Raw genomic sequence first — 57,439 nt, forward strand, 5'->3', positions numbered from 1 at the left:
CTTCGCCACACGCCCCATAGGCTGACGCGCAACAAATTGTGCAAGGGCTTCTTCTCTGCTGCCCAGTTGCTCTCCCAACGCATCTACGCGGTCACGCCAGCTGGGACTGTCGACTGTTCCCGGACAAATGCAATTGCACCGAATTCCTTGTGTTATGAAGTCCACGGCTACTGATTTAGTCAGCCCAACAACAGCAGCCTTTGTCGTTCCATATACACAACGATTTGGCGCACCGATTATGGAACCCAGTGCGGAAGACATATTGATTATCGAGCCTCCTCCGCGCTCTAGCATCCCCGGCAATACAGCCTTTGTCGTGCGCACCATTGAGCGCACATTAAGGTCCATGGCGAAGTCCCATTCTTCATCGGTCGCATCCAGAATCGTTCCGTGATGCACGAACCCGGCGCAGTTGAACAAAACGTCCGGCTTCGCTCGCGCGACCCCATGATGAATACTGTCATTATTCGTCACATCCATCTCGAAAATTTCGAGATTTTCGTGATTCTGATCGCGAATCAAATTTAAATTTCCAGGGTTAATATCCGTCGCATAGACTTTCGCACCCTCTCTTGCCATCGCAATTACGCTTGCAAGTCCGATCCCTTGCGCGGCGGCTGTGACCAGGACGTTTTTTCCCTTAAGTCTCTCTGACATATATATTTTCCGACCCTAAAAGTGGCGACTGGACAAGTGTTACTTCGTCCCACAGATCAAGCGAGAAGCAGAGAAACCTTGGCGGATTTGCAACGACTTCTGGCATGTGGGCCCAGAGCCGTTAGCGTATGACAGAGATTTTGGTTTGGCCATAACCATGCGTGGCGCACCTTCGGAAGGACAGAGGATTATGAGCAAGCAGTTCAAAGTAGCTCTATTGGGAACCGGCCTGATGGGCGCTCCTATGGCGAGGAATATTTTGCGCGCCGAATTTCCGCTAACCGTATGGAACCGCAGCTTGAAAAAGGCAAAACCGTTGACGGCAGAAGGCGCGACATTGGCGGAAACTGCCCCGCTGGCGGTTTCGGGTGCAGACGTAATAGTAACCATGCTGTCGGATGGGTACGCGACCGGCGCGCTACTTTCTGACGAGGCTTTCCGCGAACAACTCAAACCGGGGATGATCTGGATTGATATGTCCAGCGCTAAACCCGAACACGCCAGAGAGCAATCCGCGCAATTATCCTCGATGGGGGTGCAGCATCTGGACGCCCCGGTTTCCGGTGGCACCAAAGGTGCCGAAGCTGGCACCCTTGCGATCATGGTCGGTGGTGATAAGGACGTTATGGAGCGCGTGCGACCGGTTCTGACAGCAATAGGCCGGCCTGTGCATGTTGGCCCAAGTGGTTCCGGTCAATTGTGCAAATTGGCCAATCAAACAATTGTCGCTGTGACAATATCTGCTGTCGCCGAAGCGACACTACTGGCTCAGCAAGGCGGTGCAGACCCAACCGCGTTGAGGGCCGCGCTGAAGGGGGGCTTTGCGGATAGCATTATTTTGCAACAACATGGCGAACGCATGTCTGACGGAAATTTTGTACCCGGAGGTTTGTCTAAGTTTCAAATAAAGGATTTGGACAACACACTAGAGGAAGCGCGCAGCCTTCGCGTTGAGCTACCCAGCACCCAATCTGTGCGCGACCGTTTCGAATATTTGATAAACGAAATGGATGGGGCTGAGCTGGATCATTCGGCCTTGTATTTGGAACTTAAAAAACGGAACGGGATGCTGTGACGAGGATCCTTGTGTTAGGCGGTGGAGGAATGCTGGGCCAGAAACTGGCTCATAGAATTTCGACCCAAGAAACTTTTGGACCAGAAGCCCAAATCTCACTGTTCGATCTCTCGTTCCCGCTCGACAGTGCGCCAGGTAAGCAAATTGTGGGGAACTTGACTGCGCCAGGCATCGCCAAGTCTGTTGCAGCTCAGCGCCCGGTCGTCATATTCCACCTTGCAGCTATCGTTTCAGGCCAAGCTGAGAAAGACTTTGCGTTGGGCTGGGATGTCAACCTTATGGCGACCTGGGCACTGCTGAATGCACTCAGAGATGAACACGCGGCATCAGGAGGCGAGTACACGCCTCGTCTGGTTTTTGCCTCGTCCATAGCAGTTTTCGGAGCACCGTTCCCTGAAAAGATTGGCGATGAGTTCCTCTCGGCACCTTTGACCAGTTACGGAGCGCAGAAAGCAGCGTCTGAGTTGATGATCACGGATTTCAGCAGGAAAGGATACATCGACGGTATTTCCTTGCGCTTGCCCACTTTGTGTGTACGCCCGGGCAAGGCCAACGCTGCCGCTTCTTCCTTCTTTTCAGGTATAATCCGAGAGCCACTGAATGGGGATGAGGCTGTCTTACCAGTTGCCGTAACTGTTCGCCACTGGCACGCCAGCCCCCGCGCCGCTGCGACTTTTTTGACCCAAGCAGCAACACTGGACACGCAGCTTTTGAATGACAGACGCGCATTAAACATGCCGGGCGTAAGTTGCACCGTCGCCGAACAAATCGAAGCGCTGCGCGATGTGGCCGGTCAAGATGCAGTTGGCCTCATCAGGCGAGAACCCGACGAGGCAATCGAACGAATAGTCAAGAATTGGCCGCGCGACTTTCAAACAGATCGCGCTCGGGAGTTGGGGTTCAAGGCGGAATCAAGCTTCGACGAAATCATTCAGGTGTATTTGGAAGACGATTTTCGGCTTTAGTCGCCCATCGTCTTTCCAGTTAGGTGGCGTTTCAGATGATCGTGAATCTTTTCTCGTGTTAACTGCTCATCCCCTGACAATGCTGCTTCAAGTATATCGGCATGGTGTCTTATGTTTTGAGAAATGAACTCAAAGTTCCGATCTGCCACCATCAATTGCTGTCTGAATTGCGCGTAAACTCGGCTATGCATTTGTTTTAAGGTTTCCGAGCCACAGGCAGAAATAAGCGTTTGGTGAAACTCCTTCTCCGAGGCAAACCATATCTCGATAAGGCCGCTCGGGTCGTCTGTGGAGTGTATGCGTTTTTCGATATGGCTAAGTTTGTGATGAGCGGCCGTCAATCTTGCTTCCCAATCCACTCCGCCATTGCGGATCGACATCGCAGTGCCTTCGGCCTCCAACAAAACACGGACGTGTGTCAATTCGATAAGCTTCTGCGGCGAACGCATCGGCACGCGGAAACCTTTTTGTTCCTGAAAGTCCACCAATCCAACAGCGGCCAAACGAAAAAGGACTTCCCGAACCGCACTCGCAGAACAGCCATACTCATTACGAAGTTCTTCGGCTCTCACCTTGGCTCCATGCTCAAATCCATTAGAGATTAGGCGCATTTTAAGGTCTTGATAAATATCGATTTCTTCTTTCATCCAGGTATGCGCCTTCAATTTTTGTCCAAGTAGCGTCGTAAGCAATTTTTCGAATTTATGCAATAATCTCGAAATTTTTAGAAATTTCAAATTTTTCTTGTTGCATTCGATTCGTCGGCTTAACGTCTATCTGCGTGACAGCAGCGGAGGCGACAAGATCTCCCACTAAGCGCAATGCTCAACGTCTGGGAGGACACCATGAAAATAGTCAAGACAGCGGCCGTGGCGGCCGTAGCCACGACAATGGCAGCCGGTTTCGCGATGGCTGAAACAACGAAACTTAGAATTCAAACCCATTTTTCGCCCGAAACTCTTTCTGGTCAGATGGCTGCAAAATTTGTTGAAGACATTCAGGAGATGTCGAACGGCGAAATCGAAGTTGAAATGTTCTATTCCTCTTCGGTGGTCAAATCAGTTGAAACCTTCGATGCCGCTGCTACGGGAATTTTGGACTGCGACATGACGGGCGGCGGCTATCAGACCGGTAAAAATCCGGCCTTCCAGTTTGCGGGCGACCTGCTCGGCGGGTATCAGAACCCATATCAGCAAATGGCTTGGCTTCTTCATGGCGGCGGAAGAGAAGCTGTGAATGATCTATACAACGGCTACGACATGGAGTTCATCGGATGGTGGATTCCCGGGCCGGAGTCGCTTTCTTCGACCAAGCCGATTGCAAAAGTGGACGACTTCAAAGATTGGAAATTCCGCTCCCCTCCAGGCCTTGCGACCAAAGTGTTCGCGGAACTTGGTGCTTCTCCGATCGTTATGGACTTCAACGAAATCTTTACGGCTTTGGAAACCGGTATCATTGATGGCGCGGATGCCGCGAACCTGACTAACAACGTGGGACTGGGTCTGTACGAGATCGCAGGTCACACAAACTATCCCGGTTTTCACTCGATGCCGGCAGATCACCTAGCCTGTCGCAAAGAAGTTTGGGAAGCTATGCCTGCGCACCACAAGAAGATCATGGAAGTCGCAATGGATAGCTTGGCATTGCACAATGCCACAATCAATGAAGTGCAGAACGCTCAGACTGCAAAAGACCTGAAAGCAAAAGGTGTTCAGTTGTACGAATGGTCGCCTGAAGACCTGGCAGCGTATCGCGCGGCCGTTCAGGTCGGTTGGACTGAATTTGCGACGACCCCTGAGGCACAGGCGCTTTTGGAAAGCCACATCAACTTCCTGCGTGACCTGGGAGCAATGCAGTAGTCAGGCTTCGACCGAATTACGACGCACGGAGGGGCCGCACTAGCGGCCCCTCCGGATTGGCGCCGGGATCCAGAACTTCATGAAAATCAACAGAATAATAAGTCACATACTGCAGTACGACATGCCGGAAGTTCTGGGCTACTCGCAACAGTATTATGACAAGCGTACAACCCATCTGGTCGAGATTCAGACAGATGAAGGGGTAACCGGTTGGGGGGAGTGTTTTGGTCCCGGAAACGTAGCCATTGCCAACAAGTCTATCGTAGAAAAGGTAATCCAACCATTGGTCCTTGGCATGGACCCTTTGGACAAAGACGTGATCTGGCACAAGGTGTACAACCTTCTGCGAGACCATGGCCAAAGCGGAATGCCAATACAGGCTTTGTCCGGGGTGGACATCGCACTTTGGGATATCACCGGCAAAATCTCTGGCCTCCCCCTCCATAAGCTTGTCGGCGGCGCGCATCGCACAAGCGTTCCTTGCTACGGCTACGGCATGATGCTTCGGGATGAACCGATTTCTAGTCTGGCCAGCCGTTTTGAGGAGGAAGCCGCAAAGATCAAAGAAATGGGATTTACCGCCACCAAAATGAAAACGGGCTTTGGCCCGAAGCCTGATGTGAAGCTGTGCGAAGCAGTTCGACGCGGAGTTGGTGACGACTTTCCTTATATGGTCGATGCAAACCATGCTTATACGACTTCGGACGCATTTTTTGTCGGTCGGGCGTTGGAAGAACTGGACGTATATTGGTTCGAAGAACCTGTCGCGCCAGAAGACATTGACGGGTACCGCGAATTGCGCACTTCGCTGAAAGTCAACATCTCGGGCGGGGAGGCAGTTTTCAATCGCTGGGCTTGGCGCAATCTTCTTGAAAATCGCGGCATCGATATAGCGCAGCCAGAAGTATGCGCTTTGGGCGGTGTTTCAGAGTATCTCAGGATTCTAGCACTATGCCACGCACATTTCACTCCGGTCGTAAATCACGTCTGGGGTAGCGCCATCGCTGTCGCAACTAATCTGCATTTACTGGCGGCCATGCCCCCAATTCCAGGCGGCTTGCATCCTTGGGAGCCGATGCTGGAGTTCGACACGACGGACAACAAGTTTCGGGACGATCTGCTGACCGTACCGCTGGAAATTCAAAATCAGGTCAAGGCCAACAACGGCCGTGTCATGATCCCGACTGGCCCCGGACTGGGGGTCGAGCCGGATCGAGACTTTATCGATCACTACAGGATCGAAGGATAGGGACGAGGGTTACGCGATGCACAAGAATTCAGGCGGACCAATTGAATGGCTCATACCGTTGGCCTTCGTCGCGACTGCCAGTTGGCTTGTTTGGCATCTCCCGGCATTCCTATTGGATTGGCTGCCTTACACCTCTGAATCCCTCAAAAGCCAGGTAACGGAAATATATCTGCGCAGCGACGTCACGCCCGAATTACCTGGCGTGTTCGGGGGGTATGTCGACATCATCGACGTGGCCGCGCTCGTCCTTCTACCGTTTCTTGCAGTGTTTGGCACCAAGACCGTGCGCCCAGCGACAATGGAGTTCGAAGGCTCGACGGTTATGGATCGTTTCGCCCTGTTCATAGGCCGAGTTACCATGATGATGATCGCAATCATGACTGTCGTCATGCTCTACGAAGTCTTCATGCGTTATATCCTGGAAAAGCCGACCGAGTGGGCCAACGAAATGACACTCTGGTTCGCCAGCTTTGTGTTTTTGATGTCTGGCTACTACGCCATGCAACAACGCAGTCACATTCGAATATTCCTGCTGTACGACGCAGTTCCACGTTGGCTTCAGCGTGTTTTTGATACGGTTTCGACAATCCTGATCGTACTGTTTGCCTTCTTTCTGGTCTACGGCAGCTACAAACAGGTGTTCGTCAACAAGCTCTATAAATGGGAGCTTTATGGCTCCGCCTTCAATCCTCCGATCCCGGCGACGTTGCAGCCGATGGTGCTGATCGTGATTACGCTCGTCGCAATGCAAGCAATTTTGAACTTGATCGCGGATTGGAACAAAGAACCGGAAATCCACACAGATGAACCGGACGAAGACGAAATTGAAATGATCAAACGAGCGGTGGGACAAGACTGATGGATATTGGAACAATCTCACTCATCCTGATGGTCGCCCTGATCGTGCTTCTGGCGATCGGAATGCCCTTGGGTCTGGCCTCGGCTTCTCTTGCTGTTCTGGTTCTGGTCCTGAAGTTTGAACCGACACTGCTTTTGAACCCGTTTTCGTTCGGCGACGGGGTTCTCACCGGTCGGCCAGGCACTGGGCCGCTCTATATTCTGGCGCAGAAGATATACGGGCTCTTAACGGACTACGTGCTCATATCAGTTCCATTGTTTATCTTCATGGCGTCGCTGCTAGAGCGGTCCGGGATCGCGCGGGACATGTATTCGTCGTTGAATGTCTGGCTGTCCAGAACACGCGGCGGCATCGCAATCGTGACCTCGATCATGGCGGTGATCATGGCGGCCATGTCCGGCATCATCGGCGGTGAGGTTGTCCTGCTGGGCCTTATCGCCCTGCCCCAGATGCTGCGCCTCGGCTACGATCAGAATCTCGCGATCGGCGTCATCTGCGCCTCGGGGTCGCTTGGCACTATGATCCCTCCCTCGATCGTTCTGATCATCTATGGGCTGATCACCGAAACCTCGATCAAGTCGCTGTTCACCGCGTCTTTCATTCCCGGCTTCATGTTGGCCTCGATGATCATCCTGTACATCATCATCCGCACGCAGTTGAATCCTCATCACGCTCCGCTGCCGGAGCCGGACCCGAACGACCCCGAACCGGCTGAAAAACGCAAACTGTTTGGGGCTTTCATGAGCATCGTCGTCGCCGGATTTTCCACCGTTCTGTTTATCCGGGCTGCGTTCTTCGAGCTTTCCGGATCAAACGCTGCCAGCCAGGGTGAACCAGCGCGGCTGGGGACAGCTGACTACCTGCCCTGGTTTGCCGGCATCACGATCGTCGCCCTACTGCTGATCTTCTTCGTCTTTGGCAGAGAGCGCGCCAAAATAGGGTGGGAAATGGGCAAAGGCCTCGTTGCACCGCTGGTCGTCATCGGCGTCGTTCTCGGCTCGATCTATGGCGGGATCACAGGCATCACCGAGGCAGCAGGCATGGGCGCCTTCGCCGTCCTGATCATCGCTATCCTGCGGGGCGAGGGATCGTTTGAGCTGGTTTGGGACAGCTTGATGCGGACGTTAAAATCCACAGGTACCATTATCTGGGTTACGATCGGGGCCGCCGCGCTGGCGGGTGCCTACACCATTGCTGGCGGGCCCCAATACGTGGCCGACCTGATCGTCGGCCAGGAGCTGCCGACCATGCTGGTCATTCTGGTGATGATGCTGATCTTGCTGTTCATGGGCGCATTCATGGATTGGGTCGGCATCGTTCTGTTGATCATTCCGGTCTTTTTACCGATCGTCCTGCGCCTTCCCATTGAGGAAATCGGGGTCTTTGGCCAGCTAGAGCCGAGTCATGTCGCCATCTGGTTCGGCGTCGTGTTCTGTATGAACATGCAGGTCAGCTTCCTCTCGCCACCTTTCGGACCGGCCGCGTTCTACCTGAAGTCGGTAGCCCCGCCGCATATCAGCCTGACGGATATCTTCCGCGGCTTCCTGCCATTCATCGGGATCCAGTTGCTGGCGCTTTCCGTTCTTCTGATCTGGCCGGGCATCATCGCGCTGCTGTTGTGAGGTTGCACCCATGCTGACACAAGATCAGATTGGCAAGTTCCGGACGGACGGATACCTCGTGGTCGAGGATGTAATTCCCGGCGATGTCCTGGATCGGGTACAGGCCGAATACTCGGATGTCCTGAACCGGCTCTATGACGGTTGGTACAACAAAGGGCTGGTCAAGAACGAGCCGTCGAGAATGACCTTCTGGGACAAACTTCTGTCCGCCTATCAGGCCGGTTGCGACTATTTCCAGCCGCTGGACATCTCGCTGCCCGGTGATCGGATCATGGCGGACACACCGTTACATATTGGGCCCGCAGTGTTCGACTTGCTGACGGCCCAGCCCATGCTTGACGTTGTCGAGCAGTTGATCGGGCCAGAGTTGGTCAGCAATCCGATCCAGCACGTTCGGCTGAAGCCCCCTGCCCTTAAGCTGTGCAAGGACGAGGTGCGCGCGCATATCACCGCAACGGACTGGCATCAGGACCGGGCGGTTGCGTTGGAGGATGCGGACCAGACCGACATGGTCACGGTTTGGATTGCCGTCAACGATGCAACGGTTGAAAACGGCTGCTTGCAAGTGCTTCCAAAGGCACAAGACCAATCCATCCTGCCGCATTGCGCGCGGACACAGACAGGCATTGCCGACGGGTTCATTGACGAAGACCGAGCCGTGCCCCTTCCTGTCAAGGCAGGCGGGATCATCCTGTTTCACCCTCTGACGCCACATGCTTCGCTGGTCAATGAAACGGACCGGTTCCGCTGGTCGTTCGACATCCGCTTCAGTGCGACAGGCCAACCCACCGGTCGAGATCATTTCCCCAGCTTCATCGCGAGGTCCAGATCGCACCCCGAAACCGAGCTGCGAGATTGGCGCGTCTGTAAGTCCAATTGGGAAGCGGCACGAGCAAGGCTGTCCGGACAGCCGCATATAGATATTCACCGGTGGACATCGGACTCGCCGTTCTGCGCCTAGCTGCTGCCGCCAAGAAAGCTGATTATGACTTTTGTACGTTTAGATCGAACGGATAGCGTGGTGGTTGCAACTCGGCCGCTGGAGGCCGGTAGTATGGTCGAAGATGTCTCGACCAATGCGCGCATCCCTTCGGGACACAAGGTCGCCACGCGTATGCTTGCACCCGGTGATCCGGTCAGAAAATACGCCCAGATTATCGGTTACGCCACCCAACGGATCGAACCTGGCGACCATGTGCACACCCACAATATCGAGTTCCGTAATACCAGCGTGGACTACGAGTTTGCGACGGACCACCGGCCCATGAAACCCGCCACCTCGGTCGATACGTTCATGGGCTACCACCGGGACAACGGTCGGTTCGGTACGCGCAATTACATCGCGGTTCTGACCACCGTGAACTGTTCGGCGACTGCGGCCCGCATGATTGCCAACCACTTCACACCGGACAAGCTGGCAGAGTTTCCGAACGTCGACGGCGTGGTTGCCTTTGTCCACGGAACGGGCTGCGGAATGGCCGACTCTGGCGACGGTTTCGAAGCTCTTCAACGGGTCATGTGGGGGTTTGCGAAACATCCCAACCACGCTGCTGTTCTGATGGTCGGTCTGGGCTGCGAGATGAACCAGATCGACTGGCTGTTGGACGCGTATGGGCTGAAGCAGAGCCCCACCTTCCATACGATGAACATCCAGAACGTCGCCGGATTGCGCCGGACCGTGGAAATGGGCATCAGCAAGATCAACCAGATGCTGCCCCTTGCCAATGAGGCGCGGCGCAGCGAAGCCCCGGCGTCCGAACTGATGGTTGCGCTGCAATGCGGTGGATCGGACGCTTGGTCAGGTGTGACCGCGAACCCTGCGCTCGGACATGCCTGCGACCTGTTGATTGCCCAAGGCGGCACAGGTGTCCTTGCGGAAACGCCCGAAATCTATGGAGCCGAACACCTTTTAACCCGCCGCGCCCTTGGTCGTGCAACTGGGGACAAACTGATCGGACTGATCGATTGGTGGCAGGACTATACCGCTCGCAATCACGGTTCGATGGACAACAACCCAAGCCCCGGCAACAAGCAAGGCGGTCTGACGACCATCCTTGAGAAATCGCTGGGGGCAGCGGCGAAGGGCGGAACCACCCCTTTGACCGGTGTATTCAAATACGCCGAACCCATCACCGCCAAAGGCTTCACCTTCATGGACAGCCCCGGATATGACCCGGCCTCGGTGACCGGGCAGATCGCGGCCGGGTGCAACCTTGTGTGCTTTACCACGGGACGCGGCTCTGCATTTGGGTCCAAACCGGCACCCACGCTGAAAATCGCTACTAACTCTGAGTTGGCAGCGCGCATGCCCGAAGACATGGACGTGGATGCGGGCGACATTCTGACCAAAGGTACCAGCGTCGAAGAAAAAGGACGGGAAATATACCAACGGCTGCTCCAAGTCGCCTCGGGCGCGCGGACCAAGTCCGAGGCGCAGGGCTTGGGTGACTACGAATTCGTTCCCTGGCAAATCGGAGCGGTGATGTGAAAAGGATCCTTGTAGCCGGCGGTGGATTGATCGGTATCCGCCACGTCCGCGCCGTGATTGAGCATCCCGGCTGTATGTTGGTCGGGTTGGCCGATCCAGATGGCTCGATCAAGATAGACGTGCCGCGTTTTGCTAGTGTGGACGAGGTGCAGGACCCGGTGGATGGCGTCATCATTGCGACGCCGACCCGCCTGCATGCAGAACATGGCATTCTGGCCGCATCCCGCGGTTGGCACATGCTAATCGAAAAGCCGGTTGCCGCATCAGTCGATGATGCCCTGCGCCTGAGGACGGCCGTTCGCCAGGCTAATGTCCGCAGCCTTGTAGGCCACCATCGGCGTTATCACACAACCTTGCAGCAACTGAAAGAAGTGATCGCGCAAGGTACGATCGGACAAGTTATCAACGTCTCGTTGCTGTGGGCCATGCGCAAACCCGAGAGTTATTTTGAACAGAACTGGCGGACTTTCGATGGCAGCCCAGTCATGATCAACCTGGTGCATGATATCGATGTCATGCGCTTTGTGATCGGAGAAATCTCAGATGTCGTCGCCCTGCCTGGCGCGTCGATCCGCGGATCAGATCGGATAGAAAGCGGGGCTATCGCGATCGCGTTCGAAAACGGCGCAACGGGCACTATCAGCTTTGCCGACACCGCACCCAGCCCTTGGGGGTTTGAGGCCGGAACCGGCGAAAACCCGAATATCGGCACAACCCGACAGGACATGATGTGGATCACTGGAACCAAGGGCGCTGTAAGTTTTCCTTCCATGACCCTGTGGCGTGGAAAGGATTGGGGCACTGCGGCCCAAAAAGACCAACTTCTACGACCGAAACAGAAACGCGAGCCGCTGGAGGCCCAGTTGGATCACTTCCTTGACGTGATCGACGGCGCCTCACCGTTGATCGACGTCGAGGATGCGGCCCGGACGCTCGAGGTCACATCACGGATAGAACAGGGGCTAAAAGCGCGGTCAGCTCGAGCGCGGGCACCGACCTGAAGGAAATCCGGCCACGGCGAAGAACCGGGCCACCCAAAAACCTATGATTACACGCCGGGCAATATGAGCATCCGAACTTCAAAACCGCCCGCGCCAGACACAAGAATGAAAACCAGAGACATTTACGGAAAGGGAAACCAATGAGCAAACCATCAATCGGGTTTATCGGCTTGGGACTAATGGGCGGAGCCATGGTGAACCGACTGTTGGACCAAGGATACTCGGTCACGGTATTGGGAAACCGCGACCGCACATACCTGGACGCCGCGATTGACCGAGGAGCCCGCGAGATGGAAAACGCCCACGAGCTGGCTCAGGCCAGTGACATCGTGATGCTGTGCATGGGTACCTCCGAACAGGTCGAGGGCCGTATGCGCGGTGCAGATGGAGTGATTTCGGGATTGAAACCCGGGGCGATCGTCATCGACTTTGGCACTTCGCTTCCAGGCAGCACACGCGCCTTGGCCGAGGAGGTTGCCGCAGCCGGCGGAAGCTATCTTGATGCGCCGCTTGGCCGTACGCCTTCGCACGCGCTAGCGGGCAAGCTCAACATTATGACTTCCGGCGACAAGGCTGCCTTTGACAAGGCCGAGCCGACACTGAAAGACTTGGGCGAAAACGTTTTTTACCTTGGCCCCGTTGGGTCCGGACACACGATCAAGCTGATCAACAACTTCTTCGGAATGACCGTCGCGAACGCAATGGCCGAAGCCTTTGCCATGGCAGATATTACCGGTGTTGACCGCAAGCAGGTGTATGACGTTATGGCCGCAGGGCCGCTGCATTCCGGAATGATGGATTTCGTCAAAGCCTACGGCGTCGAGGATGACCCAAATCAGCTGGCCTTTGCCATCAAGAACGCGGCAAAAGACCTTGGGTATTATGACCGCATGGCACACGAGGCAGGCGTTACCAGCGTGATGTCGCAGGGCGCGCTTTCGGCGCTGATTGACGCGCGCGACCACGGTCAGGCGGACGACATGGTCAGCCAGATGGTTGACTACTACGTCAAGCGTTTCAACACCTGATCGATGGCCGTCACCGCCAGCCCCACTGCGGACCTGCCGCGCCTTGGCATCGTGCTGATGTTGACGGCGTGGCTATTCTTTTCGCTGGTGGATCTTGGGGCCAAGTGGTTGGCGTTGGCGGGCGTGCCGGCATTTCAGTTGGCATTCATGCGCTATGCGGGGCACTTTGTGATCTCTGTGGGCGTGATCGCCAAGGGCGGGATTGAGGCCAGCAGGTTCAAGACCGACCATCCATGGCAGGTCATTAGCCGGGCCTTGCTGCTGATCTCGGCGACCGTTTTCAATTTTTATGCCCTGCGGTTTTTGCCTCTGACCGTCGTGTCAGCAATCATGTTCTCAAGCCCGGTCATCGTGTGTTTTCTGTCCGTCTTCGTTTTGAAAGAACGCGTGGGTCCATGGCGTTGGGCGGCTATTACCCTGGGCTTTCTGGGGGTGTTGGTTGTCGTGCGGCCGTTTGGTTCAGCCTTTCATCCGACCATGCTGTTGATCGTCTACAATGCCACCGCTTTGGCCTTGTACTCGATCATGACGCGCAAGCTGTCCGGGGTTGTTGCCGTGGACACCATGCAATTCTACCTTGGGCTTACCGGGACGGTGGTTCTGCTGCCGTTCGCCATATGGTTTTGGGTCCAGCCAGAAAACACGTGGAGCCTGATTGTACTGATCGGCCTTGGCGTCTTTGGCTGGTGCGGGCATCAACTATTGACGAACGCGCATCGGTTCGGAACGGCGAACCAGTTGATGCCATTCACCTATTCGTTCCTGATCTACGTTGCGATTTGGGGCTATTTGTTCTTTGACACGGTACCGGGCGCATTCACTTTGGCAGGGGCTGTTCTAATCATGACTGCCGGTCTCATCATCTGGAAGAGAGAAAAGAAATGACGCGAATTGCCTGCATCGGCGAAGCAATGATCGAATTGTCCATGCTGGAAACCGGTGCAAAGGTGGGCGTCGCGGGGGATACGCTGAACACGGCCATCTACATGCACCGCGCCGCTCCTGATCTGCAGGTGGAGTATATGACATGTCTGGGCGACGACCCGTTCTCAGGGCGCATCGCCGGCTTTATCGCCAGTCATGGAATCGGGACATCCGGCATCCGCATCATTCCCAACGCTTCTCCGGGACTATACGCGATCACGACCTCTGCGGACGGTGAACGCAGCTTTACCTATTGGCGCAGCGAGGCGGCCGCCCGCCAGCTTTTTGCCGATCATGACTTCAGCTCGCTGAAAGGTTACGACGTGCTGTACTTGTCAGGGATTTCCGTGGCCATTCTTCCGCATTCGGTGAGGCTTGCGCTTCTGGACTGGCTAGAAGGCTCTTCAGTTCGGTTGGTCTATGACAGCAATTTTCGTCCGCGTCTCTGGGACAGCGTCGAACACGCCCGGCAGATCAACCAACGGCTTTGGCAGCGTGCAGATATTGCCCTACCATCCATCGACGATGAGATGGCACTGTTCGGGGAAAGCGCGGATCAAGTGGCGGCACGCTTTGCCGATCATCACGGTGTCGGTGCATTGAAACGCGGAGAGGATGGCCCTCTGCCCATTGGTCAGAACATTGACCAAACCTATGAGCCTGCCAAAAACGTGCTGGATACCACAGCGGCGGGCGACAGTTTCAACGGTGGCTACCTCGCTGCCTTGCTGACAGGAAAATCGCAGGCCAAGGCCCTGATGGCCGGACACAATCTGGCGTCCACCGTTGTTCAGTTCCGCGGCGCGATCATTCCCGGATAAGTGACGCGAGATCCTCAGCGCCAACAAGGTCCAAAAGTGGCACTACCGGATCTGGCTGTTTGACAGCCGAGGCGATTTCCAACGCGCAAGGATCGTTCAGCGTCCTGCCCTTGGCGGCCTCGGACATGCAAAAGGAGATCCAGGACCGCATCCCTGCAATCACCGCCTGAGAGCCGGTCTCACGGAGTGTGGGAACAAACCGATACGGCAGCTTTTGGCTGCCATCCATCGCGATTTGGTCCAGACGGTGCGCCAGCTCGAGGTTTTCAAAGCGGCGCAACAAAGCCTCGGCATAGTCCGGAACCTGTACTTGCAGTGCTGCGGGCAGCGTTGCGCCCGCATCCTTCATCAACTCGGAAACCAGCGGGCGCAAAACCGGGTCTCGAACCGCTTCGTGGACGTAGGTCAGGCCTCGCTCCAAGCCGCCATAAGCCAACAGGGAATGGGCACCGTTCAACATGCGCAGCTTTCGCATCTCGTGCGGGGCTACGTCATCGACCAGTTGCACGCCCGGCCAATCCGGGTGCGGACCGGCGAAACTGTCTTCGATAACCCACTCCGAAAACGCCTCGGTCGGAACAGCCATAGGATCGCCGCTGATTGCGCGAACGGCGTCCGTGGTAGCCGGGGTGATCCGGTCGACCATCGCGTTTGGAAAGCGAACGGCATTCCAATTCACGTCCAGGCCGGCTGCATTCGCAAAATCGGCAACTGCCATTTCGAGCGTTTTGCCGTTTTCCATGCGATTGTCACAGCTTAGCACCGTTACTGGCTTGCACCGTTCCGCAAGGCCATAAGCTAAAAAACCGATCAGCGTCACAGGCCATTGCCCTGCCAGATCGGCGGCAATCGCTGGGTCCTGAAGGTTCAGATTGCCCGCGGCGTCCAAATGGTAACCTTTCTCGGTGACGGTCGCCGAGATGATCTCGGCATCCGCCATCACATCAAAAATCTCTGCGCAATCCTTGGGCGCGACCAGAACATCCCGCAGAGCTTTGATGCGCTGGACGCCCTGCCCCTGTACGCACAAATCGTACTCGAAACCTTGTCGCGCCAATCCATCCCGAACCGAGGATGAACGCAGGCTGACGCCGACAACGCCCCATCCGCCCGCATGATCGGTGTAGTCCAGTAAATGCGCCCGGGCGAAGTTTCCAAGGCCGAAGTGAAGAATTGTACCCATCTAGCTTTGCAATCCGTAAACCTGTTTCGCCAGATCGACCGCTAACAACCGCGCCAGATGCTCGGCACTGTCCCGACCGAAATAGCCGCGCGCAACCTGCTGGGCCAGATGAATCGCCACTCCCCGTCGCCACAGGTCGTGCCGTGCAGGAATGGACAGAAAAGCTCGCGTGTCGTCATTGAATCCGGCCAGATTGTAATATCCGGACGTTTCAACAATCTGATCGAAATACCGCGCTATACCGGCTGGGCTGTCGTGGAACCACCAAGGCGGCCCGATCCTAAGGCACGGCCAATGTCCCGCCATGGGCGCCAGTTCACGGGCATAGGTGCTTTCGTCCAATGTGAAGAGTATGATGCGCAGTTCCGCCGAGTTTCCGACCCGGTTCAAAAGCGCCTCAAGGCCCGTGACCCAATTCATAGCGATTGGAATGTCGGCCCCCTTGTCCCGTCCGAAGTCCCGCATTACCACGTCGTTCGTGTTGCGCTTGCTGCCAGCATGTATCTGCATGGTCAGACCATCATCGATAGACATCTGCGCCATTTCGATCAGCATATGTCCATAGAACCGGCGCGCGCCCTGTTCTGTACCTTCCCGCCGTCTCAGCCGTTGGTACAGCGCATCCGGGTCGTCCAGCCACTCGGTCTGCACACGTTCGATACCGTGGTCGGTGGCAGTACATCCCAGCTGGATGAAATAAGCCCGCCGCATTCGCAGCGCGTTGAGGTAGCCATCATAGCTGCCCAGATCGCAGCCTGTCAGCTCGGCCAACTTGTTCAGGTTCTGTACGAACTCCGGGTCCGCCCCATCCAAAACCCCGTCTGGGCGGAAAGTCGGAACAACGCGCCCGCCCCAACCACTTGTACGAATCTCCCGATGCTCCACGAGTGCGTCGAGAGCGGAATCCGTGGTGGCCAGAACCTCGATCCCAAACCTGTCGAACAAAGCCCTCGGACGAAATTCGGGTCGCGCCAGCTTTTCGGCGATCTTGTCGTAGATCAGATCTGCTGTGCGCGAAGACAACTCCTCAGACACGCCCAGCGTTTCATGCAGCACGTAGTTCATCCATATCCGGGAAGGCGTTCCCAGAAACAGATGCCAGTGCTCGGCAAAGGTGCGGAACACGGCGCGAGGATCCTTCTTTCGCCCCTCTTCTCCAACGCCGAGTTCTGACAAGGGAAAGCCCTGCGAATAGAGCATACGAAACACGTAATGGTCGGGAACCACCAGCAGCTCGGCCGGGTTGGGAAACGGCTCATCGGCTGCAAACCACCCCGGATCGCAGTGACCATGCGGAGACACGATCGGCAGGTTCTTGATGCCCAAGTACAGGTCTTCCGCCATGCCATTCAAATTATCGGTCAATTCTTCCTCCGATACTGCTGCCCGCAATTGTTAACACAGTTTTTAATGGTTGCATCTTTCCCGTTCGAACCCGCAGACTGACCGGGTGATCCGGGGGAATGAATGAATATTGCGCTGATTGGTTTGGGGATGGTTTCGGGCACGCATGTGGCTGCCATTCGGGCATCGGACCAAGGCCTCAATCTTGCCGGCGTCCTCGGGCGCAATCCTGAAAAAGCAGCTGAGTTCGCGCAGCGAAACGACACCCGCACATTCAGCTCGGTCGAGGAAATCGCAAACGAACCAGACGTCGACTTTGCGATCATCGCAACCCCGCCTGATCAGCGCACAGAGTTGGTGCGGGTTCTTTCGACCGCTTCGAAACCGATCCTGATGGAAAAGCCCATCGAAAGAACGCTGGACGCCGCGACGGCCATTGTCGAGCAGTGCGAGGTGTCTGGTGTTCCGCTGGGCATAGTCTTTCAGCACCGCGCCCGCGCCGCTTCGCAGGCGCTGAAATCAGCCATTGAACAGGGTGAGCTGGGCGCGATCGCCACGGTGGAGATCCGTGTCCCCTGGTGGCGTGATCAGAGCTACTATGACGAGCCGGGTCGCGGCACTTACGCACGCGACGGAGGCGGTGTCATGATCTCGCAGGCAATCCACACGCTTGACCTTGCGATGTGGCTGCTGGGGCCGATCTCGGGCATTCAAGCCATGATGAGAAAAACTCCGTTACACGATCTCGAGGCCGAGGATTGGGCAGGTGCAATCCTTGAAATGGATAACGGCGCGGTGGGAACGTTGATGGCAACTACTGCCGAATATCCTGGGGCCGCTGAATCTATCACGATCCAGGGCACGCGCGCCAAAGCGCATCTGGATTCAGGTGTCCTGACCTTGACCACTTTCGATGGTCGGAAATCCACGGTTGGCGAAACGTCCGCCACAGGCGGAGGGGCCGATCCCATGGCGTTCACCCATGAATGGCACCAGACGGTTATCGAGGATTTCGCCAAGGCCGTCGCCGGTGGAACGAGGCCGCTGGCCAGCGGACGCAGTGCCCTTTTGACTCACGCCGTCATAGACGCGATGCAGATCGCCAATCGAACCTGCCAGAAAACACGAGTCGCCTCATGAGCCTGACCTGCGTCGCCCTTGGTCTGGACCACCGCCATATCTATGGCATGACGGAAAACATGCGTAAAATCGGCGTGGACTGTGTCGGCTACTGGACACAAGGCGATCCAGAAACGCTACCGGGCTACGTCAAAAGGTTTCCCAATATTCCGCGGCTGGCCCGATTGGAAGACGCCCTAACCTGCGGGGCGGATCTAGCGCTGATTTCCGCAATTCCGGCAGATAGGGCCGCGTTGACGATTCGCGCTATGCAGAACGGCATGGATGTCATGAGCGACAAGCCGGGCTGCACGACGTTCGAGCAACTCGACCAGATCAAGCGAACGGTCGCGGACACCGGTCGAATCTGGTCGGTAAATTTTTCCGAACGATTTGAAACGCCGGTCAGCACCATGGCGACCGAGTTGGTCGAGGCCGGTGCCATAGGGCGCGTGATCCAAACGGTCGGACTTGGCCCGCACCGATTGAACCGGGCAACCCGGCCGGAGTGGTTTTTTAGGCGTGACCGCTATGGCGGAATTCTGACCGACATTGCCTCGCATCAGATCGATCAGTTCTTGCATTACACAGGTTCGGAAACCGCGGAAATCACAAACGCTTACGTGGCGAACTACGCAAACCCCAAGGATCCCGGGTTGCAGGATTTCGGAGAGCTCAATCTGCGCAGCGAGAATGGTACCGGGTATATCCGGGTTGACTGGTTTACGCCGGATGCCCTGCCAAACTGGGGGGATGGTCGCCTAACGATCCTTGGCACCGATGGATATATCGAGATACGGAAATACGTCGATGTGGGTGGAGCCTCGGGGACAGACCATCTGATCATCGTCAACGGCGAAACCTGCCAAAAGATCGACGCATCCGACGCCGGCCTTACCTACTTTTCGCGCCTCACCGATGACATCCGTAACCGGACCGAAACCGCGATGACGCAGACCCACTGCTATACGGTCATGGGGCTGGCACTGCACGCGCAGGAAATGGCGGAACGCAGATGATCAACGTTGCGATCCTTGGCGCTGGTATCGGTGCGCAACATCTGAGCGCACTGGAACGGCTCGACCACACCTTCCGCGTAGCCGCTGTGGTCGACCAGAATACGGACCGGATCGAACAGATTCGACAGAACTCGGATTTTCGCTCTCTGACCAATATTCAGGACGCGCTGGATGATCCGGCGATTGATGTCATCGACATCTGCCTACCGCCCCATCTGCATGTACCGACCACCCTTTCGGCACTGGCCGCAGGAAAACACGTTGTCTGCGAAAAGCCTCTTGCGACCTCGCTGCAGGATGTGGATCGGATCACGGCAGCCGCAAGCAGCGCTGGCAAGCATGTGTTTCCAGTTTTTCAATACCGGTGGGGGCCGTCTCTGGCCCAATTGCGCCACCTGCAACGCGCAGGCCTGACCGGAGCGGTTCAAACTGCCGCGCTTGAAACCCATTGGTCCCGAGGTGCAGACTATTACGCAGTTCCGTGGCGGGGAACATGGGCCGGTGAACGCGGCGGCGCAGTACTTGGCCATGCCATCCACAATCATGATCTGCTGACTCATATTGCGGGTGATATCGCTTGGGTGTCCGCAATGGCTACAACGCGGGTCAACCCGATCGAGACCGAAGATTGCGCAGCGATCTGCTTTGGCATGACTTCCGGAGCATTGTGCACAAGCAATATCACACTAGGCGCCGCCACGGACGAAACCCGCCTGCGGTTCGTCTTTGAAAAGGTGACCGCCACCTCTGGCACGGAACCCTATGCCCCGGGCCAAACGCCTTGGACATTCGCCGCGCGGGACCCGGCGGATCAAGCCGCTATCGACGCGGCTCTTGCCGCCGCCGCTGCCGAGCCAACGGGGTTCGAAGGTTTTTTTACCGAAGTCGGCAAAGCGCTGCGGTCCGAGGCAAATTCGGCCGTTACGCTGAAGGATGGCGCTGCGTCCATCGGCCTTGTTACGGCGATTTATCACGCGGCGCGCACCGGGCAGCGCGTTGCCCTTCCCATCAGGCCCGATCACCCACTGTATGAAGGATGGCTGCCATGAAACAATGCTGGCGTTGGTTCGGACCCGAGGATCCGATCGCCCTGGCCGATCTCCATCAAGTCGGGGTTCAGGGAATCGTCACCGCGCTGCATCACACCCCGCCCGGACAGCCTTGGGATGAACAGAGCATCGCCGAACGGCAGGCCGTTCTTGCCGCGGCCGGGTACAGTTGGGACGTTGTCGAAAGCCTGCCCGTATCGGAGGCTATCAAGACGCAGTCGGCAGACATGGCCGAGCATCTGCAGGCGTACAAGTCCAGCCTCAGGGCCCTGTCCGTCCGTGGCGTCAAAGTTGTTTGCTACAACTTCATGCCGATCCTGGATTGGACGCGCACCGCCCTTCGTGCCCCACAGCCGCATGGCGGAACGGCCATGCTGTTCGACCTGACCGATTTTGCAGTTTTTGACATACATATTCTCGAACGTCCGGGCGCGTCCGAAGACTATTCCGGCGACGTCCGCCAAGCGGCCAAGGATCGCTTCATGCGCATGTCGGATGAATCCAAGGCCCAGTTGCAGCACAATGTCACTGCGGGGCTGCCCGGCGCCAACGATCAGTGGAGCGTGCAGGATGTGCGCGCTTTGTTGCAGAACTATGCTCATATAGACCGTGACCGGCTTCGCGCAAACCTGATCGACTTCTTGTCTGAGGTCGCCCCAGTGGCCCAAGAACTGGAATTGCGCTTGTGCTGTCATCCAGATGATCCGCCATTCTCGCTGCTCGGTCTGCCGCGGATCATGTCCAACACCAATGACTACGGCATCGTTCTGGATGCGGTTGATATGCCCGCGAACGGCGCAACCTTGTGTACCGGATCGATGGGTGTTTCCTCCGAATTCGATGGGCCGGACTTCGTACGCAGGCATGGCGGCCGGATTCACTTTGTTCACTTGCGAAATACCCGACGCATCGCGGGGTCGGACAGACAGAAGCCGGATTTCTATGAGGCTCCGCATCTGGAGGGCGACACCGACATGGTCGGCACCATTCGCGAGCTGATGAACGAACAACGCCGCCGCAAATCCCGAGGGCGGGGCGACTGGCAAATTCCGATGCGACCCGACCACGGACAAGAGCTGCTGAGCGATCTGGGCGGACACAGCACTCCTGGCTATCCGCTGATCGGACGAATGCGCGGGCTGGCGGAACTGCGCGGCATAATGGCGGCGTTTTCCTGACACGTCGGATCAGGCTGTTTCTTTCCGTCCGTAACACTTCTTTGCTTGCCTGTGCGCGGTATTCCTCGTTTACTTACGGCACGTAAACGGGCAGCGGGGTGTCTTCCGGACTCGCCCGACGTCTGTTCAAGACGCGTGAAACTCCCGCGAAAACCGATGCCTGGAGGCATCAATTTTCGAAACGTCTGCCATACCGAAATGGCGGAAAAACGGGAGGATTCCAAATGAAAACAGCAGGCGTAATCGGTCTTGGCGACATGGGCAGCGGCCTTGCCAAAAACCTGATCAAGAATGGCTTTGAAACATCCGGTTTCGACCTGAGCGAGACACGCATGACGGCATTTGCCGACATGGGCGGCCGGCCCAAGGACAGCGTGGGGCAAGTCGGTCGTCACGCCGCCACTGTGTTTGTCATGGTGATGAACGGAGATCAGGCCCGCGATGTCATCTTGGGTGAAAACGGGCTGGTTCCGAACATGGCGAAAGGCGGAACGGTCATCCTGTCGGCGACCATTACCCCGGCCGAAGCCCGCGCCATCGGGCAGGATATGGAGGGCTCGGGCATCCACCTAATAGACACCCCTGTCTCGGGAGGGTTCCCCGGCGCGCAGAACGGCACATTGACGATGATGGCTGCCGGTGCTGCGGATGTGCTGGACAGAAATGCAGAAGTCATGCAGGCAGTGTCGGCAACCATTCATCGGGTCGGAGAAAACGCCGGCGACGGGCAAACCGTGAAAGCCTGCCTGCAATCTCTGATCGGATCGATCTTTTCCGCCACATTCGAGGCTGCGGCCCTGGCGGCCAAAGCCGGTGTCAGTGGTCAGGCAATACTTGATGTGTTCTCCTCATCCAGCGCGGGGTGCGGCGTCGTGAATACCGCCCTTGAAAACATCATTGATCGCAAGTTCGAGGCCACCGGTAGCCATATCGCAACCATGCACAAGGACCTGACTATCTCGCTGGCACTGGCCGGTTCGTTGGGCGTTCCAATGCACACAGCGTCATCCGCAATGCAGATCTTTCACGCAGGAAAAACCAAATACCCGAATGGCGACAACTGGGTGTGTACTCAGGTCATCGAAGAGATCGTTGGCGCAGAATTGCATCGCTGAGGGGGGACGAACATGAAACTTGGTGTGATTTGCGACGGCATTTCCCGCGAACTGCGGCATGCCGTGGACGTAATGGACGAATTCGGTCTGGACTATGCAGAGCTTCAGTTCGTTGGAGATACGGAGGTCGGGGACCATTCCCCGCAGGAAATTGCCGAGATCGACGCGCTTTTGCGCGACCGGGGCAAGCCTGTGTCATGTCTGTCTCGCCATATCTTTGCGGGGATGACAGCTGCCAACAGGCCCGGCGACAACCTGCACACTCGGCACATGGACGCCTTGAAACGCGTGATCGACATGGCGCATGTTGTTGGGGCGCCGCTGGTTCGGATCATGACGCCACGAAAAGAGCAGATACTCTGGGGAAAAAACGGCGCCGAGAAGTGGAACGTGGCGCATGGGGTATGGGACACGATGCCGCCTCTGATCGCGCCGGCGGTTGAACTAGCAAGAGCTGAGAGGGTGACGCTTGTCGTGGAAACTGGAAACGGCACGCTGGTCAATTCCAACTATACAGCCCGAAAGCTGATTGACGAGTTGGACGCAAAAGACACTTTGAAAGTGCTGTGGGACCCCGGAAACAACTGCTGGTGCCATGAACTGGCATACCCGATCGGTTATGAAGAACTGCGTGGCGGCTACTTGGGTCACATTCACATCAAGGACGTAAAGGTCGACACGCCGCGGGCAACGCTGGAAGTGCGCCGCATGGGGGAAGGTCAGCTTGCGCCTCTGTTCCAACCCATCGCGGACGCGCTCAGATCCGACGGCTATGATGGCGTCATTTCTTTCGAGAGCGTTTATCATCCCGGCAACGGAAACTTCGAAGATGGGTTTCGTCTGTGTGTGGACAGGTTCAAAAGCCTGTTCGCATGAATGAAGCGCCATTGTACTTTACAAATCATATACTTAACCCTCAAAGTTGAATGCCGAATGGGGTGCGGAAAGCTGGGCGCATTCGCGCAAAATCAAGGAAAGGATCTGATGGATGAAGCAAGAGTTTTTTGAGCTGTCCATTGAAACGCCCGGCAAATCCCTCACCGACATCAGCGGGGTGGTTCAGGGTGCGGTGTCTGACCATGAACTTGGCTCGGGCCTGCTGACCCTTTGGTGCGTCCACACCGGTGCCGCGCTGTTGGTTCAGGCCAATGCCGATCCCGAGGTGGTCAAGGATATCGAGACGTTCTTCGAAGAACTGGTCCCCAAATCATCAGGCAAATATCACCATCGCCCGAGCGAAGACGACAACGCGCCATCGCATTTGCGGGCGCCGTTGACGCAAACGCAGGTGTCCATCCCGGTCGAACAGGGGCAGCTTCCGCTGGGCCGCGTACAAAGCCTGTATCTCTTCGAACATCGCGAGGCACCCAAGACACGACGATTGAAGGTGCACTACATCGGGACGTGATGCCTTGGGTCACATGGAGAGTTGACGGTGTTACCGCCCCATCCAGCCCCCGTCGACAACAAGGATTTCACCGTTGACGTAATCCGACGCTGCAGAAGCCAAAAAGACTACAGGTCCGGCAAAATCACCAGGCGTACCCCAACGGCCTTGGGGTGTTCGTTCCAGAATCGACTTTGATCGGACCGGATCGTCCTGCAGGGCTTGGGTATTGTCGGTCGCGATGTAGCCGGGGGCGATTGCATTCACGTTCACACCCTGCCCGGCCCACTCATTGGCCAGGGCCTTCGTCAGCTGTCCAATCCCACCTTTCGAGGCCGCATATCCGGGAACGGTGATGCCGCCCTGAAACGTCAGCAGCGAGGCGGTGAAGATGATCTTGCCCGAGCCGCGCGCCAGCATGTCCTTGCCGATCTCGCGAGACAGAACGAACTGCGAGGACAGGTTCACCTCGATCACTTCGTCCCACCAGTCGTCCGGGTGTTCAGTGGCGGGTTTTCGTTTGATCGTGCCGGCATTGTTGACAAGGATATCAGGAGTTTGTCCGTCGGCCCTCAACTGATCAATGAACGCATGCAGCGCAGCGCGATCCGAGAAGTCGCATTGGTAAGCCCGGAAACTGCGTCCCATCGCTGTCACGGCTTTTTCGACATCCGCCCCGGACAGCTCAAGCGAGGCGGACACTCCGATTATATCGGCTCCAGCCGATGCCAATGCCTCGGCCATTCCGCGCCCGATACCGCGTTTGCACCCAGTCACAAGGGCCGTCGTTCCCGTCAGGTCGAAACTTTTCAAAACACTCATGAACGCGGTCCTACTTCGATCAGGCTTTTCATTGCGGTTGGGCTGCGATCCAGTGCTTCGAACGCGGCCTGGATGTCTGCCAGAGGGCTGACGTCAGTAATCACAACATCCGCGTCCACTCCGCCCGAGGCGACAACTGCAATGGCTTTCTCGTAATCCTCTGGCTCATAGACCCGAGCACCGATCAGTTGCAGCTCTCGCCAGAAGAACTGGAACAGGTCTATCTGGGGCTTTTGTGCATGGATCGCGACCATCACGATCCGGGCCCGAGTCGCGGCAACGGCGGTCATCGCATCAACTCCGGGCTGCGTTCCCGACACCTCGAAAACCACATCTGCGCCTTTGTCGCCCGTGCGCGCGTTGATTGTGGACACCAGGTCGGTTTCGATTGGGTTTATCGTGTCAAAACCAAGTTTTTCAGCAATCGCAAGACGGTTCGGATTCACTTCGGAAATCACGACATTTCCACCCGCATCCCGCGCAACCATGGCAACCAGGATGCCGATCGGGCCGCCGCCGATAACGACAACGTCCTCGCCAGGTTGCAGGCCAGACAGCCGCACATCGTGGCAGGCAACGGCGACCGGCTCGATCAGCGCCGCGTGATCCATGCGCAAGTCGTCTGGCAGAATGTGCAACGTATGGGCCGGAACGGTCCAGATCTCTTGCATGGCGCCATCGGTGTCGAGGCCGAGAAATTTGAGGTTCTGACAAATATGCTGATGCCCCCGTTTGCAAGCTGGGCATTCTCCGCAGTGATCAAGCGGTCGGACAACAACCTTCTGGCCGGGTTCGACCGTGTCGACGCCCTCGCCCACCGCTTCGACGACACCTGACATCTCATGTCCAATCACCCGATTCAGGCCGACACGGGCATCCATGTTGCCGTGGTAGACGTGCATATCCGTCCCGCAAATCCCACAATAGGCAACGCGAACGGCAGCCTCGCCGGGGCCCGGATCCGTCGCTCGGGCTTGCTGTACAGCAAAGCTCTTGTTGCCCCTGTAGTATGCCGCACAGATCGTCTCGGTTGTCATGTATGCATCTCCATGTGTTCCGCATTCAGTTTGTCCCAGTCGAATTCCACTCCGGTTCCCGGTGTATCCGGGGCCACGGCCATACAGTCTTCCACAACCAGCGGACGGGTCGTGTACTGATCTATCGGGAATGAGTGTACTTCTAGCCACCCTGCGTTGGGTTGCGCGGCAACAAGGCTGACGTGCAGCTCCTGAATCCCATGACTGCAAACCGGAATGTCGTGCTGTGCGCTCAGCGCGGCCACGCGCAACCAGCCGGTGATCCCGCCGCAATTTGAAGCATCGGGCTGGATGAAACTCAGCTTCGCGTCATCAAAGGCGTACTCGAATTCGTGAATCGTGTGCAGGTTTTCACCCATAGCAAGGGGCACGCCCGTGGCTTCGGCAATTCGGCCATAGCCTTTGTAATCGTCTGGAATTGTCGGTTCCTCGAACCACAGGATATCGCAGTCGGCGAACCCTCGGGCTGCCACGATGGCCTGCTCGACGCTCATGGAGTAATTCGCGTCAACCATGAAGAACCGGTCCGGCCCCAACATTTCGCGCACCGCCCGGGTCCGCGCCAGATCATCGGCCAGATCCGGTTGACCGACCTTGATCTTGACCGCGTTGAACCCACGCGCAAGGTAGCCTTCGGTCTGCAACAGCAGTTTCTCCAACGAGAAATTCAGGTCGATCCCGCCGGCGTAGGCCTTGCACCGTTTGGACGCTCCACCAGCCATTTGCCATAGTGGTGCATTCTGCGTTCGGCCGCGAATGTCCCAAAGGGCAATATCCACGGCCGAAATGGCGAACGAGGCGATCCCACCCCGTGCCACATAGTGCACATGCCATTGCATGGCATCGTACAGGCTTTCGATCTGTTCGGCGCCTTGTCCAACCAGGAACGGCGCTAGATCATGCTGGATCATCGCCAAGATGGCATGACCGCCCTTGCCGCCCGTATAGGTATACCCAACCCCCTCAACCCCATCCGACGTTTGAATGGTAACGGTGATCAATTGAAAGAACGTGTGATCGCCATGTTTGGCATCGACCAGGACTTCGGCGAGCGGGACGTTGAACAGCCGCGCTGAAACACTTTCTATGCGATTCACGAACCCAAGACCTTCTGCTGCCTGGCAATAACCCGAGACTGTAAGAGGATGACCACAAAAAGAAAGCCTCCACGTATGACCATCTGCCAATAGGCGCTGAAACTGATGGTCCCCTGACCGTTTTCAAAGTTCAGAACGTTGAACACCAGACCCAGCAAAAGCGCTCCGGCCACGGTCGCAGGGATCGAACCCATCCCACCTGTCAACAAGGTGCCGCCCACAACAACGGACGCGATGGCCGACAATTCCCATCCGATGCCCTCAAGGGGTTGTCCGGCTCCAAAACCCGAGGCCAGAAAGACGCCAGCCAGCCCTGCGCAGCCGCCCGAAAGCAGGTAGACGAAAGCCTTGGCGCGATTCACCTTCAGACCCATGAGGTTCGAGGCATCCTCGCTGCCACCGATCGCCAAGACGGTCCGCCCGATGGTTGTTCTTTCCAGCACCAGCCACAGTACCAGCGTCAGTCCGGCCACTATGACTATTGCCCATGGAAACAGACCAAACGCCTGCCCCATGCCAAGCTTGGTGAAGTTCGACCCCCAATCAACCGAAATTGTCTGGGCGCCCGAAATCACCAATGCGCCGCCTTTTGCGGCAAGCATGGTCGCCAGTGTGGCGATGAAGGGCGGAATCCGAAGGATGATGATGCAAAAGGCGTTGATCGCTCCGAAGCCCACCCCGGCAAGCACGGCCCCCGGCAGCGCAACCTGAATCCCGTATGGGCTGAGATAGGCCGCAACAACCGACGTAAAGGCCGCAACGGATCCAACCGACAGATCAATCCCGCCGGTCATGATCACAAAACACATACCCAGCGCAATCGCGATGAACATCGCGTTGTAGTTCAGGAAAGACGAGAAATTGTAGGCGCTGCCAAAGTTGTCATAGCGCATCAGCCCAAACAGGATCAAAGCCAGCAGTGCGATCCACACCGTCACCGAAGCCGAATTGCGCCGAAGGTACTTTCGCAGGTCAAAAGCCGTTTCATCCAACATCGATCAAGCCCTCCGGAACTGCTGGACCCAGACGGCCAGGATAATAATGACCGCTTTGGCGATCAGTGCAACTTCGTCCTCTACCCCGTTGGCCAGCAATGTATATTTGACCAATTGGATGATGACGGCTCCCAGTATGGCACCAAAGATCGGCGCCCGTCCGCCTTGTAAAAGAGCCCCGCCAACGACAGCGGCCGCGATGGCGTCAAGCTCCATCAGATTGCCGTTGCGCGCGGCGTCCGAGGCCGAGTTGATCGCAACCACGATCAGACCAGCCAAGCCCGCAAGCACCGCGCAGATGACATAGGCCCCGATCTTGACCCGCCGGACGGGACCACCGGCCAGATAGGCCGCGCGTTCATTGCCGCCGATCGCCAGCAGGTAACGACCCCAAGTGGTTCTGGTGATCACCCAGAACAGCACACAGGCAATGGCCAGCGCCAGCCAACCCTGGAACGGCAAGCCAAGCACCTTGCCGGTTCCAAGATAACTGAATGAAGGGTTTGAAAATGTCTGCAGGTTGCCATTCGTCAAAACCTGGGCAATACCGCGACCCGAGATGAAAAGAATGAGCGTCGCAATAATGGGCTGCACGTTCAACACGGCAACCATCACGCCGTTGAATACCCCACATAAACCCGCGACGAACAGTGGCAGGACAATGGCCAAAATGACGCCAAGCATCGGATTGGCGGCGCCCAGATCCGACAGAAAGATCAGCGGGGCCAACGCCCCCGCCAGAGCCATGACAGCGCCAACCGACAGATCAATTCCACCCGTGGCGATGACCAGCGTCATACCCATGGCCACGATGGCGATCGTGGCAACCTGGCTGATATTCACGAACAGGGTCTGCATCTGCAGGAAATTGGGGGTGAAAAACGCGTTGAACACCAGCAGGGCGACCAACGCGGCGATGCCGCCATGAAAGCGGAAGGGTATCGATGCGACCCGTTGCGGCAACTTCATTGCGCGGTCCATGAACCAGTTCCTTCTTCATGATGCGCAAGCGCGCGCACCAGTATGTTCTCCGTAATCCCGGGGTTGGTCAGTTCCTTGACCGAGCGCCCCTCGTGCATGACCACGATGCGGTCGGCGCCTTCCACCAGCTCTTCGAATTCCGAACTGATAAGAACGACGCCGAACCCCTTTTCGACATAAGACCGAATGAACGATTGGATCTCTCGCTTGGCGCCGACATCTACGCCTCGGGTCGGTTCGTCCAGTATCAGGATGTCTGGCTGCGTCGCCAGCCAACGGGCGAGCAGTACCTTCTGCTGGTTGCCGCCGGACAACTCGCGAATGGGTTGGTCCATATGCGCCGCCTTGATGCCCAGATCGTCGATGAAGGCTTGAACGATCTCGCGCTCGCGGGCAAAATCGATCTGACCACGACTGGCCAGTTTCGGCAGTAGGGCCAGCGTCATATTCTCGCGCACGGACATGTCTGGGATGATCCCTTCGGCCTTGCGATCTTCGGTCAGAAAGCCGACGCCGTTTGCGATTGCGTCACCCGGTCCGGATGGTTGTCCAACCGCGCCGTGCAACTCGATCGCACCGCTGCGGGCTCCGTCCACGCCGAACAAAGCGCGCGCCGCCTCAGTCCGGCCAGAGCCCAGCAACCCGCCCAACCCAACGATTTCCCCGCGGTGGAGTGTAAGGTCGAAATGCGTCAATCGCGGGCCTGTCGAAACAGAGTCGGCCCGCAAAACGATATCTCCTTTCTTAGCCTTCGCACCTGCAAAGTCCGTGAGTCCGTCTGCCGCGATCTCATCTTTGTTGCGGCCCAGCATGTCCGCGATCATTTCTAATTTGGTCGTGTCCTGGACGTTGCGCGTGCTGGCGGTGCGCCCGTCTCGCATCGTTGTGACTCGATCGCATATCTGGAACAGCTCATCGAGGAAATGCGAGACATACAGAACAGACACGCCCTGTTTCTTTAACTCGCGCACCACACCGAACAGAACCTCGACCTCGCTGGCATCCAGAGACGACGTGGGTTCGTCCATGATGACAAGTTTCGCATCCAGCGAAACAGCCCGCGCAATCGCAACCAACTGCTGGATCGCAGTCGAGAAATTTCCTAGCGGCTCCGTCACGTCGATATCTATGCCAAAGCGCGCAAGAACCTCGCGTGCGCGCCTGTTGCCCTCGCGCCAGTCGACCAGAAAGCCGAAGCGTTTGGGCTCGTACCCCATGATGATGTTCTCGGTCACTGACCGCAGCGGCACCAGGTTGAGCTCTTGATAAATCGTGGCAATTCCGGATTCCTGCGCTTCGCGCGGGGTGGAAATGCGGCTTGGCGCATCCGCCAGATGGACGTCGCCGGCATCCCGGTCGTAAACTCCGGTCAGAACTTTGATCATCGTCGATTTACCGGCACCGTTCTGGCCGATCAGCGCATGAACCTCGCCGGGAGCGATCTTCAGACTGGCCTGGCTCAGTGCCGGTACGCCTGCAAAGGACTTATCAATTCCCGACATCGAGACGAGCGCATTCATAAGATGTCTTCCTCCGATTGCTTGCAGGCGGCACCGACCACAGGCCAGCACCACCCACCAGGGAGAATCAATAGGCTTCGTCGATGTGATCAGCCGCATTGTCTTTGGTAAAGATGCGATCTTCGACTTTCACCCATTCCGGGATCGTCTCGCCAGCCGCGTATTTCTTCATGACTTCACAAGCCAGAGGACCGAAGAAGGGCGAGCTTTCCACCGTGACCCCCATCTTGCCATCGATGATGGCCTGAAGCGCATCACGTGTCCCGTCGATCGAAACGATGGTCACATCCTCGCCAGGCTTGCGACCGGCCAGTTCCAGAGCCTGGATCGCGCCAATCGCCATCTCGTCATTGTGGGCGTAGACCACGTTCACGTCGGGATGCGCCTGCAGCAGGGTCTCCATCACCTGACGACCCAGGTCGCGCGCAAAGTCACCGGTCTGAGAAGCCACAATCGCAAAGCGGTCATCCGCTGCAATCGCGTCGTCGAAACCCTTTTTACGGTCATTTGCAGGTGAAGAACCAGTTGTGCCTTCCAACTGGACGATGACGCCCTTGTCGCCGTCGAAATTTTCCATCAGCCATTGCGCGGCGCGGTTGCCCTGATCAATGAAGTCCGATCCCAGGAATGCTACGAAATGCTCGCCTGGCTTGGCGACGGCCGGATCAACCGAGCGGTCCACGAGAAAAGTCGGAATGCCGGCGGCGCGTGCTTTCATAACCGCCGGAATCAGTGGCTTTTCTTCCCTTGGAGGCAGAAACAGAACGTCGATGCCTTGTGCGATCATGCTGTCCACATCCGCAACCTGCTTGGCCGCAGATCCAGCTGCATCCGTCGCGATCAGGTCCCAGCCGCAGGCCTCGGCCGTGTCATGGAACGATTTGGTCTCGGCAATGCGCCACGGATTGTTCGACTCCATCTGCGCAAAGCCAACTTTGTAGCGCTCCTTCTGCTCAAGCTGTGGCAGATCCTGCGCAATCGCAGTCGTGCCCAACAGCGCACCCGCGACAACCGTCGAGATCAAAAGAGTTCTGCGTTTCATGGTTATTCCTCCTCCATTGGTGCGGTCGCCAACGTTTTGACCGCGAGTTTTAGGTCATGCCCAATTCATGTAAGTCGTCTGTTTCCTCAGATAGCCATCGAAGCCATATGCGCCGTCTTCACCCCCAACCCCGGACATACCCCAACCGGTATGAAATCCCTGCACGGCCTCGCCATTGGAGCGGTTCAGATACAGTTCGCCGAACTTCAAACGGCTCGGGGCCTCCATCAATCGCCGGTGCGATGCCGTAAAGAGATAGGCCGACAGCCCGAATGATGTGTCATTCGCTACGTCTATCGCCTGATCAAAATCATCTACTCGCATGGCTGTTGCCACGGGGCCAAAGACCTCCTCTTGCATCGCGGCATTGCTGTTGTCTGAGACCTCAAGAACCGTCGGGGACATCCAGTGCCCCTTATGGTGCGCCCCGTCCGTCAGGGGCCCACCTGCAAGATGAACCGTGGCGCCTTCGGCGATGCTGCGCTGGATGATCTCGGCGACCTTGGTCACTTCGGCCTTGCTGACTTTGGGACCCAAATCGCAGTCGTCCATCGGTTCCCCGATCGACAAAGCGCGGACCGCGGACACGAATTTTTCCAAGAACTGATCCGCAATGCCGCGATGCAGATACATACGCTCGTTGCAGGTGCAAATCTGGCCGCAATTGGCAAACCGGGCGGCAATGGCGGCCGAAACGGCGGCGTCAATATCCGCATCCTCCATCACGATGAACGGAGCCTTACCGCCAAGCTCGAGCCGGACAACCTTGATCCGGTTGGCCGCGGCGCGAAAAATCTCTTTCCCGGCGCGTGTGCTGCCGGTCATCGTGATCAGTGACGTATCGGGGTGTTCGACCAACCGCTGCCCTACCACCGGCCCCTTGCCTGTCAGAACATTAAGAACACCGGGCGGAAACCCGACCTTGTTGGCAAGCTCGGCGACCGCAAGACCGGATAGCGGCGTGATTTCGTGCCCCAACAGAACTACGGTGTTGCCCGCGACTAGCGCGGGTCCGACCTTCCTGGCGGCCAATGCCAACGGATAGTTCCAGGCCGTCAACGCAACAACAACGCCATAAGGATGACGCCGGATCTGGATTTCCTCGGACTCGTTGTCCGACGCAACTATGTCACCCGAAATCCTCCGGGCCTCTTCAGCCGCATGGCAAAGAAAGGTGACGGCAGCATCCACTTCACCTCGGGCTTGCGAGATCGGCTTGCCCTGCTCGGCGGTGATCAGAGCAGCCAAACGACCGGCGTCGATCCGGACGGCCTCAGCGAGCCTCAGGACCAGTCGAGCCCGCTCGATCGCCGGGCGCGAGGACCACGAGCCAAAAGCCCGATGGGCCGCTTCGACCGCCGCATCCGCGTGAGCGGCGGCGCCATCTGGAACTAGCGCAACGATCTCTTCATTCGCAGGGTTTTCGACAACAACCGTGTCCGCGTCAAGGTCGACAAAGCGGCCATCGATGAACATCGAATGCCGAACGACTTGACCCAACTCCCCCACTACAGACCGCAATTTCGCCTCCCGCGCTTGCTCGGTCAAACCACAATGGAGACCGCACCACCGATCAAAACACTAATATTATTATTTAGTCAACACTAATATTAATTACTATCCGCTAATATTAGTTGCACGTCCTCCGCATAATCGGTAAAAAGGATACGAACAAAAAGGTTGAGCGATGAACGATCAAGCGAACAAGGCCGGACAACACAGGGGTGTAGGACGAGTCGCGGGCCGACAGCGCATAACGATGCACGACATTGCACGCGTCGCTGGATGCTCACAAACGACAGTATCGCTGGTTCTGAACAAGAACGATTCCGTCAAAATCTCCGAGGACACAAAGCAACGAGTCCTGGATGCCGCCAATACGCTTGGATACGCCATGCCCTCTCAACTCAGGAAACCCCAAGACAGCGCGCGCCGACCCTCGGCACTAGACGACACCATCGCTTTTGTCGTGGACGATCTGGCGTCGAGCCCCGAAATGGTAAACGCGTTTAGCGGCGTGAAACAGGCCGTTCGGGACACCGGAAATCTTGTATTGCTGGCAGAAACCCAAAACGACCCAGAGGTCGAACCCAGAACGCTTAAGTATTTCCTCGACCAACAGGTTGCGGGCATCGTTTACGCAACTGTTTTCACCCGGCGGGTGGTCGTTCCGGAAATCCTCACGCAGGCCGCAACCCCGGTTCTGCTGCTAAACTGCTTTTGCGACGACCTCTCGTTTCCTGCGGTGATCCCCGGCGAAGTCGCTGCTGGACATACGGCGACCAACGCCCTGATCAAGGCCGGGCACAAACGAATCGCCACTATCACTGGCGAGCCGTTCATGGAATGCGCCGCGGGACGAACGACCGGGTATAGAAACGCCTTGGCTTCCGCCGACATTCCATTCGACGAGGACTTGGTTGTCGAAGGCAATTGGTTGCCCAGCGCCGGATATGCCGCCACGCGCGAATTGATGGACCTGCCCTCTCCGCCAACCGCCATTTTCTGTCAGAATGACCGCATGGCAATCGGTTGCTATGAGGCACTCAAGGAACTTGGCCTGTCCATCCCCGAGGACATCTCGGTCATCGGATTTGACGATGACGAAACCGCGCGACACCTTTCGCCGCCCCTGACCTCGATGATTCTTCCCACCCGGGCGATGGGACGCTGGGTCGTCGAACAGCTATTCCACGGGCCGACGGATGGTCAGAGGCACCCACTCGTGAAGCTTGAATGCGAACTGGTCGAGCGCGACTCGATCAGAGAACCCAAACGCCGGACCTGAAGGCGACATCATGACGGAAACCTTCGATCACATCGTCATCGGCGGCGGCTCAGCCGGTGCCGCAGCCGCCGCCCGACTGGTCAACCAGGGCAAGTGCAGGGTTCTGGTGCTGGAGGCCGGGCATTCGCACCACCATCCATTGCTGGACATGCCGCCGGGTATTTTCAAGATGATCAACGGGTCCAAGTTCATGACCTACCACCAGACCGAACCGCAGGACCACCTGGACGGCCGCGTGCATGAGATTCCGCAGGCCAACGTACTGGGCGGCGGGTCGTCAGTGAATGCGCAGGTCTATATGCGCGGCCGCCCTTCTGACTATGACGCGTGGAACGACCTGCTACGACAGACCAACGACGGGGTCAGCTGGGGATGGGATGATGTGCTGCCCTATTTCCGCAGGATTGAAGGCAACAACAGGCTTCATAATTACCTGCATGGCAGCGATGGTCCGGTGCAGGTCTCTGATCCGGGGTATATCGACGACATGTCCCGTTGGTTCGTTCAGTCGGTGCAGGCCCTTGGTGAACCATTCAACACGGACTTCAACGGCGCAACACAGCGCGGTGTCGGGTTCTATCAGTTCACCAATCGCGCTGGAAAGCGCAGCTCGTCAGCCTATGCTTTCCTCGCCCCTCTCGAGACGAACCCGGACTTGACCATACGGCTTGGCGCAACGGTCAGAAAAGTCATCATCGAAAGCGACAAGGCCGTCGGGGTGCAGTATCGCGACAAAGGCGGGTTCCACACCGTCCGGTGTGATGGTGAGGTTATCCTTGCGGCGGGCGCTCTGGTCACGCCGAAAATCCTCATGCTTTCGGGTATCGGACCGGATGCACATCTTGCCGAACACGGTATTCCTGTGTTCTGCCCACTGCCTGGGGTCGGTCAGAACCTGATCGACCACCCCGAAGTTCCCATCACCGCCTTTGCCAACGGTCCATACGGATATTTTAAACAAGGTGATGGCTGGCGGATGCTTCGCAACGGCATACAGTTCAAACTGTTCGGCAGCGGCCCAGTGACTTCGGCCGGGGTCGAAGCTGGTGCCTTCGTCAATCCGTCGGTTCCTAATGGAGAACCGACCATTCAAGCCTTTTGCGTGCCCATCGTCTATCTGGATCGCGACGCGCTGGACGAAGTGCAGGATGACTTTGGCGTGACCGTTACGACCGTCGTGGTCAAACCGAAATCACGCGGAGAGGTTCGGCTTCGCTCGGCCGATCCTCAAGCTATGCCGGTGGTTTCGCCCAACCTTCTGAAGCATGAAGACGACATGCAAGAGATGATCCGGGGGCAGCGGTTCTTTCGTCGGGCATTCACGTCGGGCCCGCTTGCACAAAGGATCCGCGAAATCGTCATTCCGATAGCGGACGACGACCAGACGCTGCGAGCACATTGCAAGAGATTCGTAAAAACCAACTATCACCCGGCGGGCACTGCCAAAATGGGCCGGGACGGCGACGGAATGGCAGTGCTGGACGCCAGAATGCGCGTTCGCGGGATCGAGAGCTTACGGGTGTGCGACATGTCCGCAGTGCCCGACATCAACGCCGGCAACACAAACGCACCTGCCATGATGCTTGGCGAACGATGCGCCGACCTTATCCTTGGCATCGGATCAGTAGGCGAGGGACGCAATTCTTATCCGGAACAAAGTTGACGCCACTCGCTAAGAGCGGCAGCGCGGGTCAGCTTGAAGGTGTCTCGGCTGGTGAGCGATCATTCTTGGTTGAAGTGGTTTTAGACGGAAGAATGAACGGCAGCGAATTTCTGTAAACTTCGCATGCGCCTGAACCGTTGCGTCGCGCGTTCGCGTCGTCGAAACGGAAGAGCGGAAATCGAATATACAGCATCACAGCAAGGCGGATGATCTCGGGACTGGTCTTGAAGTTTTTAAAAGAGGCAGGTTTGGTCATGTGCAAAAACTACGCAACCGCCCTGCCCCGCTCAAGCTATGTTCTTCTGACAAGACCGTGGGCTACTGCTCCGGTGAATACCAAATTGGCGAAATCCATGCTCGTTCTTATATCCACACCGCGACATCCTCAAGGAGCGGCAAGCCGTGGCGGACGGCGTCATACGTCGTCCAGCGTGGAGTTGGTATTTCGATGACGCGCATGTAGTACAGAGCATGTTGGCCAGGATCAAAATCGTCGTCTGTCCAATGACCAAACAACTCCGCAGCTCCGTTTGCGTTACTGTAAGTCGAAGTTTCAGGATCAACCGTATTGCCAATGGGCGGCAGCTTGCCATTCACGTCCGGCACGCGATCTCTTGACCACACTACATCAATGATACGTTCTTGCGGCGATCCGCCCACATCGACCCAACCCTTGATGATTTGTACACGATCGAGGTTGGCTCCGATCGGATCTTTTAATGCGTGCACCGCGAAATTTGGTGGGCCGTTCAAAGCTGTCAGAGAACCGCCCATCGGCACGCCGTTGGCATAACCGTCCATTACAAGCTTCACGGGATCGTTGTTGCTTTGGAGTATTGCACCGCCAAAGAAACGCGGCTGTATCCTAGGGCCTGATGTGGCGAAGGTTTCGCGGCTTTGCATCGCGTCAAAAATCGCACCAAGTGTGTTCTTGGACGCCCAGACGCCTGCGAGCGAGCCCGGGTTGGCGTCGGGGCCAAGCAACCAGCCGTCTATCTCGCCTTCGCGGCGTTGTTCGATAGTACCGTCGGCAACACCATGGCTGCCATTATAAGTCGCCTCATCGACATCACTTGGGGTACCGTTATGATTGTCGGTGCCTCCGATGAAACCAAGTTTCCAAGGGTTCGCACCTAGCTTCTGCTCATAGTCGAGCCCTTTAGTCGCAGCCCAACGGACGAAGCCATCGGTGCGGAAGAAACGTTCGCTGAATGCAGCGATACTCTCTGCATTCTCGAAGTTCGCAAATTCATCGTTAGGCGACACCCCGGGATGGGTTTCGGAATTGCCTTTGATCTGCATCATTTCGATCAACGGCTCCCACTTGGCGCGGCGCTCGGCATATTCGCGCGTGATTGGATTTCCGGCATTGTCGATCGGCTCAAACATCAAGCCTTTGCTTCCGTTGGAATTATGTGGGATGGCCAACAGTGTAGAGCCAGCAGCTTCTTGGTAATGCCCTGGAGCAGATGGGATCTGCGTTGAGAGCATCTCGCCAAGAAATTCTGCATGAACGGAAATGGCCGCAAAATCCAGAGGTCGACCGATTCTGCGCTGCACGTTGTTTACCGAGACAGGTTGACCCTTCGCGAAGCGATACGCGTCCGAAGGTGTCAGGCGTGCACTTCCAATGTAGGCATCAAGTGAAAACGAAGTATGTACATGAGTTTCGCCGAAGTATGTGTTCTTGATCGGGTTCTCAGGCACCATGGCTGAGCAGCCTCATCTGACTGGTCAGCGTGACCCACGCACCTGATTGGTCCGAACAGGAACGCCTGTTCGGCTTCTGACATCTCCAAGTCCTTCGTCCCTGCTACAAGGTTCGCCCTCCCTGATCCGACGGAACAATTCCCTGCTCCACCTTTTTGGGAATTTGCAGCATAGACCTTTGAAAAACATACATTTCTGAGAGGAGAAACTCTGGGTTCCAGACCCATCTCACGAAAATTCCCCCGTAAATTGCCGAATATCAGGGAAATCCCTCCCAAAGCGACCCCGCCAAAATGCGCCATTGAGACTGAGGCCTGAATTGCGTTCTGAGTGTACGGTTTGCTCCGTCTCTGATTGAAAGCGCATGCGCCAACTCGCGGGAATTGCGGTGCAATTCCGGATCAGAAAACACAACTGAAGTGAGACAAGTATGAGTGGCGGGGAGACAGGGATTCGAACCCTGGGGACGCTCTCACGCCCAACGGTTTTCAAGACCGCCGCATTCGACCACTCTGCCACCTCCCCGCGTGGGGCCGGGTCTAAGGCTATCTTTAAACGGTGGCAAGACCAAATAGGGAAATCTTGCCGAAGCCTGTGCAGCAGACTTTCCATGGCCGAACGTGCAGGCTATGCTTTGCGTGAAAGACCGTGACAGGCTGGCAGTTCAGAACCAGCGATCGGCGGCGGGGTACGATGAAAGAGGCCCCTTACAGGCAAGGGATTGCAAATATGGATCGAGCGACCACGACACGCGCAAAACCGCGGGCACTGGCGGTTCTGGTAATAACAGTTGCTGCTCTGTCAGGTTGCGACGAGGCCCTGACATCGGGTGGAACATCCACCGAGCAGGCGGACGAAAGCGTGCAGGACGATGGCAAATTAGAGCTGTTTCCCAAAACGACAGGGAACGCGCGTGATGATGTTGAAGCTCCTGATGTCTTCAAGGTCACCGAAGCCGGTTTGTGGGATGGGCGCCCCTCGTTGGGCGGAATCTGGGTCGCGCACCCGGACGTTACACAGCCTGAACGTGTTCGGATAACGAATACAAAGAACAACAAATCCGTAACCGGCGCACTTTTCCGCCGCGAACGCAACTTGCCGGGCCCTGCGCTGCAACTGTCTTCGACTGCCGCCGCGAAACTGGGTATCCTCGCAGGCGCACCGACTCGGGTTGAAGTTGTTGCCCTGCGACGCAAGCCTGCAGAGAAAGTAGAAGAAAAAGCTCCTGAGCCCGAAGGGGTCGCTGAACCCGAAGAGACCCCAACGGTTGAGGCGGTTGAACCTCAGGAAAAGAAAACCGATAGCCAGACCACGGCAGATGTGTCCGAAGACGTTGATAAACCAGCCAAGCGTAAATGGTGGCAAAAGAAGGCTCCAGTTGCCGCAGCTGGTGCTGCGACAGCTGCAGCCGTGGCTGAAACCGCAGAAAAGACCGATGAGGCGGCAACAGAGATTATCGAGGCGGCGCCTGAGCCAGCACCAACCGCAAATCTGACCGATCCCACTGTCACGCCGCCAACCGAGGCAGCACCGAAGCGTAAATGGTGGCAAAAGAAGCCTGCCGACGAAATCACCGAAACACCTCTGGACCCGATAGAGGGCGCTGCAGCGGCCATCGAAGAGGCCGCCCCTACACCGGCAGCAACCGCAGCCAGCACTGAGGCTGCCTCCGTTTCATCGCTTTCAAAACCGTTTATTCAGGTGGGCACTTTCACAGTTGAAGAAAATGCCGAAGGTGCTGCCGAGAAAATTCGGCGAAACGGGTTGCCTGCGAAAGTTCAAAAACTCGAAGCCAATGGCAAAACCGTTTGGAGGGTGATCGTTGGTCCTGCTTTGACGCGGGCGGAACGAAACGCAATGCAAAGCGACGTCAAAGATCTGGGCTTTTCTGACGCCTATACCGTGAAGAATTAAGCAAAAGGAGGTCCCCCTCGTGCTGTCCTCATTTCGATCATCTGTACTGACCCTCAGTTTGGCTATGTTTGCCCTGCCCGCACAAGCTTTCGATACGCAAGCCCGTGCTGCCTATGTCATGGACCAAACGACAGGAACCGTTCTTTTGTCCAAAGACGCAGACCAGCCGTTGCCGCCCGCGTCCATGTCCAAACTCATGACCCTGTTTGTAGCATTCGAAGCGCTGCGGGACGGTCGCCTGGAACTGAATGAGGAACTTCCGGTTTCCGAACATGCGACCAGCTATAAGGGCTCAAGTATGTTCCTGAACACGCAGGACCGTGTCCGGGTCGAAGACCTGCTGCGCGGGATCATAGTCCTGTCAGGAAATGACGCATGTGTTGTTATCGCCGAAGCCCTCAGCCCGGACGGAACCGAAGCTGGGTTTGCCCGGTTCATGACCCAACGCGCGCAACAGCTGGGCATGAATAATTCGAATTTTGCGAATTCGAACGGATGGCCAGCCGCAGGCCACATGATGTCTGTGCATGACCTCGCCATTCTGGCCGACCATCTGATTAGCGACTTTCCCGAATATTACCCTCTGTTCGCCGAGGAAGAGTTCGAATTCGACAACCGGGTGCCGTCAAATTCGCGTAACCGGAATCCCTTACTGAAACTTGGGATTGGTGCGGATGGGCTAAAGACTGGCCACACGCAAGAAGCGGGCTATGGCCTTGTAGGATCGGCACAGCAGGGGGATCGCAGGGTCATATTCGTTTTGTCGGGGCTCGACAGTGTCGCCCGCCGCGCAGAGGAGGCTGAGGCCGTCGTTAACTGGTCGTTTCGCAATTTTGTCGAGAGGCAGCTTGCCGAAGCAGAAAAACCGATAGGACAAGCCGATATCTGGATGGGCACTTCGAAAACGGTTGATCTTGTCCCGCATGAGGATTTGACACTGCTGCTGCCTGTTCTCGGGGATAAGAATGTTGAGGCAGAAATCGTCTATGACGGTCCGCTTGAGGCCCCCATCGCCAAAGGACAGGAAATCGCTGAGCTTGTCATCAAACCCGATGACCTGCCCGAGATCCGTAGACCCCTGGTTGCAGCGGAAAGCGTCGAAAAGGGCGGTTTCTTCGTGCGGATTATGACAGTTGGCGGCATTGTCGCGAAAGATGTCATTGGTAACCCGTTGGGCGCGATGTGACGGCAGGCGGGTTATTTCTGACTTTCGAAGGTATCGACGGATCAGGTAAATCCTCGCAAGCGCGTATGCTGGCCGGGCATTTGCGCGGGCTCGGGCATGATGTCGTTCTGACGCGTGAACCTGGCGGCTCTGACGGGGCCGAGGAAATCCGCAGACTGGTACTTGAAGGCGATCCCGATCGCTGGTCAGCTGAGACGGAAATCCTGCTGTTCACTGCTGCGCGGCGCGACCATCTGGAACGCACCATTGAACCCGCTTTGGCTGCAGGCAAGATCGTGATCTGCGACCGCTTCGCCGATAGTACCCGCATGTATCAGGGCCTGTCGCGTGGCGACCTGCGGGGATTGGTCGATCAGTTGCATAAGCTGATGATCAAACGTGAACCGGATCTGACCGTGTTGATCGACATGGATCCTGAAACCGGCCTCTCTCGGGCCAAGGGCCGGCAGGGCACCGAAGAACGGTTCGAGGATTTCGGCATTCACCTGCAACAGAAGATGCGGGCCGGTTTTCTGGAACTGGCGGATGAATTTTCCGACCGGTTTCGCCTGGTCGATGGCAACAGGGACATGGACAGTGTTGCCCGCGATGTGACAGATATCGTCATGCAAGCCTTGTGACGGACGATTGATGAACAACGACATCCCGATCCCGGATCAGGCACCCGGTGCCCTTCATCCGCGCGAAACACCGCAACTGTTTGGGCAGGCCGAGGCCGAGCAGGCCTTTCTTGACGCCTATACTTCTGATCGTCTGCACCACGGCTGGCTGCTGACCGGCCCCCGAGGTGTGGGTAAGGCAACGCTGGCCTGGCGGATCGCGCGGTTTCTGCTGGCAACCCCGCCGGTCGAAGAGGACGGACTGTTTGGCGCGCCACCTCCCCTTGAAACGCTTGAGGTTCCATCAGATCACCCGGTTGTTCATCGTATTCTGGCTGGTGCCGAGCCTGGCATGGCCGCCATCAAACGATCCGTGAACGATCAGGGCAGGTTGCGGAATGAAATCGTTGTGGACGACATTCGCAAACTTGGGAAGTTCTTCGGCCTGTCCTCGGCCGATGGGGGCCGCCGTGTCGTCATCGTAGATTCTGCGGATGAAATGAACATCAGCGCCGCCAACGCATTGCTGAAAATGCTAGAAGAACCGCCTGCGCGGACAACGCTGCTGTTGATATCACATCAACCGTCCCGCCTTTTGCCCACGATCCGATCCCGGTGCCGTACCTTGCGCCTTTCGCCGCTGAACGCGGAAGATATGAACGCCGCACTGACCCAGACCGGGGTTGAGCTGACTGGAAACCCCGACCATCTGGCCGCTCTGGCCAGCGGGTCCGTTGGGGACGCCGTCCGCCTGATAAATCTGAGCGGGCTCGAAATATATGCCGAGCTCATCGCGATCCTGGGCACCCTGCCCCGGCTGGACAGACAACGCGCTCTGGCTCTGGCCGAGGCTGCCGCACAGCGCGGAGCAGCCGAACGGTTCGAGTTGCTGTTGACGCTGATCGACATTGCCTTGTCACGTCTTGCTGTGACCGGTGCGACTGGTGCTCCGCCATCGCCAGAGGCCGCGCCAAACGAAGGTGATATCCTGTCCCGTTTGTCCAGATCGCCGGAGCAGGCACGCCTTTGGGCGGAAACCGCAGCCCAGATCACCGCCCGCGCCCGCCACGGGCAGGCGGTGAACCTTGACCCTGCCGCTCTGGTCCTAGATACGGTGTTCAAGATACAGGAAACCGCCGGTCAGAACAGATGAGCGACACCCCCCAAATCACCGACAGCCATTGCCATCTGGACTTCCCCGATTTTGAAGGACAGTTGGACCTGATCGTCGCAAATGCGGCCGAAGCCGGCGTGATCCGGATGGTGACGATCTGTACCAGGCTGAGGAACGAACCCACTGTGCGCGCCATCGCTGAGGCTCACGCGCCGGTATTCTACGCCGCAGGCACACACCCGATGAGTGCAGCCGATGAACCGATGGCAACTGTCGACGAGCTGGTGGCACTGTCACAGCACCCCAAATTTGTTGGTATCGGTGAAACCGGGCTGGATTATCACTATACCGCCAACAGTGCGCAGGTTCAGCAGCAATCCCTGCGCGTTCATATCGAGGCCGCTCAGCGTACCGGACTGCCTTTGATCATTCATGCGCGCGCGGCGGACGAAGACATGGCCCGCATTCTGGCTGAAGAATACGGCAATGCCCCCTATTCATGTGTGATGCATTGTTTTTCGTCTTCGGCCGAGCTGGCACAGTCCGCCCTGGATCTTGGGTTTTACCTGTCCATGTCGGGCATCGCCGCTTTTCCCAAAAGCCAGGAATTGCGCGATATTTTCGCAAATGCGCCAGTAGACCGCATCCTGGTTGAAACCGATGCACCTTATCTGGCGCCCCCCCCGTATCGCGGCAAACGGAATGAACCGGCCTATACCGCCCACACCGCCCGCAAAGGCGCCGAGGTCTTTGGCATGGGCTATGCCGATTTCGCGGCGCAGACGCAGGCCAATTTCGAAAGACTTTTCACCAAGGTCGCCTCTTACAAGGCGGCGGCATGACCACGCTGCGCTGCACCATTTTGGGCTGCGGCTCGTCAGGTGGAGTGCCACGTCTTGGCGGTCACTGGGGCGACTGCGACCCCGAAAACCCCAGGAACATCCGCCGCCGCTGCTCGATGCTGGTCGAACGTGACGGGCCCGAAGGCACCACCTCGGTTCTAATCGACACAACCCCGGATATGCGCAGCCAGCTGCTGGACACCGGCACCGGGCGGTTGGACGGGGTGGTCTATACCCATTCCCATGCCGACCACGTCCACGGCATTGACGACTTGCGCATGATTGTCTTCAACATGCGCGAACGGGTGCCGGTCTGGGCTGATGGCGACACCCAGAATGATCTTTTGGGCCGATTTGGCTATGCCTTCATCCAACCCGAAAACTCACCCTACCCGCCGATCCTCAACCTCAAGACAATCGACGGCCCGTTCGAGATCACTGGCCCCGGAGGCCCTATCCCGTTTCACCCCTTCAAGGTGAACCACGGATCAATCGACGCGCTTGGTTTCAAAATGGGCAATCTGGCCTACCTGCCGGACGTGGCAGAGATATATGACGATGCCTGGACCACATTAGAGGGTCTGGACTGTCTGGTGATCGACGCGCTGCGCCGGTCCCCGCACCCGACCCATGCGCATCTGGAAAAGACCCTTGGCTGGATCGACCTGTTGCAACCAAAAACCGCGGTTCTGACCAACATGCATATCGATCTTGACTATGCCGCAGTCGACGCAGAAACCGCAGACAACATCACCCCTGCTTATGACGGCATGGTGATACATCAGGCTCTGTAGAGCCCTGGCCGAGATCATGCAGATATCCTTTCCCGCGCGAATAACTGTTGCGGAACGCTGACATGCTGCAAAATCTCATTGAAGTCATCCTTCCAGTTTTTCTTGTTATTGGAGCCGGTTACGTCTCCACTCTTCTTGGGTACTTCAAGGAAAACCACATTGATGGGCTGATGAAGTTCACTCAGGGTTTTGCAATCCCCTGCCTTCTGTTTCTTGCGATTTCACATCTCGACCTCAGTGTCAGTTTTGATCCCAAGCTGTTGATCAGCTTTTACTCTGCTGCTGCGCTTTGCTTTTGTGCCGGCCTGTTCGGCGCGCGACTGATCTTCAACCGCGAATGGGAGGATTGCGTCGCAATCGGTTTTTGCTGCCTGTTCTCCAATTCCGTCCTGCTGGGATTGCCGATTACTGAACGGGCTTATGGCCCTGAAAGCCTTACGGGCAATTATGCCGTCATCGCCTTTCACTCGCCGTTTTGTTACGGCCTAGGCATCACGGTAATGGAGGTGATCCGGAACCGGGGCCACGGAGGATCGCGAATGGTTCGCTCGGTCCTGACCGCGATGTTTCGCAACGCTCTGATTGTCGGGATCTCACTGGGTTTCATCGTAAATCTGTCCGGGCTCGGCGTGCCAGCCGTTGTAGATGATGCCCTTGGCCTGGTGACCCGCGCGGCCCTTCCCGGCGCGCTATTCGCGCTTGGGGGCGTTCTGGTTAAATACAGACCCGAAGGTGACCTAAGGGCGATCGCCTTTGTCTGCGGCGTTTCTCTGCTGCTGCACCCGAGCCTTTTCTGGCTTTTCGGATCCACCCTTGGACTGCCACAGGATCTATTCCGGTCCGGAGTGATGACAGCCGCCATGGCCCCTGGTTTCAACGCCTATATCTTTGCAAACATCTATGGCCGCGCCAAACGGGTTGCTGCATCCTCTGTTCTGTTGGGGACGGCAGTATCTATCCTGAGCGTCTGGTTTTGGCTGACCCTATTGGGCTGACGGTGCGGCAGGCGGATTGACTTTTACACGGCGCGACGCACCTATCGCTAAAGCGGACAGGACAGATTTATGACACACGCCCTTATCGTTACCCATGGCCAACCTTCTGACCCAGAACCAGCCGAAGCGGTCTTGGCGGCTTATGCGGCCGATGTAAATGCCCTGTGTGCCGGTGTTTCGGTTCATTCTGCAACGCTGGCAGCCCCTGGGGCACTTGACAGCGCACTGGACAAGATTCCCGGCGACGCCGTCATCTATCCCCTATTCATGGCCAAAGGGTGGTTTGTCACAGATGTGCTGCCGAAACGTATTGGTGACCGCCGAAACCCTATTCTGGATCCCTTAGGCGCGGACCCGAAATTGCCCCAGTTGGTCGCGCAAACCCTTGAGGGAACGCTGCAGGACAAAGACTGGCGGTCACAAGAAACGGACCTTGTGATCGCTGCGCATGGATCGGGCCGCAGCAGAAACCCTTCCGCCGTTGCAACGGCATTCGGCGACGCTTTGTTGCAACTGATACCACTTGGATCCCTGCGCCTTGGGTTTGTCGAAGAGGCCCCTTCGATTTCTGTGGCCGCCGCAGGAACCGGCGCCCAAACCCTGTGTTTGCCATTTTTTGCCTGCACGGGTGGCCATGTTCTTGAGGATGTGCCGCAAGAATTAAGCAAGGCCAAGTTCAAGGGACAGGTTTTACCGGTTGTGGGTGAACTGCCACTGGTGCAGCAACACATAGCGTCCGTTCTCAAAGCTTTTTCTTCATCGAAATAGAGTCGTCTGACCACATACACTTTGCCGGTTCCTTTAGGGGGAAACCTATCTGTGTGAGTGATCCACAAGCTGCGAATATAGACAGTGGCGAGACCGGCCATTTCGCTTGGCCGCATACAGGGCAAGGTCTGCCGCATGCAAAATCTCAGCCGGTTTAAGCGATGGAAACTGGGTCGAAAGCGCCGTGCCTATACTGGCTGAAACCTGGCACGACACGTTGTCGAACATCATCGGTTCCCGCAGCCGATCGATCAGCCTGCTGGCGATTGCAGAGAGAACACCCTCGTCCGTCAATCCTTTGTATATAATTACAAATTCGTCCCCGCCGACACGCGCCACTGTATCGTCTCCGCGGGTTTCCTCACCCATGATCCGCGCCGCTTGTTGCAACACATAGTCGCCCGCGGCATGCCCGAATTGGTCATTGACCGATTTGAAAAAATCAAGATCCAGATGCATCAGCGCGAATGGAGATTTGGACGAGATCATGTGATCCAATAGAACATCCATCGCCCGGCGATTTTTCAGACCCGTCAGTGTATCTGTAAATGCCTTTTCCTCGGCGGCAAGCATCGCCCCTTGAAGGCGCAGGTTCAGAGATCTGGACGCCTCCATCGCTGCCGATTTCGCCTCGACCAGATACAATAATTCGATCGCCAGATCAGTGCCCGAGAAATCCGCACTGGTCAGGGCATAGTCCCGGACCGCATCCAAAATCGATATTCCGAAAGACAGATTGATGACCGCCCCCTTACCTTTGGGCAGCGGAGCGATAAGGCCCTTCAATGCTGTGCGCGGGGCGTCATGGAACCTGAGCTGTAACTTGGTGCCGGCCTGTGACATCAAGCCTGAAACCGTGGTAACCGCCCTAGGGCGAAGCAGCTCAAAGATATCCAGAAAGCTTTGACCTTCCATCGGCTTTTCAGGGCGTAGCTTTTGCAAGGTTGATCCGACGCGGGTCACTTTCCCATCCTCGTTCACCAGCAAAAACATCGGGCACAAGGTTTGCAAAAGCTCTGCCAGATTATTCGCGTTCATCATGCTTTTCGCGCCCCTAAATCAAAATGCCGACCTTCTGAAAAAGCGCTTTCTACCAGAACGATTGAGATAAACTCGAGCTCACCCTGCTGGCCCTCATGCGACAACATGGCCAGAGCCCCGTAATCATCAGCCATCGCGCGCAATACACCAACCATGACGCTTGAAAAGCCAGGCAGGCCTGGATGGCAGGACAGTCTGTATTCCGTCGGTGAAAGCTCGTGCAATTCAAGTGCCGGAAGATTTAGATCCGATACGGCCAATCTGACCCGGTCAGACAGATCATCAAGCGAATGGAGAAATTCCAGATAGCTGACACCGCCAAATCGCAACAGACGGCGCAGGTCTTCCATGTTGGGATGAGACACAAGGTACGTTCCCAAGTCTTCAAGAACGTCACTGCGTGAACGTTTCAGGACCGTGCATACCACATCCAATACCTGCTCGGTAATATCATCGTCGTAAACAAGCATGGCCTCGAACTCGGCAAAGCCCAGTTCGGCTGAATCCATCACGCGCATCCAGCACGGCTGCCCGTAGGTCACCGCAACAAAGGATTGAATCGCCCGGTTGATCAGACCATGCATAAGAGACCTCAAATTGGTTTCTCACGCAGTGTGCTCTGAAATTTGTTAACAAACACCCAACACGCGGGCGTCACCACATAGAATTCACGCAAGTATCGAAGTGGAAGTGACTGAGATTACGCTAGAAATCTGTCGGCGCTCCGCCTTCGGTTTTGCGTCGTGCAACAAAGTCGGCAAGCTCTTCCCGGATGCCCTCATCCATTGCCGGAGCTTCAAAGCTGGTGATGATTTCCTTGAACACGTGATGCGCGCGCTCAGCGGTCCAGACGCCTCCTGCGACTTCCCAACCCTCATAGTTCTTCCAGTCACTCAGAAACGGCTGATAAAACGCGGTGGTATAGCGGTCCTGAGTGTGCTGAATGCCAAAGAAATGCCCGTCATTGCCGACTGACCGGATCGCATCCAGAGCAATCTCATCAGGGCCGGTTGCCGTCAATTCCGGCTGCATATACCGCTGAATTTGCTGCAATATCTCGCAATCCATAATGAACTTTTCAGGGCTTGCGATCAGGCCACCCTCAAGCCAACCTGCAGCGTGATAGACCATGTTGGTGCCCGATTGCACCGCCGCCCATAATGAGTTCGAGGTCTCCCACACAGATTGGCCATCCGGAACGTTTGCCGCGCAGACACCCGAAGACCGCAGGGGCAGGTCGTAAAATCGGGCCATCTGGCCGGTCATCTGTGTCGCCCGCATGTATTCCGGCGTTCCAAAAGCCGGAGCACCAGATTTCATATCCACATTCGAGGTGAACGTACCGATGACACAAGGAATCCCTGGTCGCACATATTGGAACAATGCAATCGCGCACAGAGCCTCAGCCAGGGATTGCGCTACTGCACCGGCCATTGTGACGGGGGCCATCGCCCCGGCCAAGGTGAACGGCGTCACAACAATCGCCTGCCCGCGCCGCGCCAACCTCAGGCAACCGTCGATCATGGGCTGATCGTGCTTCAACGGCGAGGTCGAGTTGATGTTGGTATACATCCTCGGCTTGGCTTCGAATTCTTCATGGCTCAGACCCCCTGCAATCCGCACCATTTCCATGACGTCTTCGACGCGTTCCTTGCCCAGCGAATAGGCATGCATCGCCTTATCGGTCAGAGTCAGCTTGTCGTACAGAACATCCAGATGCCGGACGCTGGCATGTATATCCACTGGCTCGACCGGGTATCCGCCGGCAAAATGGATACAGTTGAAATACTGCGTCAGCTTCAACAGGTTCCGGCACATCTCGCGATTTCCCGGTACCTTGGTGCCAATCTCCATATCCCAGTAGTTCGGCGGGGACGACACATTTCCGAACAGCAGGTTTTTGCCCCCGATCTCGATTGCGCGGTCGGGATTACGCGGTGTGATGGTAAAGGTGGATGGGGCTTTACGCACCATTTCCATGACAAAGTCCCGGCCCATTCGAACGTTGTCGCCGTTGATCGTACATCCGGCCTCACGCAGGATTCCGATTGCCTCTTCGTTGTAGAACTCGATCCCGATCTCTTCGAGAATCCGCATTGCGCCCTCGTGGATCGCCGCGACGCCGATCTCGTCCAACGGTTCGGTTGGTTTGTCGGTGTTGATCGGAGGGCTCCACGGCATCTGATCAATAACCGCTGCGCCCCGTCTCTCGGCGGCACCGGCCCGTCCTCCGCTGCGACCTCTGCGTGCTTTCTTGTCGGTCATTGGACACTCCTCGGAACTTGGCTTTCTAGAAGCAAGCCCCGAACGCGTACTGTTGGCCGCTCTGTCTGCGACAGGCTATGTCGGTTTCGACGTCTGAACCGCCGAATTCACAGCCCGATCACGCATTTTCGTACAACCAAGCAGGTATATGTCCGATGTTTGGCAAGACGACATCGGCCATCGCTTCGAGCGTTTCTGCACGCGCCAGACCCGTCAGAACCCCGATCGTCTTCATACCTGCTGCCCGTCCGGCCTGCAGATCATGCAGGCTGTCGCCCACCATTGCTATGTTTTCTGGGTTTACCCCCACATGCTGCGCAAAGGCGAAGAGTTGACCCGGGCCTGGCTTGAATCCGTGCCCACTGTCATAACCGGCGACAAAATCGAAATGTTCGCGGATTCCTGCAGACGAAAGATGCTCGGATGCGGGCATTTCTCCGTCATTGGTCGCAACACCCAGTTTCAGCCCTGCCTCACGCAGCCCCTCAAGGAACGGGATAAGTGGAACGGCCTGGGCTTGCGGAGATGAGGCCGACTCGGCATTCAACAGATCCACCAACTCTTCGCGCGGCATTTCCGGGAGGTGCGGCTCTAGAACCTCGGCGATTTCTTCGACGGTGCCCGCAATGACAACACTGTCCTCAGAATAGGCAACCTGTTCGAGGTCAAAGCCGATCACCTGCCCAAGCTCGGCTGCCCGGGCATGATCTCCGTTCGTCACTCGCAGTAAAAAATTGCGCCCGAACGAGCCCCAGGTTTCCGCGAAATCAAACAGGGTACCGTCTTTGTCAAACAGGATGGCTTGGATTGGCATTGTGAAACTCCTGCCCGGTAGGCTTTCAGGTCCAATGAACTTCCGCGCCGCCGGACAACAAGGCGCGGGCCTGGCCCGGCTGATCATACGGCACAGAATTGACGTCACAAAACTCGACTACCCACGAATCGTCAAGCATTAGAAAATCCAGAACAGAGCCCAGAAACTCCGGCTCTGCTGCCCTGTCTTTGATGTCCTGCACCGAAGCCCCCGTCGAACCCAGAAATACAGGCAGCAGGTCATCATTGCCCACAAGCCAGGCAAGGGCATTCAGCGCCAGCGTTTCGGCGGATTGAGCGGAAATTGGCATAAAGAAGCCCCTGATCTGATATTGGAAAGGGTTTGTTAACCAGAGTCATAAACACTTTAGCAACGCATGCAATCAACGGTGACTGATATGTCGGTGCAAGGAACGATCCTTGTCCTGGACGGGACCTCAACCAATCGAATTATGCTGAAGGTACAGCTTACTGCAGCCTGGTATCACGTCGCACAGGGGGAAAATCTGCGGGGTCTTGATGGGCTGCTGAAACGTGTGCGCCCCGATTTGATCTTAACCGCGCAGTCATTGCCGGATGGAACGGCGGCTGATGTCAAGAAAGTGGTAATGGCCGACCCGGATCTGGCGGATATACCCATTGTCGCTATCGCGCCGCAAAACGACAAATCCGCTAGGTTGAGGGCATTGTCAGATGGGTTGGACGATGTATTGGCGCACCCGTTCAAGGACACGTTGTTGTTAGCTCGGGTTCGCAGCTTGTTACGGGCACGCGCCGATACGCAGGAATTGCAAGACAATAGCGGATCGCCATGTTTGGGATTTGCCGAAGCGACAAGCGCCTTTGCTACGCCACCCAAAGCTGCGCGCGCCGCCCTACTGACGCAATCCGCTAAAACCGGGGCACTTTGGCAGAAGGCGCTGTCCGAACATACGCATCACAGTCTGTCAATTCACACGATATCGAACCTTCACCGCCTGCTTTCTGGCCCCATCCCGGACGCGATTATTGTCGAAATTGATGGCGAATCTTCAGGCCTGAGTATTCTGGCGGATTTGAAATCGCGCGGGGCAACACGGCACACGGTGCTGATCGGCATCTTGAGAAAGGATGACGCGTCTCTGGCTGCCGAAGCGCTGGATCGTGGCGCGGATGCCATCTGTATGGCGGGGTTCTGCCCCCGTGAAACTCTGTTGCGGCTTGATAACCAGCTCGCCCGCAAAAGCCGAATTGACCAGATGCGGGATTCTTTGCGGCGTGGCATCGCGGAATCCTGGGTGGATCCACTGACCGGCCTGCATAACCGCCGCTATGCAATGCGAGCATTGAAGCAAATCGCCCGGCAGTCTGCGCAGACCGGGCTCGGGTTTACCGTGATGGTGGCCGATCTGGACCATTTCAAATCAATCAACGACAAGTTTGGCCATGCCGGAGGCGATCAGGTCTTGATCGAAACAGCCGAGCGCATGCGCAATTCCATTGGTTCTGACGGCTTTGTGGCACGGATCGGTGGCGAAGAATTCTTGATCGGTCTGCCTGAAACTACGGGGCCTCGAGCATTGGGGATCGCACGAACCGTCTGCGACGACATCTGCCAGTGTCCATTTGACCTATCCGAGGCCGCCGAACCAATCGCAGTGACAATCAGCATCGGCCTCATTACAGCTGATGACAACACGTTTCGCCAGGGCATCCCACCCGCACCATTGGACAACATGATAAAATCTGCGGATACAGCCCTGTATGCTGCGAAAAAGGCGGGACGCAATCAGGTCATGGTCCAGGATCACGCAGCCTGATCCGGTCAGTCGTGTTTTCTGCCCGCTTTCGATTTTCGGTGCACCACATCTTCCAGACGATCAGCGTATTCGACGCGTTCTTTCGGGCTCATGGCTGACACACGGATCAGCCACTGTTCCTGCAAAGCAGACTGCATCTCTGACATCACCTGCGCCTGCTGACCCAACAAAATCTCTACAGCGTCAGCCGCGAAGGGTTCGGCGCGAAGTGCGTCGCCAAGGGCTTGAAAATCCGCCGTCCGATGATCGACACCTTGGCGGTGCAGGCCCGAAAGCTCGGCCCGCATCGCCTGGCGTTCATGCTTGGGAAGCGCGCGATAAAGCGCCGATCCAAATCCCGGAGGGGCTTTGACGTGGTCATTGTTTCTGACGCGCAGCGCCGTGCCAACAACCGCACCGATGACTAGCAGATTGATAGCAAGGGACACGATCAGCAGGACAGGCATCCACCGGCGTTTAGGTTTTGACTGTTCGCTCATTCGCCTTCCTCCAGGAAGATTGTATTCAGATCCATATCCGCAACCTCAAATCCAGAGGATTGCGAATAAAGCAACGTCGCCGGATCGGGCAAAAAGGCCGGGGCAGTCAATCCAATCCAGATGCCAGCAATGCCCGCGGCCGCCAGACCTCCCATCCCCTGCCAGCCAAAGAAACTATCCAATGCCTGTGCCCAGAACCCTTGGGGTGATTTCTGAAGCCCTTGCAAACGAACGGTTTCCGCATCGGCCAGAATACGAAGGGCGAGTGCATCGGGTAACGGCTCATTTTCTTGACGAGCACGTAAAAACAGGTGATTCAGGTCGCTATTTTCATCCATCGGCATATCCCAACTCGTCTCTTCTTGCGGCTAACTGCTGTGCCAGTGCCCGCTTTCCCCGAGCTGTCAGACTCTCTACAGCTTCGACGGAAATATCCATGATTCCCGCGATTTCGGGATTGGGCAACTCTTCGATGTGGCGCAAGACAACAGCCTGACGTTGCCGGTCCGGAAGTTGCGCCAACGCGAACTGCAGTGCGTCCAACCTGGCGGCATCCTGAAGGTGTTCGGTTGCACTGATCGCATCGCTTTCAGGTTCGGCAACATCAGAAAGACTGTCCGCCGATTTCTTCCGCCGAATATCGACACACAGGTTCAGAGCGACCCGGTAAAGCCAAGTCGACACCTTTGCCTGTCCAGCAACCCAATCCGGCGCCATCTTCCATAGGCGCATCATGGCTTCCTGTGTGACATCTTCGGCTTCGGCCCGGTCGTTCAACAGCCTGAGCGCCACCGAAAAACTGCGCGGCCCAAGCCGATCGGTCAAAATGCGTGCCGCATCAGCGTCACCCTCGGCGAACCGCCGCAACAATGCATCGTCTCCGGGGTCGCCCGCAGCCTGACTTTGGCTGCGAGCCCCCGTTGATGAGGTACTCAGGTCCCGCATCCTTCATTAGCTGTCGTCGGTGCCAGCCTTGTCACGTTTTTTGTGATGCCAGCCCATCCGGTTTTTCGCATCGGCAAATTCCTGTTCCGAGATCGTGCCATTTTTGTCCGCGTCGATGCGGTCAAACATCTTGCCAGCACGGCGCGGCTTGGGCAACTCATCATCGGATAAGAGGCCATCCTGATTGGCATCGTGCTTTTCGAACATTTGATTCACACGCTCATTCGCCTTCTTCTGGCTAGCCGCTTGCATCTCGTCGACGCTCAACATGCCGTCGCCATTGGTGTCGGCATTGGTGAAACGCTGTTGCCTATAGGTTTGCATTTCTTCCTGCGTGACCTGACCATCATTGTTCAGGTCCAGCTCTTGAAAGGTCACGTCCTCTCGGCCTTTCGGACCGACAGCCAAGGCGGTTGTGCCTGTCAATGCAATGGCCGATACCAGAATGGCCGGGATAAGTTTCGCGCTTTTCATATCGTTTTCCTTTGTTTCTCGCGACCGGTTTGTCGCTGCTCACATAGGTTAAAACGGTGCAGTTTTCGGTTTCCGTCGCCCAATTTGAATTTTTTCTGTTGCTCACTGCCATCGACCTCATAATTTCCGGACATCTCATCGCGGCACAAAGCGACGCACCCCCCTTTTCTGTGGGGCAAAACAAGCGCAATATCAGGGCAATCTGAATGCGCGAGTTTCAAAATGACAGATCAAACGATCGACACAATATCCGAGAACGACCGTCCAACCCGGCCTGCGCTAATCAAAGGCTTCCGTTGCCGCTGCCCAAAATGCGGTGAAGGCAAGCTGTTGCACAGCTACCTGAAGGTGAATGACAGCTGCAGCAGCTGTGGTCAGGAACTGTTTCATCACCGTGCGGATGACGGTCCAGCCTATCTGACGATCCTGTTGGTCGGTCACCTGCTGGCGCCCGCTTTGCACATCTCTTATGTCCAGTGGCGCCCTGACCCGCTGAACATGTTCCTGATTTTTGCATTCGGATGTACAGCCTTGACACTGTTCCTGCTACCGCGAATGAAAGGGGCCGTTGTCGCCTATCAGTGGGCACGACGGATGCATGGGTTCGAAACGGACCGATGACTGGAATGATTGGGTCGGCCCTGAGATGAGTACAGACAAAACGGCTATACGGGACGCTGCAACCGTTATCGTGTTGCGGGACCGGATGACGAACCCTTCCATTTTGATGGGTCAAAGGGGCGCAAAAGCCGTTTTTATGCCGAACAAATTCGTGTTTCCAGGTGGCGCGGTAGACGCAGAGGACGCTCTGGTCTCGCTATCGGCTGACATGTCCCAGCTCTGCCGCGATCGGCTTACTGAACAGTCTCCGCCCGGGCTGCAGAATGCTTTGGCGGCCGCCGCAATCCGCGAGCTCTGGGAGGAAACCGGCCTGGTGCTTGGAGTTCCCGGCGCTTGGACAGGTGAGGTGCCGATTGACTGGCAAAGCTATGCAGAGGCAGGATTTCTGCCCTCTGCACAGGCATTGCAGTTTGTTTTTCGCGCCGTCACCCCGCCCGGCCGTACGCGCCGGTTCGATGCACGATTCTTTTTGGTAGATGCAGACGCCCTGCAAGGCGATCTGGATGACTTTGGCCGCGCTTCGGATGAGTTGTCTCACCTGCAATGGGTTCCGTTGAACAAGGCGCGCGAGCTTGATCTTCCCTTCATAACCGAAGTTGTTCTGGCCGAAGTCGCAGCCCGGGTCACACGACCCGAACCACCCCACAGCGTTCCGTTCTTCCTCAATCAAGAAGAACAAAGCCTGTTCTTACAGATCAAAGGCTATCCAATGTCCGAACAGGACTTCTAGCCGAACCTACTTCATTCGGCTGATCACCGTGGTCACCTCGGGCTTTTTGCCGATCTCGGTCTTTGCTGTCTGACGCACGATCCGGCGCAGTGCCTCTTCCAGCTTGTCATCGTCGCGCCGGGTTTTGGCATCCGCCCGCATGAGGAACTGGTTCAGGTCCTCTTCCAGAACTTCGACCAGTGCTGCGCGCGATGTTCCGGTCTCGGCCAAACCCATCGTATCGCACCAAGGTTCACCCAACGGTTCGTCTTCTTCGTCTAAAATAACCGTCACGGTTACATGCCCGTTCAAGGCCATGCGAATGCGGTCGCGGACAACTCCATCCAAGGCTCCGACCTTTACGGTTCCATCCAGATAAGTTCGGCCTGTCTCGACGTAGTCGACGACCTTGGGGGCATTGCCGCTGAGATCCAGCATCGTGCCATTGACTGCCACAACCCCGGTACGACCACCCGCTTCGGCCAGTTTAGCATGTTCGCGCAGATGTCGGTGTTCACCATGCATGGGAATAACCATCTGCGGGTTGACTATGGCGTGCACTTTTTCCAGATCAGGCCGGTTGGCATGGCCAGAGACGTGATACAGACCCGAGCTGTCATCCACCACATCAACGCCTTTTTCGCTGAGCTGGTTCATGATGAAGATTACGCCCTTCTCATTGCCCGGTATCGTCTTCGACGAGAACAGGAACAGATCGCCTTCCTTCAACTCGATCCCGCGGTATTTACCGCGTGCAAGCTGGGCACTGGCCGCACGGCGTTCGCCCTGGCTGCCGGTTACGATCAGCATCAGGTTCTGGCGCGGGATATCTACGGCCTCTTCGGCGCTGATAACCTTGGGAAAATCCGTGAGAATACCGGTTTCCGTCGCGGCCTCGATCATCCGCCGCATCGCACGACCCAACAGAACGACCGAGCGTCCCGCGCGCTGCCCAGCCTCGGCCAGCGTCTTCACCCGTGCGACATTCGAGGCAAAAGTCGTCGCAACCACCATTGATTTGGCATTTTCGACCAATTTGGTGATCTCGGGCCCTACCTCGGATTCCGAGCGGCCCGCATGCGTTGAAAACACATTTGTGCTGTCGCAGACCAATGCTTTCACACCGTCCTTTGAAGTCTCTGCCCAAAGGTCCTGATCAAACGGTTCACCTACCACAGGGTTGGCATCCAGCTTGAAATCCCCTGTATGCACGATCCGCCCCGCAGGCGAGTCTATGACAAGCGCCGCACTTTCGGGGATCGAGTGCGATACCGGCAAAAACCCGACTGTAAACGGGCCAACCGTCACCTGTTCAGGCCAGGCTGACAGGGTCTGAACCGCGTCTGTCGGATGGGCTTTCTCTTCCATCTTGCGACGTGCGAGATTTGCGGTGAAAGCGCGTGCATAGATCGGGGCGCCCAAGTCGTCATAGCAATGCGCCACAGCGCCGACATGATCTTCGTGGGCATGGGTGACGAATACCGCCTCAAGCCGGTCGGCACGTTCTTTTAGCCAGTTGATATCGGCATGGATCAGGTCGACACCGGGTGTTGTGTCCATATCTGGGAAGGTTACACCAAGATCGACAAGGATCAGCTTCTCCTTTCCCGGCTTGCCATAGCCATAGACATAGGCATTCATCCCAATTTCGCCCGCCCCGCCCAGGGGCAGATAGATCAGTCGTTCACTGCTCATGTTGAGCCATTTTCCTTGTTATAGCGATGGATCACGGTCAGTCCGTGCATCGTCAAATCGTCTTCTATAGCGTCAAACCCAACATCTGCCTGATCGAACAGAGGCGCAAGCCCCCCGGTTCCCACGACTTTCATCGGCATGCCGTATTCCGTCTTGATCCGGGCAATCAGCCCTTCGATCAGACCGGAATAGCCCCAATACACGCCAGATTGAATGCAGCCAACCGTATTTGTTCCGATCACTTTTTCGGGACGTGTAATGTCGATATGCGGCAACGCGGCGGCCCCCTGGTGCAACGCTTCAAGGCTCAGGTTTACACCTGGGGCGATGATGCCGCCGACATATGCTCCATCCGAAGACACCACGTCAAAGTTGGTGGCCGTTCCAAAATCGACAACAACCACATCCCCGCCATGCCGTTCAAACGCCCCGGCAGCATTGGCCAGGCGATCCGGGCCAGGGACCGTACCCTCGTCTATGCGCGGGCTGACAGGCAGCAGACACTCTGGCTTGCCCACGACCAATGGGCGACAGCCAAAAAACCGGTCCGCAAAGACGCGCAGATTGAAAACCACACGCGGCACGGTCGAGGCGATAATCACATCGGTGATATCAGCTTCGATCTCATAATGTTTGACCAGCGTAGAGTACCAGGTGAAATAGGCATCCGCCGTTCGGGCATGGTGCGTAGACGTGCGCAGCGTGCAGACAAATTCCTCACCGTCCCAGATCGAGAAAACGGTATTGGTGTTGCCGCAGTCGATGGCTAGAAGCATTGGTGCCCCTTTC

The 57,439-nt window shown here is 56.8% G+C and carries 56 protein-coding genes, 1 tRNA gene and 2 pseudogenes (2 of these 59 only partly in view); 32 read left to right on the plus strand and 27 right to left on the minus strand.

Translation table 11 applies throughout. The features are described 5' to 3' along the window. Positions 1–657, minus strand: partial view of an SDR family oxidoreductase gene (locus tag FN806_RS05365; protein ID WP_142634760.1) — the 5' portion only. 102 nt of this gene lie to the left of the window's left edge; only the first 657 of its 759 coding nucleotides appear in the window; its start codon is at positions 655–657; its stop codon lies off the left edge, out of view. 190 nt (positions 658–847) lie between these two features. Here FN806_RS05365 and FN806_RS05370 point away from each other — a divergent pair, with 190 nt between their 5' ends. Both FN806_RS05370 and denD read left to right on the plus strand, forming a co-directional pair. Next, complete coding sequence (locus FN806_RS05370; RefSeq protein WP_142634762.1) at positions 848–1,732, plus strand: NAD(P)-dependent oxidoreductase; 885 nt, start codon at positions 848–850, stop codon at positions 1,730–1,732. A gap of 29 nt (positions 1,733–1,761) precedes the next feature. Continuing rightward, complete coding sequence (gene denD / locus FN806_RS05375; RefSeq protein ID WP_246097145.1) at positions 1,762–2,697, plus strand: D-erythronate dehydrogenase; 936 nt, start codon at positions 1,762–1,764, stop codon at positions 2,695–2,697. Here denD and FN806_RS05380 read toward each other — a convergent pair. Continuing rightward, complete coding sequence (locus FN806_RS05380) at positions 2,694–3,344, minus strand: GntR family transcriptional regulator (protein ID WP_142634766.1); 651 nt, start codon at positions 3,342–3,344, stop codon at positions 2,694–2,696. The genes denD and FN806_RS05380 overlap by 4 nt on opposite strands. A gap of 198 nt (positions 3,345–3,542) precedes the next feature. On the opposite strand from FN806_RS05380, the gene FN806_RS05385 reads away from it, so the two are divergent. From FN806_RS05385 to FN806_RS05430, 10 genes and pseudogenes are all read left to right on the plus strand, one after another. Then, the gene (locus tag FN806_RS05385; protein WP_142635164.1) at positions 3,543–4,556 is read left to right on the plus strand and encodes a TRAP transporter substrate-binding protein; all 1,014 of its coding nucleotides are present in this window, start codon (positions 3,543–3,545) and stop codon (positions 4,554–4,556) included. A gap of 79 nt (positions 4,557–4,635) precedes the next feature. After that, positions 4,636–5,805 carry a mandelate racemase/muconate lactonizing enzyme family protein gene (locus FN806_RS05390; protein WP_142634768.1) on the plus strand — a complete coding sequence of 390 codons (1,170 nt, stop codon included), beginning with the start codon at positions 4,636–4,638 and terminating at the stop codon, positions 5,803–5,805. 16 nt (positions 5,806–5,821) lie between these two features. Continuing rightward, on the plus strand, positions 5,822–6,664 hold the full coding sequence (locus tag FN806_RS05395; protein ID WP_246097147.1) for a TRAP transporter small permease subunit: 843 nt from the start codon (positions 5,822–5,824) through the stop codon (positions 6,662–6,664). Beyond that, positions 6,664–8,286 carry a TRAP transporter large permease gene (locus FN806_RS05400; protein ID WP_142634770.1) on the plus strand — a complete coding sequence of 541 codons (1,623 nt, stop codon included), beginning with the start codon at positions 6,664–6,666 and terminating at the stop codon, positions 8,284–8,286. Before FN806_RS05395 ends, FN806_RS05400 begins: the two co-directional genes overlap by 1 nt. Before the next feature lie 10 nt (positions 8,287–8,296). Beyond that, complete coding sequence (locus FN806_RS05405; protein WP_142634772.1) at positions 8,297–9,247, plus strand: phytanoyl-CoA dioxygenase family protein; 951 nt, start codon at positions 8,297–8,299, stop codon at positions 9,245–9,247. Between the two features lie 24 nt (positions 9,248–9,271). Then, positions 9,272–10,774 carry a UxaA family hydrolase gene (locus FN806_RS05410; protein ID WP_142634774.1) on the plus strand — a complete coding sequence of 501 codons (1,503 nt, stop codon included), beginning with the start codon at positions 9,272–9,274 and terminating at the stop codon, positions 10,772–10,774. Further along, positions 10,771–11,775, plus strand: a complete 1,005-nt coding sequence (locus FN806_RS05415) for a Gfo/Idh/MocA family protein (RefSeq protein WP_142634776.1) — start codon at positions 10,771–10,773, stop codon at positions 11,773–11,775. Before FN806_RS05410 ends, FN806_RS05415 begins: the two co-directional genes overlap by 4 nt. 98 nt (positions 11,776–11,873) lie before the next feature. Then, positions 11,874–12,803 (plus strand): annotated as a pseudogene (locus tag FN806_RS05420) (NAD(P)-dependent oxidoreductase); the annotation flags it as partial. A gap of 3 nt (positions 12,804–12,806) precedes the next feature. Further along, positions 12,807–13,688 carry a DMT family transporter gene (locus FN806_RS05425; RefSeq protein WP_142634780.1) on the plus strand — a complete coding sequence of 294 codons (882 nt, stop codon included), beginning with the start codon at positions 12,807–12,809 and terminating at the stop codon, positions 13,686–13,688. Next, a complete protein-coding gene (locus tag FN806_RS05430) occupies positions 13,685–14,548 on the plus strand; it encodes a sugar kinase (RefSeq protein ID WP_142634782.1) in 864 nt (287 codons plus the stop codon). Before FN806_RS05425 ends, FN806_RS05430 begins: the two co-directional genes overlap by 4 nt. On the opposite strand, the gene FN806_RS05435 is transcribed toward FN806_RS05430, so the two are convergent. Both FN806_RS05435 and uxaC read right to left on the minus strand, forming a co-directional pair. Next, positions 14,535–15,731: a mannitol dehydrogenase family protein gene (locus FN806_RS05435; protein ID WP_142634784.1), complete on the minus strand. Its 1,197-nt coding sequence runs from the start codon at positions 15,729–15,731 to the stop codon at positions 14,535–14,537. The genes FN806_RS05430 and FN806_RS05435 overlap by 14 nt on opposite strands. Beyond that, complete coding sequence (gene uxaC / locus FN806_RS05440) at positions 15,732–17,075, minus strand: glucuronate isomerase (protein ID WP_142635168.1); 1,344 nt, start codon at positions 17,073–17,075, stop codon at positions 15,732–15,734. A gap of 123 nt (positions 17,076–17,198) precedes the next feature. On the opposite strand from uxaC, the gene FN806_RS05445 reads away from it, so the two are divergent. The 7 genes from FN806_RS05445 to FN806_RS05475 all read left to right on the plus strand — a co-directional run bounded on the left by FN806_RS05445 (position 17,199) and on the right by FN806_RS05475 (position 23,963). Continuing rightward, a complete protein-coding gene (locus FN806_RS05445) occupies positions 17,199–18,215 on the plus strand; it encodes a Gfo/Idh/MocA family protein (RefSeq protein ID WP_142634786.1) in 1,017 nt (338 codons plus the stop codon). Continuing rightward, entirely contained in the window at positions 18,212–19,213 is a 1,002-nt protein-coding gene (locus tag FN806_RS05450) for a Gfo/Idh/MocA family protein (RefSeq protein WP_142634788.1), read from the plus strand. Before FN806_RS05445 ends, FN806_RS05450 begins: the two co-directional genes overlap by 4 nt. Then, positions 19,210–20,262, plus strand: a complete 1,053-nt coding sequence (locus tag FN806_RS05455; RefSeq protein ID WP_142634790.1) for a Gfo/Idh/MocA family protein — start codon at positions 19,210–19,212, stop codon at positions 20,260–20,262. The genes FN806_RS05450 and FN806_RS05455 overlap by 4 nt, the downstream gene beginning before the upstream one ends. Next, positions 20,259–21,440, plus strand: a complete 1,182-nt coding sequence (uxuA, locus tag FN806_RS05460; protein WP_142634792.1) for a mannonate dehydratase — start codon at positions 20,259–20,261, stop codon at positions 21,438–21,440. The genes FN806_RS05455 and uxuA overlap by 4 nt, the downstream gene beginning before the upstream one ends. 224 nt (positions 21,441–21,664) lie before the next feature. After that, positions 21,665–22,555 carry an NAD(P)-dependent oxidoreductase gene (locus FN806_RS05465; RefSeq protein WP_142634794.1) on the plus strand — a complete coding sequence of 297 codons (891 nt, stop codon included), beginning with the start codon at positions 21,665–21,667 and terminating at the stop codon, positions 22,553–22,555. 12 nt (positions 22,556–22,567) lie between these two features. Beyond that, positions 22,568–23,431, plus strand: coding sequence for a sugar phosphate isomerase/epimerase family protein (locus FN806_RS05470; protein WP_142634796.1), 864 nt, complete (start codon positions 22,568–22,570; stop codon positions 23,429–23,431). A 112-nt stretch (positions 23,432–23,543) separates the two neighbouring features. Beyond that, positions 23,544–23,963 (plus strand): secondary thiamine-phosphate synthase enzyme YjbQ, encoded by a 420-nt coding sequence (locus FN806_RS05475; protein ID WP_142634798.1) that lies wholly within the window; start codon positions 23,544–23,546, stop codon positions 23,961–23,963. 30 nt (positions 23,964–23,993) lie between these two features. Here the strand turns inward: FN806_RS05475 and FN806_RS05480 are convergent, their stop codons facing one another. The 8 genes from FN806_RS05480 to FN806_RS05515 form a co-directional block, all read right to left on the minus strand. Further along, positions 23,994–24,764 (minus strand): SDR family oxidoreductase, encoded by a 771-nt coding sequence (locus tag FN806_RS05480; RefSeq protein ID WP_142634800.1) that lies wholly within the window; start codon positions 24,762–24,764, stop codon positions 23,994–23,996. After that, the gene (locus FN806_RS05485) at positions 24,761–25,801 is read right to left on the minus strand and encodes a zinc-dependent alcohol dehydrogenase (protein WP_142634802.1); all 1,041 of its coding nucleotides are present in this window, start codon (positions 25,799–25,801) and stop codon (positions 24,761–24,763) included. The genes FN806_RS05480 and FN806_RS05485 overlap by 4 nt, the downstream gene beginning before the upstream one ends. Then, on the minus strand, positions 25,798–26,898 hold the full coding sequence (locus tag FN806_RS05490) for a mandelate racemase/muconate lactonizing enzyme family protein (protein ID WP_142634804.1): 1,101 nt from the start codon (positions 26,896–26,898) through the stop codon (positions 25,798–25,800). Before FN806_RS05490 ends, FN806_RS05485 begins: the two co-directional genes overlap by 4 nt. Beyond that, a complete protein-coding gene (locus FN806_RS05495) occupies positions 26,895–27,893 on the minus strand; it encodes an ABC transporter permease (RefSeq protein ID WP_142634806.1) in 999 nt (332 codons plus the stop codon). Before FN806_RS05495 ends, FN806_RS05490 begins: the two co-directional genes overlap by 4 nt. 3 nt (positions 27,894–27,896) lie before the next feature. After that, positions 27,897–28,874, minus strand: a complete 978-nt coding sequence (locus tag FN806_RS05500) for an ABC transporter permease (RefSeq protein WP_142634808.1) — start codon at positions 28,872–28,874, stop codon at positions 27,897–27,899. Further along, entirely contained in the window at positions 28,859–30,394 is a 1,536-nt protein-coding gene (locus FN806_RS05505; RefSeq protein WP_246097149.1) for a sugar ABC transporter ATP-binding protein, read from the minus strand. Before FN806_RS05505 ends, FN806_RS05500 begins: the two co-directional genes overlap by 16 nt. A gap of 67 nt (positions 30,395–30,461) precedes the next feature. Then, on the minus strand, positions 30,462–31,436 hold the full coding sequence (locus tag FN806_RS05510) for an ABC transporter substrate-binding protein (RefSeq protein ID WP_142634809.1): 975 nt from the start codon (positions 31,434–31,436) through the stop codon (positions 30,462–30,464). A 54-nt stretch (positions 31,437–31,490) separates the two neighbouring features. Further along, entirely contained in the window at positions 31,491–32,957 is a 1,467-nt protein-coding gene (locus tag FN806_RS05515; RefSeq protein WP_221929474.1) for an aldehyde dehydrogenase family protein, read from the minus strand. Positions 32,958–33,123: 166 nt separating this feature from the next. Here FN806_RS05515 and FN806_RS05520 point away from each other — a divergent pair, with 166 nt between their 5' ends. Beyond that, positions 33,124–34,224: a LacI family DNA-binding transcriptional regulator gene (locus tag FN806_RS05520; protein ID WP_246097150.1), complete on the plus strand. Its 1,101-nt coding sequence runs from the start codon at positions 33,124–33,126 to the stop codon at positions 34,222–34,224. A 10-nt stretch (positions 34,225–34,234) separates the two neighbouring features. After that, the gene (locus FN806_RS05525; RefSeq protein ID WP_142634811.1) at positions 34,235–35,887 is read left to right on the plus strand and encodes a GMC family oxidoreductase; all 1,653 of its coding nucleotides are present in this window, start codon (positions 34,235–34,237) and stop codon (positions 35,885–35,887) included. Here FN806_RS05525 and FN806_RS20625 read toward each other — a convergent pair. The 3 genes and pseudogenes from FN806_RS20625 to FN806_RS05540 form a co-directional block, all read right to left on the minus strand. Next, positions 35,869–36,063, minus strand: a pseudogene (locus FN806_RS20625) (IS6 family transposase); the annotation flags it as partial. The gene FN806_RS05525 and the pseudogene FN806_RS20625 overlap by 19 nt on opposite strands. Before the next feature lie 187 nt (positions 36,064–36,250). Then, a complete protein-coding gene (locus tag FN806_RS05535; RefSeq protein WP_142634813.1) occupies positions 36,251–37,597 on the minus strand; it encodes a DUF3604 domain-containing protein in 1,347 nt (448 codons plus the stop codon). A gap of 435 nt (positions 37,598–38,032) precedes the next feature. Continuing rightward, positions 38,033–38,122 (minus strand) — tRNA-Ser (locus tag FN806_RS05540). 204 nt (positions 38,123–38,326) lie between these two features. On the opposite strand from FN806_RS05540, the gene FN806_RS05545 reads away from it, so the two are divergent. The 8 genes from FN806_RS05545 to FN806_RS05580 all read left to right on the plus strand — a co-directional run bounded on the left by FN806_RS05545 (position 38,327) and on the right by FN806_RS05580 (position 45,809). Then, on the plus strand, positions 38,327–39,511 hold the full coding sequence (locus FN806_RS05545; RefSeq protein WP_142634815.1) for an SPOR domain-containing protein: 1,185 nt from the start codon (positions 38,327–38,329) through the stop codon (positions 39,509–39,511). A 64-nt stretch (positions 39,512–39,575) separates the two neighbouring features. Beyond that, on the plus strand, positions 39,576–40,697 hold the full coding sequence (locus tag FN806_RS05550; protein WP_142634817.1) for a D-alanyl-D-alanine carboxypeptidase family protein: 1,122 nt from the start codon (positions 39,576–39,578) through the stop codon (positions 40,695–40,697). Then, entirely contained in the window at positions 40,694–41,317 is a 624-nt protein-coding gene (gene tmk / locus FN806_RS05555) for a dTMP kinase (protein ID WP_142634830.1), read from the plus strand. Before FN806_RS05550 ends, tmk begins: the two co-directional genes overlap by 4 nt. A 10-nt stretch (positions 41,318–41,327) precedes the next feature. Beyond that, entirely contained in the window at positions 41,328–42,449 is a 1,122-nt protein-coding gene (locus FN806_RS05560) for a DNA polymerase III subunit delta' (protein ID WP_185956625.1), read from the plus strand. Then, positions 42,446–43,252, plus strand: coding sequence for a TatD family hydrolase (locus FN806_RS05565; protein WP_142634834.1), 807 nt, complete (start codon positions 42,446–42,448; stop codon positions 43,250–43,252). Before FN806_RS05560 ends, FN806_RS05565 begins: the two co-directional genes overlap by 4 nt. Further along, positions 43,249–44,046, plus strand: a complete 798-nt coding sequence (locus tag FN806_RS05570) for an MBL fold metallo-hydrolase (protein ID WP_142634836.1) — start codon at positions 43,249–43,251, stop codon at positions 44,044–44,046. The genes FN806_RS05565 and FN806_RS05570 overlap by 4 nt, the downstream gene beginning before the upstream one ends. Positions 44,047–44,108: 62 nt before the next feature. Further along, positions 44,109–45,041, plus strand: coding sequence for an AEC family transporter (locus tag FN806_RS05575; protein ID WP_142634838.1), 933 nt, complete (start codon positions 44,109–44,111; stop codon positions 45,039–45,041). A 69-nt stretch (positions 45,042–45,110) separates the two neighbouring features. Beyond that, positions 45,111–45,809 (plus strand): CbiX/SirB N-terminal domain-containing protein, encoded by a 699-nt coding sequence (locus FN806_RS05580; RefSeq protein ID WP_142634839.1) that lies wholly within the window; start codon positions 45,111–45,113, stop codon positions 45,807–45,809. Between the two features lie 45 nt (positions 45,810–45,854). Here FN806_RS05580 and FN806_RS05585 read toward each other — a convergent pair whose 3' ends face one another. The 5 genes from FN806_RS05585 to FN806_RS05605 form a co-directional block, all read right to left on the minus strand. Beyond that, positions 45,855–46,850: a GGDEF domain-containing protein gene (locus FN806_RS05585; protein WP_142634841.1), complete on the minus strand. Its 996-nt coding sequence runs from the start codon at positions 46,848–46,850 to the stop codon at positions 45,855–45,857. Continuing rightward, positions 46,847–47,434: a heme NO-binding domain-containing protein gene (locus tag FN806_RS05590; protein ID WP_142634843.1), complete on the minus strand. Its 588-nt coding sequence runs from the start codon at positions 47,432–47,434 to the stop codon at positions 46,847–46,849. The genes FN806_RS05585 and FN806_RS05590 overlap by 4 nt, the downstream gene beginning before the upstream one ends. A gap of 121 nt (positions 47,435–47,555) precedes the next feature. After that, on the minus strand, positions 47,556–49,115 hold the full coding sequence (locus tag FN806_RS05595) for a trimethylamine methyltransferase family protein (protein ID WP_142634845.1): 1,560 nt from the start codon (positions 49,113–49,115) through the stop codon (positions 47,556–47,558). Between the two features lie 118 nt (positions 49,116–49,233). Further along, the gene (locus FN806_RS05600; protein WP_142634847.1) at positions 49,234–49,929 is read right to left on the minus strand and encodes an HAD family hydrolase; all 696 of its coding nucleotides are present in this window, start codon (positions 49,927–49,929) and stop codon (positions 49,234–49,236) included. Between the two features lie 25 nt (positions 49,930–49,954). Next, entirely contained in the window at positions 49,955–50,239 is a 285-nt protein-coding gene (locus FN806_RS05605) for a DUF3572 domain-containing protein (RefSeq protein WP_142634849.1), read from the minus strand. Between the two features lie 87 nt (positions 50,240–50,326). Here FN806_RS05605 and FN806_RS05610 point away from each other — a divergent pair, with 87 nt between their 5' ends. Then, entirely contained in the window at positions 50,327–51,727 is a 1,401-nt protein-coding gene (locus tag FN806_RS05610) for a diguanylate cyclase (protein ID WP_142634851.1), read from the plus strand. Positions 51,728–51,732: 5 nt separating this feature from the next. Here the strand turns inward: FN806_RS05610 and FN806_RS05615 are convergent, their stop codons facing one another. Genes FN806_RS05615 through FN806_RS05630 form a run of 4 tightly spaced genes read right to left on the minus strand, consistent with a single transcriptional unit; the run spans position 51,733 to position 53,625 of the window. Then, positions 51,733–52,206: a periplasmic heavy metal sensor gene (locus FN806_RS05615; RefSeq protein ID WP_142634852.1), complete on the minus strand. Its 474-nt coding sequence runs from the start codon at positions 52,204–52,206 to the stop codon at positions 51,733–51,735. After that, on the minus strand, positions 52,203–52,550 hold the full coding sequence (locus tag FN806_RS05620) for a hypothetical protein (protein WP_142634854.1): 348 nt from the start codon (positions 52,548–52,550) through the stop codon (positions 52,203–52,205). The genes FN806_RS05615 and FN806_RS05620 overlap by 4 nt, the downstream gene beginning before the upstream one ends. After that, positions 52,537–53,151, minus strand: a complete 615-nt coding sequence (locus tag FN806_RS05625; protein ID WP_142634856.1) for an RNA polymerase sigma factor — start codon at positions 53,149–53,151, stop codon at positions 52,537–52,539. Before FN806_RS05625 ends, FN806_RS05620 begins: the two co-directional genes overlap by 14 nt. Before the next feature lie 6 nt (positions 53,152–53,157). Continuing rightward, complete coding sequence (locus FN806_RS05630) at positions 53,158–53,625, minus strand: EF-hand domain-containing protein (RefSeq protein WP_142634858.1); 468 nt, start codon at positions 53,623–53,625, stop codon at positions 53,158–53,160. 222 nt (positions 53,626–53,847) lie between these two features. Between FN806_RS05630 and FN806_RS05635 the strand changes: the two genes are divergently transcribed. Further along, complete coding sequence (locus FN806_RS05635; RefSeq protein ID WP_142634860.1) at positions 53,848–54,246, plus strand: DUF983 domain-containing protein; 399 nt, start codon at positions 53,848–53,850, stop codon at positions 54,244–54,246. A gap of 25 nt (positions 54,247–54,271) precedes the next feature. Next, positions 54,272–54,976: an NUDIX hydrolase gene (locus FN806_RS05640; protein WP_142634862.1), complete on the plus strand. Its 705-nt coding sequence runs from the start codon at positions 54,272–54,274 to the stop codon at positions 54,974–54,976. A gap of 6 nt (positions 54,977–54,982) precedes the next feature. On the opposite strand, the gene FN806_RS05645 is transcribed toward FN806_RS05640, so the two are convergent. The 3 genes in view from FN806_RS05645 to FN806_RS05655 are tightly spaced (at most 11 nt apart) and all read right to left on the minus strand, a layout consistent with a single transcriptional unit that may run on beyond the window. Continuing rightward, positions 54,983–56,650 carry a ribonuclease J gene (locus FN806_RS05645; RefSeq protein WP_142634864.1) on the minus strand — a complete coding sequence of 556 codons (1,668 nt, stop codon included), beginning with the start codon at positions 56,648–56,650 and terminating at the stop codon, positions 54,983–54,985. Next, entirely contained in the window at positions 56,647–57,426 is a 780-nt protein-coding gene (locus tag FN806_RS05650) for a type III pantothenate kinase (RefSeq protein ID WP_142634866.1), read from the minus strand. The genes FN806_RS05645 and FN806_RS05650 overlap by 4 nt, the downstream gene beginning before the upstream one ends. 11 nt (positions 57,427–57,437) lie before the next feature. After that, positions 57,438–57,439: a 2-nt sliver of a biotin--[acetyl-CoA-carboxylase] ligase gene (locus FN806_RS05655; RefSeq protein ID WP_142634868.1), read on the minus strand. 748 nt of this gene lie beyond the right edge of the window; only 2 of the gene's 750 nt are visible here; its start codon lies off the right edge, out of view; only part of the stop codon is in view: it crosses the right edge, with 2 bases visible at positions 57,438–57,439.

Source organism: Ruegeria faecimaris (assembly GCF_900182615.1).
GTDB lineage: Bacteria > Pseudomonadota > Alphaproteobacteria > Rhodobacterales > Rhodobacteraceae > Ruegeria > Ruegeria faecimaris.

Coding starts and splice junctions, on each gene's coding strand:
- FN806_RS05560 (WP_185956625.1), top strand. CDS start 41,328: ATGAACAACGACATCCCGATCCCGGATCAGGCACCCGGTGCCCTTCAT.
- FN806_RS05580 (WP_142634839.1), top strand. CDS start 45,111: ATGACACACGCCCTTATCGTTACCCATGGCCAACCTTCTGACCCAGAA.
- FN806_RS05630 (WP_142634858.1), bottom strand. CDS start 53,625: ATGAAAAGCGCGAAACTTATCCCGGCCATTCTGGTATCGGCCATTGCA.
- FN806_RS05385 (WP_142635164.1), top strand. CDS start 3,543: ATGAAAATAGTCAAGACAGCGGCCGTGGCGGCCGTAGCCACGACAATG.
- FN806_RS05545 (WP_142634815.1), top strand. CDS start 38,327: ATGGATCGAGCGACCACGACACGCGCAAAACCGCGGGCACTGGCGGTT.
- FN806_RS05475 (WP_142634798.1), top strand. CDS start 23,544: ATGAAGCAAGAGTTTTTTGAGCTGTCCATTGAAACGCCCGGCAAATCC.
- FN806_RS05470 (WP_142634796.1), top strand. CDS start 22,568: ATGAAACTTGGTGTGATTTGCGACGGCATTTCCCGCGAACTGCGGCAT.
- denD (WP_246097145.1), top strand. CDS start 1,762: ATGCTGGGCCAGAAACTGGCTCATAGAATTTCGACCCAAGAAACTTTT.
- FN806_RS05550 (WP_142634817.1), top strand. CDS start 39,576: ATGTTTGCCCTGCCCGCACAAGCTTTCGATACGCAAGCCCGTGCTGCC.
- FN806_RS05610 (WP_142634851.1), top strand. CDS start 50,327: ATGTCGGTGCAAGGAACGATCCTTGTCCTGGACGGGACCTCAACCAAT.
- FN806_RS05645 (WP_142634864.1), bottom strand. CDS start 56,650: ATGAGCAGTGAACGACTGATCTATCTGCCCCTGGGCGGGGCGGGCGAA.
- FN806_RS05605 (WP_142634849.1), bottom strand. CDS start 50,239: ATGCCAATTTCCGCTCAATCCGCCGAAACGCTGGCGCTGAATGCCCTT.
- FN806_RS05640 (WP_142634862.1), top strand. CDS start 54,272: ATGAGTACAGACAAAACGGCTATACGGGACGCTGCAACCGTTATCGTG.
- FN806_RS05425 (WP_142634780.1), top strand. CDS start 12,807: ATGGCCGTCACCGCCAGCCCCACTGCGGACCTGCCGCGCCTTGGCATC.
- FN806_RS05430 (WP_142634782.1), top strand. CDS start 13,685: ATGACGCGAATTGCCTGCATCGGCGAAGCAATGATCGAATTGTCCATG.
- FN806_RS05485 (WP_142634802.1), bottom strand. CDS start 25,801: ATGACAACCGAGACGATCTGTGCGGCATACTACAGGGGCAACAAGAGC.
- FN806_RS05590 (WP_142634843.1), bottom strand. CDS start 47,434: ATGCATGGTCTGATCAACCGGGCGATTCAATCCTTTGTTGCGGTGACC.
- FN806_RS05525 (WP_142634811.1), top strand. CDS start 34,235: ATGACGGAAACCTTCGATCACATCGTCATCGGCGGCGGCTCAGCCGGT.
- FN806_RS05595 (WP_142634845.1), bottom strand. CDS start 49,115: ATGACCGACAAGAAAGCACGCAGAGGTCGCAGCGGAGGACGGGCCGGT.
- FN806_RS05370 (WP_142634762.1), top strand. CDS start 848: ATGAGCAAGCAGTTCAAAGTAGCTCTATTGGGAACCGGCCTGATGGGC.
- FN806_RS05495 (WP_142634806.1), bottom strand. CDS start 27,893: ATGTTGGATGAAACGGCTTTTGACCTGCGAAAGTACCTTCGGCGCAAT.
- FN806_RS05480 (WP_142634800.1), bottom strand. CDS start 24,764: ATGAGTGTTTTGAAAAGTTTCGACCTGACGGGAACGACGGCCCTTGTG.
- FN806_RS05625 (WP_142634856.1), bottom strand. CDS start 53,151: ATGCGGGACCTGAGTACCTCATCAACGGGGGCTCGCAGCCAAAGTCAG.
- FN806_RS05575 (WP_142634838.1), top strand. CDS start 44,109: ATGCTGCAAAATCTCATTGAAGTCATCCTTCCAGTTTTTCTTGTTATT.
- FN806_RS05505 (WP_246097149.1), bottom strand. CDS start 30,394: ATGAATGCGCTCGTCTCGATGTCGGGAATTGATAAGTCCTTTGCAGGC.
- FN806_RS05650 (WP_142634866.1), bottom strand. CDS start 57,426: ATGCTTCTAGCCATCGACTGCGGCAACACCAATACCGTTTTCTCGATC.
- uxaC (WP_142635168.1), bottom strand. CDS start 17,075: ATGGCGGAAGACCTGTACTTGGGCATCAAGAACCTGCCGATCGTGTCT.
- FN806_RS05405 (WP_142634772.1), top strand. CDS start 8,297: ATGCTGACACAAGATCAGATTGGCAAGTTCCGGACGGACGGATACCTC.
- FN806_RS05410 (WP_142634774.1), top strand. CDS start 9,272: ATGACTTTTGTACGTTTAGATCGAACGGATAGCGTGGTGGTTGCAACT.
- FN806_RS05585 (WP_142634841.1), bottom strand. CDS start 46,850: ATGATGAACGCGAATAATCTGGCAGAGCTTTTGCAAACCTTGTGCCCG.
- FN806_RS05445 (WP_142634786.1), top strand. CDS start 17,199: ATGAATATTGCGCTGATTGGTTTGGGGATGGTTTCGGGCACGCATGTG.
- FN806_RS05615 (WP_142634852.1), bottom strand. CDS start 52,206: ATGAGCGAACAGTCAAAACCTAAACGCCGGTGGATGCCTGTCCTGCTG.
- FN806_RS05390 (WP_142634768.1), top strand. CDS start 4,636: ATGAAAATCAACAGAATAATAAGTCACATACTGCAGTACGACATGCCG.
- FN806_RS05380 (WP_142634766.1), bottom strand. CDS start 3,344: ATGAAAGAAGAAATCGATATTTATCAAGACCTTAAAATGCGCCTAATC.
- FN806_RS05465 (WP_142634794.1), top strand. CDS start 21,665: ATGAAAACAGCAGGCGTAATCGGTCTTGGCGACATGGGCAGCGGCCTT.
- uxuA (WP_142634792.1), top strand. CDS start 20,259: ATGAAACAATGCTGGCGTTGGTTCGGACCCGAGGATCCGATCGCCCTG.
- FN806_RS05535 (WP_142634813.1), bottom strand. CDS start 37,597: ATGGTGCCTGAGAACCCGATCAAGAACACATACTTCGGCGAAACTCAT.
- FN806_RS05570 (WP_142634836.1), top strand. CDS start 43,249: ATGACCACGCTGCGCTGCACCATTTTGGGCTGCGGCTCGTCAGGTGGA.
- FN806_RS05400 (WP_142634770.1), top strand. CDS start 6,664: ATGGATATTGGAACAATCTCACTCATCCTGATGGTCGCCCTGATCGTG.
- FN806_RS05455 (WP_142634790.1), top strand. CDS start 19,210: ATGATCAACGTTGCGATCCTTGGCGCTGGTATCGGTGCGCAACATCTG.
- FN806_RS05450 (WP_142634788.1), top strand. CDS start 18,212: ATGAGCCTGACCTGCGTCGCCCTTGGTCTGGACCACCGCCATATCTAT.
- FN806_RS05620 (WP_142634854.1), bottom strand. CDS start 52,550: ATGCCGATGGATGAAAATAGCGACCTGAATCACCTGTTTTTACGTGCT.
- FN806_RS05635 (WP_142634860.1), top strand. CDS start 53,848: ATGACAGATCAAACGATCGACACAATATCCGAGAACGACCGTCCAACC.
- FN806_RS05510 (WP_142634809.1), bottom strand. CDS start 31,436: ATGAAACGCAGAACTCTTTTGATCTCGACGGTTGTCGCGGGTGCGCTG.
- FN806_RS05565 (WP_142634834.1), top strand. CDS start 42,446: ATGAGCGACACCCCCCAAATCACCGACAGCCATTGCCATCTGGACTTC.
- FN806_RS05435 (WP_142634784.1), bottom strand. CDS start 15,731: ATGGGTACAATTCTTCACTTCGGCCTTGGAAACTTCGCCCGGGCGCAT.
- FN806_RS05500 (WP_142634808.1), bottom strand. CDS start 28,874: ATGGACCGCGCAATGAAGTTGCCGCAACGGGTCGCATCGATACCCTTC.
- FN806_RS05600 (WP_142634847.1), bottom strand. CDS start 49,929: ATGCCAATCCAAGCCATCCTGTTTGACAAAGACGGTACCCTGTTTGAT.
- FN806_RS05520 (WP_246097150.1), top strand. CDS start 33,124: ATGAACGATCAAGCGAACAAGGCCGGACAACACAGGGGTGTAGGACGA.
- FN806_RS05395 (WP_246097147.1), top strand. CDS start 5,822: ATGCACAAGAATTCAGGCGGACCAATTGAATGGCTCATACCGTTGGCC.